At 68.5% G+C, this 47,452-nt stretch carries 42 protein-coding genes, 2 tRNA genes and 4 pseudogenes; 18 read left to right on the forward strand and 30 right to left on the reverse strand.

Translation table 11 applies throughout. From position 1 onward, the window contains the following. A pseudogene (locus ACYQ8K_RS22765) lies at nt 1-406 on the forward strand (ATP-dependent DNA helicase RecG); the annotation flags it as partial. Nucleotides 407-426: 20 nt separating this feature from the next. Here ACYQ8K_RS22765 and recG read toward each other — a convergent pair. The 3 genes and pseudogenes from recG to ACYQ8K_RS22780 form a co-directional block, all read right to left on the reverse strand. Beyond that, nucleotides 427-2,307: pseudogene (recG, locus tag ACYQ8K_RS22770) on the reverse strand (ATP-dependent DNA helicase RecG); the annotation flags it as partial. A 2-nt stretch (nt 2,308-2,309) separates the two neighbouring features. Next, on the reverse strand, nt 2,310-4,013 hold the full coding sequence (locus ACYQ8K_RS22775; protein ID WP_459972596.1) for a DAK2 domain-containing protein: 1,704 nt from the start codon (nt 4,011-4,013) through the stop codon (nt 2,310-2,312). Nucleotides 4,014-4,190: 177 nt separating this feature from the next. Then, nucleotides 4,191-4,667, reverse strand: a complete 477-nt coding sequence (locus tag ACYQ8K_RS22780) for a hypothetical protein (RefSeq protein WP_459972597.1) — start codon at nt 4,665-4,667, stop codon at nt 4,191-4,193. 655 nt (nt 4,668-5,322) lie between these two features. Between ACYQ8K_RS22780 and rpmB the strand changes: the two genes are divergently transcribed. Beyond that, nucleotides 5,323-5,517: a 50S ribosomal protein L28 gene (gene rpmB / locus ACYQ8K_RS22785; RefSeq protein WP_046185726.1), complete on the forward strand. Its 195-nt coding sequence runs from the start codon at nt 5,323-5,325 to the stop codon at nt 5,515-5,517. Between the two features lie 58 nt (nt 5,518-5,575). Here rpmB and ACYQ8K_RS22790 read toward each other — a convergent pair whose 3' ends face one another. Both ACYQ8K_RS22790 and ACYQ8K_RS22795 read right to left on the reverse strand, forming a co-directional pair. Beyond that, entirely contained in the window at nt 5,576-6,397 is an 822-nt protein-coding gene (locus ACYQ8K_RS22790) for a mycofactocin-coupled SDR family oxidoreductase (RefSeq protein ID WP_459972536.1), read from the reverse strand. A 2-nt stretch (nt 6,398-6,399) separates the two neighbouring features. Further along, nucleotides 6,400-7,299 carry an SDR family NAD(P)-dependent oxidoreductase gene (locus ACYQ8K_RS22795; RefSeq protein ID WP_459972538.1) on the reverse strand — a complete coding sequence of 300 codons (900 nt, stop codon included), beginning with the start codon at nt 7,297-7,299 and terminating at the stop codon, nt 6,400-6,402. Nucleotides 7,300-7,395: 96 nt separating this feature from the next. Between ACYQ8K_RS22795 and ACYQ8K_RS22800 the strand changes: the two genes are divergently transcribed. Genes ACYQ8K_RS22800 through ACYQ8K_RS22815 form a run of 4 tightly spaced genes read left to right on the forward strand, consistent with a single transcriptional unit; the run spans nt 7,396 to nt 11,115 of the window. Beyond that, nucleotides 7,396-7,839 (forward strand): nuclear transport factor 2 family protein, encoded by a 444-nt coding sequence (locus tag ACYQ8K_RS22800; RefSeq protein ID WP_459972540.1) that lies wholly within the window; start codon nt 7,396-7,398, stop codon nt 7,837-7,839. Between the two features lie 3 nt (nt 7,840-7,842). Continuing rightward, on the forward strand, nt 7,843-9,045 hold the full coding sequence (locus ACYQ8K_RS22805) for a sulfotransferase family protein (protein WP_459972542.1): 1,203 nt from the start codon (nt 7,843-7,845) through the stop codon (nt 9,043-9,045). Next, a complete protein-coding gene (locus tag ACYQ8K_RS22810; protein ID WP_459972544.1) occupies nt 9,038-10,282 on the forward strand; it encodes a hypothetical protein in 1,245 nt (414 codons plus the stop codon). The genes ACYQ8K_RS22805 and ACYQ8K_RS22810 overlap by 8 nt, the downstream gene beginning before the upstream one ends. 2 nt (nt 10,283-10,284) lie before the next feature. Next, nucleotides 10,285-11,115, forward strand: coding sequence for an oxidoreductase (locus ACYQ8K_RS22815; RefSeq protein WP_459972545.1), 831 nt, complete (start codon nt 10,285-10,287; stop codon nt 11,113-11,115). A 6-nt stretch (nt 11,116-11,121) separates the two neighbouring features. Here the strand turns inward: ACYQ8K_RS22815 and ACYQ8K_RS22820 are convergent, their stop codons facing one another. From ACYQ8K_RS22820 to ACYQ8K_RS22830, 3 genes are read right to left on the reverse strand one after another with little or no spacing between them, the layout of a single operon-like run. Next, nucleotides 11,122-12,051, reverse strand: a complete 930-nt coding sequence (locus tag ACYQ8K_RS22820; protein ID WP_459972599.1) for an NADP-dependent oxidoreductase — start codon at nt 12,049-12,051, stop codon at nt 11,122-11,124. Between the two features lie 5 nt (nt 12,052-12,056). Further along, nucleotides 12,057-12,740, reverse strand: coding sequence for a uracil-DNA glycosylase (locus ACYQ8K_RS22825; RefSeq protein WP_459972546.1), 684 nt, complete (start codon nt 12,738-12,740; stop codon nt 12,057-12,059). Between the two features lie 41 nt (nt 12,741-12,781). Further along, the gene (locus ACYQ8K_RS22830; RefSeq protein WP_459972548.1) at nt 12,782-13,735 is read right to left on the reverse strand and encodes a thiamine-phosphate kinase; all 954 of its coding nucleotides are present in this window, start codon (nt 13,733-13,735) and stop codon (nt 12,782-12,784) included. A gap of 117 nt (nt 13,736-13,852) precedes the next feature. Here ACYQ8K_RS22830 and ACYQ8K_RS22835 point away from each other — a divergent pair, with 117 nt between their 5' ends. Further along, nucleotides 13,853-14,413: a DUF3515 domain-containing protein gene (locus ACYQ8K_RS22835; protein ID WP_459972550.1), complete on the forward strand. Its 561-nt coding sequence runs from the start codon at nt 13,853-13,855 to the stop codon at nt 14,411-14,413. Nucleotides 14,414-14,419: 6 nt separating this feature from the next. On the opposite strand, the gene ACYQ8K_RS22840 is transcribed toward ACYQ8K_RS22835, so the two are convergent. Together ACYQ8K_RS22840 and ACYQ8K_RS22845 are read right to left on the reverse strand one after the other, a co-directional pair. Next, nucleotides 14,420-15,565: a D-alanine--D-alanine ligase family protein gene (locus ACYQ8K_RS22840; RefSeq protein ID WP_459972551.1), complete on the reverse strand. Its 1,146-nt coding sequence runs from the start codon at nt 15,563-15,565 to the stop codon at nt 14,420-14,422. A gap of 81 nt (nt 15,566-15,646) precedes the next feature. Next, a complete protein-coding gene (locus ACYQ8K_RS22845) occupies nt 15,647-16,681 on the reverse strand; it encodes an NAD(P)H-dependent glycerol-3-phosphate dehydrogenase (protein ID WP_459972553.1) in 1,035 nt (344 codons plus the stop codon). 157 nt (nt 16,682-16,838) lie between these two features. On the opposite strand from ACYQ8K_RS22845, the gene cofC reads away from it, so the two are divergent. The 3 genes from cofC (at nt 16,839) to mutT1 (ending at nt 20,802) form a co-directional block, all read left to right on the forward strand. Then, a complete protein-coding gene (cofC, locus tag ACYQ8K_RS22850) occupies nt 16,839-17,489 on the forward strand; it encodes a 2-phospho-L-lactate guanylyltransferase (RefSeq protein WP_459972555.1) in 651 nt (216 codons plus the stop codon). A gap of 88 nt (nt 17,490-17,577) precedes the next feature. After that, a complete protein-coding gene (locus ACYQ8K_RS22855; RefSeq protein ID WP_459972556.1) occupies nt 17,578-19,767 on the forward strand; it encodes an RNA degradosome polyphosphate kinase in 2,190 nt (729 codons plus the stop codon). A gap of 87 nt (nt 19,768-19,854) precedes the next feature. Next, nucleotides 19,855-20,802, forward strand: a complete 948-nt coding sequence (mutT1, locus tag ACYQ8K_RS22860) for an 8-oxo-(d)GTP phosphatase MutT1 (RefSeq protein WP_459972558.1) — start codon at nt 19,855-19,857, stop codon at nt 20,800-20,802. Nucleotides 20,803-20,901: 99 nt separating this feature from the next. Here mutT1 and ACYQ8K_RS22865 read toward each other — a convergent pair whose 3' ends face one another. From ACYQ8K_RS22865 to leuC, 3 genes are all read right to left on the reverse strand, one after another. Then, nucleotides 20,902-21,540, reverse strand: coding sequence for an HU family DNA-binding protein (locus ACYQ8K_RS22865; protein ID WP_459972560.1), 639 nt, complete (start codon nt 21,538-21,540; stop codon nt 20,902-20,904). A 211-nt stretch (nt 21,541-21,751) separates the two neighbouring features. Continuing rightward, nucleotides 21,752-22,348 (reverse strand): 3-isopropylmalate dehydratase small subunit, encoded by a 597-nt coding sequence (gene leuD / locus ACYQ8K_RS22870; protein ID WP_459972601.1) that lies wholly within the window; start codon nt 22,346-22,348, stop codon nt 21,752-21,754. A gap of 27 nt (nt 22,349-22,375) precedes the next feature. After that, nucleotides 22,376-23,815, reverse strand: coding sequence for a 3-isopropylmalate dehydratase large subunit (leuC, locus tag ACYQ8K_RS22875; RefSeq protein WP_459972562.1), 1,440 nt, complete (start codon nt 23,813-23,815; stop codon nt 22,376-22,378). Nucleotides 23,816-23,900: 85 nt separating this feature from the next. Between leuC and ACYQ8K_RS22880 the strand changes: the two genes are divergently transcribed. After that, nucleotides 23,901-24,602: an IclR family transcriptional regulator gene (locus ACYQ8K_RS22880; RefSeq protein ID WP_459972564.1), complete on the forward strand. Its 702-nt coding sequence runs from the start codon at nt 23,901-23,903 to the stop codon at nt 24,600-24,602. A 47-nt stretch (nt 24,603-24,649) separates the two neighbouring features. Continuing rightward, complete coding sequence (locus ACYQ8K_RS22885; protein ID WP_459972566.1) at nt 24,650-25,162, forward strand: pyridoxamine 5'-phosphate oxidase family protein; 513 nt, start codon at nt 24,650-24,652, stop codon at nt 25,160-25,162. Nucleotides 25,163-25,174: 12 nt separating this feature from the next. Here ACYQ8K_RS22885 and ACYQ8K_RS22890 read toward each other — a convergent pair. The 4 genes from ACYQ8K_RS22890 to ACYQ8K_RS22905 all read right to left on the reverse strand — a co-directional run bounded on the left by ACYQ8K_RS22890 (nt 25,175) and on the right by ACYQ8K_RS22905 (nt 27,844). After that, nucleotides 25,175-25,247 (reverse strand) — tRNA-Glu (locus ACYQ8K_RS22890). 83 nt (nt 25,248-25,330) lie between these two features. Then, nucleotides 25,331-25,402 (reverse strand) — tRNA-Gln (locus ACYQ8K_RS22895). A 151-nt stretch (nt 25,403-25,553) separates the two neighbouring features. Further along, nucleotides 25,554-27,041 (reverse strand): glutamate--tRNA ligase, encoded by a 1,488-nt coding sequence (gene gltX, locus ACYQ8K_RS22900; protein WP_459972568.1) that lies wholly within the window; start codon nt 27,039-27,041, stop codon nt 25,554-25,556. After that, on the reverse strand, nt 27,038-27,844 hold the full coding sequence (locus ACYQ8K_RS22905; RefSeq protein ID WP_459972570.1) for a fumarylacetoacetate hydrolase family protein: 807 nt from the start codon (nt 27,842-27,844) through the stop codon (nt 27,038-27,040). The genes gltX and ACYQ8K_RS22905 overlap by 4 nt, the downstream gene beginning before the upstream one ends. A gap of 199 nt (nt 27,845-28,043) precedes the next feature. Between ACYQ8K_RS22905 and ACYQ8K_RS22910 the strand changes: the two are divergent. Then, nucleotides 28,044-29,114: pseudogene (locus ACYQ8K_RS22910) on the forward strand (MFS transporter); the annotation flags it as partial. 133 nt (nt 29,115-29,247) lie between these two features. Here ACYQ8K_RS22910 and ACYQ8K_RS22915 read toward each other — a convergent pair. Together ACYQ8K_RS22915 and serA are read right to left on the reverse strand one after the other, a co-directional pair. Next, complete coding sequence (locus ACYQ8K_RS22915; protein WP_459972572.1) at nt 29,248-30,258, reverse strand: 3-isopropylmalate dehydrogenase; 1,011 nt, start codon at nt 30,256-30,258, stop codon at nt 29,248-29,250. After that, nucleotides 30,255-31,841, reverse strand: a complete 1,587-nt coding sequence (gene serA / locus ACYQ8K_RS22920; RefSeq protein WP_459972574.1) for a phosphoglycerate dehydrogenase — start codon at nt 31,839-31,841, stop codon at nt 30,255-30,257. The genes ACYQ8K_RS22915 and serA overlap by 4 nt, the downstream gene beginning before the upstream one ends. Before the next feature lie 29 nt (nt 31,842-31,870). On the opposite strand from serA, the gene ACYQ8K_RS22925 reads away from it, so the two are divergent. Next, nucleotides 31,871-33,313 (forward strand): phytoene desaturase family protein, encoded by a 1,443-nt coding sequence (locus ACYQ8K_RS22925; protein ID WP_459972576.1) that lies wholly within the window; start codon nt 31,871-31,873, stop codon nt 33,311-33,313. Further along, nucleotides 33,310-33,909 (forward strand): NAD(P)H:quinone oxidoreductase, encoded by a 600-nt coding sequence (wrbA, locus tag ACYQ8K_RS22930; protein WP_459972578.1) that lies wholly within the window; start codon nt 33,310-33,312, stop codon nt 33,907-33,909. The genes ACYQ8K_RS22925 and wrbA overlap by 4 nt, the downstream gene beginning before the upstream one ends. 83 nt (nt 33,910-33,992) lie before the next feature. Here the strand turns inward: wrbA and ilvC are convergent, their stop codons facing one another. The 3 genes from ilvC to ACYQ8K_RS22945 all read right to left on the reverse strand — a co-directional run bounded on the left by ilvC (nt 33,993) and on the right by ACYQ8K_RS22945 (nt 37,425). Further along, complete coding sequence (gene ilvC, locus ACYQ8K_RS22935) at nt 33,993-34,994, reverse strand: ketol-acid reductoisomerase (RefSeq protein ID WP_459972602.1); 1,002 nt, start codon at nt 34,992-34,994, stop codon at nt 33,993-33,995. Nucleotides 34,995-35,056: 62 nt separating this feature from the next. After that, entirely contained in the window at nt 35,057-35,557 is a 501-nt protein-coding gene (gene ilvN, locus ACYQ8K_RS22940) for an acetolactate synthase small subunit (protein WP_007775537.1), read from the reverse strand. Continuing rightward, nucleotides 35,557-37,425: an acetolactate synthase large subunit gene (locus ACYQ8K_RS22945; RefSeq protein ID WP_459972580.1), complete on the reverse strand. Its 1,869-nt coding sequence runs from the start codon at nt 37,423-37,425 to the stop codon at nt 35,557-35,559. Before ACYQ8K_RS22945 ends, ilvN begins: the two co-directional genes overlap by 1 nt. A gap of 380 nt (nt 37,426-37,805) precedes the next feature. Between ACYQ8K_RS22945 and ACYQ8K_RS22950 the strand changes: the two genes are divergently transcribed. Then, nucleotides 37,806-38,162: a PH domain-containing protein gene (locus tag ACYQ8K_RS22950; protein ID WP_459972604.1), complete on the forward strand. Its 357-nt coding sequence runs from the start codon at nt 37,806-37,808 to the stop codon at nt 38,160-38,162. A 9-nt stretch (nt 38,163-38,171) separates the two neighbouring features. On the opposite strand, the gene ACYQ8K_RS22955 is transcribed toward ACYQ8K_RS22950, so the two are convergent. Further along, the gene (locus ACYQ8K_RS22955; RefSeq protein WP_459972582.1) at nt 38,172-39,035 is read right to left on the reverse strand and encodes a DoxX family protein; all 864 of its coding nucleotides are present in this window, start codon (nt 39,033-39,035) and stop codon (nt 38,172-38,174) included. 231 nt (nt 39,036-39,266) lie between these two features. On the opposite strand from ACYQ8K_RS22955, the gene ACYQ8K_RS22960 reads away from it, so the two are divergent. After that, nucleotides 39,267-40,397: a PQQ-dependent sugar dehydrogenase gene (locus ACYQ8K_RS22960; RefSeq protein WP_459972583.1), complete on the forward strand. Its 1,131-nt coding sequence runs from the start codon at nt 39,267-39,269 to the stop codon at nt 40,395-40,397. Between the two features lie 35 nt (nt 40,398-40,432). Here ACYQ8K_RS22960 and ACYQ8K_RS22965 read toward each other — a convergent pair. From ACYQ8K_RS22965 to gatC, 6 genes and pseudogenes are all read right to left on the reverse strand, one after another. Further along, nucleotides 40,433-40,543: pseudogene (locus tag ACYQ8K_RS22965) on the reverse strand (aromatic-ring hydroxylase C-terminal domain-containing protein); the annotation flags it as partial. A 13-nt stretch (nt 40,544-40,556) separates the two neighbouring features. Then, nucleotides 40,557-42,071 carry an Asp-tRNA(Asn)/Glu-tRNA(Gln) amidotransferase subunit GatB gene (gatB, locus tag ACYQ8K_RS22970; protein ID WP_459972584.1) on the reverse strand — a complete coding sequence of 505 codons (1,515 nt, stop codon included), beginning with the start codon at nt 42,069-42,071 and terminating at the stop codon, nt 40,557-40,559. Between the two features lie 189 nt (nt 42,072-42,260). After that, a complete protein-coding gene (locus ACYQ8K_RS22975) occupies nt 42,261-43,205 on the reverse strand; it encodes a MinD/ParA family ATP-binding protein (RefSeq protein WP_459972586.1) in 945 nt (314 codons plus the stop codon). A 367-nt stretch (nt 43,206-43,572) separates the two neighbouring features. Then, entirely contained in the window at nt 43,573-44,604 is a 1,032-nt protein-coding gene (locus ACYQ8K_RS22980; RefSeq protein ID WP_459972588.1) for an ATP-dependent 6-phosphofructokinase, read from the reverse strand. Nucleotides 44,605-44,682: 78 nt separating this feature from the next. Continuing rightward, a complete protein-coding gene (gene gatA, locus ACYQ8K_RS22985) occupies nt 44,683-46,164 on the reverse strand; it encodes an Asp-tRNA(Asn)/Glu-tRNA(Gln) amidotransferase subunit GatA (RefSeq protein WP_459972590.1) in 1,482 nt (493 codons plus the stop codon). Beyond that, nucleotides 46,161-46,460: an Asp-tRNA(Asn)/Glu-tRNA(Gln) amidotransferase subunit GatC gene (gatC, locus tag ACYQ8K_RS22990; protein WP_459972592.1), complete on the reverse strand. Its 300-nt coding sequence runs from the start codon at nt 46,458-46,460 to the stop codon at nt 46,161-46,163. The genes gatA and gatC overlap by 4 nt, the downstream gene beginning before the upstream one ends. Before the next feature lie 108 nt (nt 46,461-46,568). On the opposite strand from gatC, the gene ACYQ8K_RS22995 reads away from it, so the two are divergent. Further along, entirely contained in the window at nt 46,569-47,225 is a 657-nt protein-coding gene (locus tag ACYQ8K_RS22995; RefSeq protein WP_459972594.1) for an ACT domain-containing protein, read from the forward strand. A 149-nt stretch (nt 47,226-47,374) separates the two neighbouring features. Here the strand turns inward: ACYQ8K_RS22995 and ACYQ8K_RS23000 are convergent. Beyond that, on the reverse strand, nt 47,375-47,452 hold a 78-nt coding region (locus ACYQ8K_RS23000; RefSeq protein ID WP_459972606.1), incomplete at its 5' end, for a hypothetical protein.

Consider the following 47,452-nt stretch of genomic DNA (forward strand, 5'->3'; position numbering starts at 1 on the left):
CATGCTGGTCATGGACGCCGACCGGTTCGGGATCAGTCAGTTGCACCAGCTGCGCGGGCGGATCGGCCGCGGCCAGCATCCGAGCCTGTGTCTGTTCGCCAGCTGGTCCGCCCCGGGCTCGTCGGCCGGCCGGCGGCTGAACGCGGTGGCCGGGACGCTGGACGGCTTCGCGCTCGCCGACCTCGACCTCAAGGAGCGCAGGGAGGGAGATGTGTTGGGCCGCAACCAGTCCGGCAAGGCGATCACACTGCGGCTGCTGTCCCTGGCCGACCATCAGGAATTCATCGAGGCGGCCCGGGACTTCTGCGTCCAGGCTTACGCCGACGACCGCTCCAACGCCGGCTTGGCCGTGCTGGCGGCGCGATTCACCGACACCGACCGCATCGAATACCTGGACAAATCGTGAATCGCAAAGTGCTGCTGTGGCTGGCCGCGGCCGATCCGCCCGCGCAGCTGGTGCAACTGACTGATCCCGAACCGGTCGGCGTCCATGACCAGCATGACGGTGGCGTTGGGCACATCGACGCCCACCTCGATGACGGTGGTGCACACCAGCACATCGGTCTCGCCGGACCGAAAGGCCGCCATCGCGGCGTCCTTCTCCTCCGCCGACAGCCGCCCGTGCATCAGGCCCAGCCGCAGGCTCGCCAGCTCCCCCGAACGCAGCCGGGCGTACAGACCCTCCGCGGTCTCCGGGGCCTTGGCGTTCTGCTCCTGGTCGCCCGGGTCGTCACTCTCGTCGATGCGCGGCGCCACCACGTAGGCCTGGCGGCCGGCCGCGACCTCCTCGGTGATGCGTTGCCAGGCCCGGTCCAGCCACGCGGGCTTGTCCTTGACGAAGATGACGTTGCTGGTGATGGGCTGGCGGCCGCGCGGAAGTTCGCGCAGCGTCGAGGTTTCCAGGTCGCCGTACACGGTGAGCGCGACGGTACGCGGGATCGGCGTCGCCGTCATCACCAACAGGTGCGGCGTCACGCCGGGACGGGCCTTGGCGCGCAACTGATCTCGCTGCTCGACGCCGAAGCGGTGCTGTTCGTCGACCACCACCATGCCCAGGTTGTCGAATTCCACCGCGTCCTGCAGCAGCGCGTGGGTGCCGACGACGATGCCGACCTCGCCGCCGGCGATCTCGGCGCGGATCTGCTTCTTCTGCGCGGCGGTCGTCGAGCCGGTCAGCAGCGCCAGCCGGGTCCCGTTGTCGGCGCCACCGAGCTGGCCGGCCATCGCCAACGGGCCGAGCACGTCGCGAATCGACCGGAGATGTTGCGCGGCAAGCACTTCCGTCGGGGCCAGCAGTGCGCACTGATAGCCGGCGTCGACCATCTGCAGCATCGCCAGCACCGAGACGATCGTCTTGCCCGAACCCACTTCGCCCTGCAGCAGGCGGTTCAACGGGCGGGTCGCGGCGAGCCCGTCGGACAGCACACTCAGCACTTCGCGCTGCCCCGCGGTCAGCTCGAAGGGCAAGCGCCCCAACAGTTCTGCGGCCAAACCGTCCGGGCGCGGCGGGGCGGGCGGCCCCGACTCCGACAGCTCGCCGTGGCGGCGGGCCACCAGCGCCCACTGCAGGCCGACGGCTTCGTCGAAGGTGAGCCGTTCCCGCGCGTGCTGCCGCCGCGGCTCGCTCTCGGCCAGGTGGATGTCGCGCAATGCCTCGTCCTCGGAGACCAGGCCGAGCTTCACGCGCAGTTCGTCGGGCAGGGGATCCGGCACCGGATCGAGCACGTCGAGCACCTGGCGCACGCACGAAAAGATGTCCCAGCTCTGCAGTTTCGTGCTGGCCGGATAGATCGGGAAGAAGTGGCGTTCGTAGGCGTCCAGCAATTCCTCGCCGCTGGTGGCGCCGGAGACGTCGGCGATGTTCTTCAGGGATCGGGTTCCGCGGTTGCGTCCGTCGAGGATGAGGAACGCCGGGTGCGTCAACTGCATCACGTTGTTGAAGAACCCGACCTCGCCGGACAGCATCACCTTGGCGCCCTTGACCAAATCCTTCTTCAGGTAATTCGCGTTGAAGAACGTCGCGGTCACCTTATTGCGCCCGGCGCCCAGCGTGATGCGGTGGCACATCTTCTTCGGGGTCTTCTTCATCGGGAACGTCTTGGTTTCGGCAATCGTGTCGATGATGGTGATGTGCTCGCCCGTTTCGGGTCGCTCGCCGTCGGCTTCCCAGCGACTGGCACCCTCGGTGTAGCTGCGCGGGTAGTGGCGCAGCAGGTCGTCGACGGTCCGGATGCCGAACACCTCGTCGAGCTGTTCGGCGGCCTTGGCACCCACGACGAAGTCCAGCCGGTCGCTCAGCGACACCATCGCTACTCGACCCCGATCAGCAGCGCGTCGCCGTGGTGGCCGGTGCGGTAGGTGACCAGTTCGGTTCCGGGGTGGTGGTCGTGCATGTGCTCTTCGAGGATGTCGGCGACGGCCCCCGCGTCGCCGTCGGTGTCGATGCCGGCGCCCAGCAGCACCGTCACCAGGTCGCCGCCGGAGGCCAGCAGGAGATCGAGCAGGCCGATCGCCGCCCCGACCGCGTCGGCGGCCACGATCAGCACCTCGTCGCCCGCGATGCCCAGGCCGTCGCCGGGGCGGCAGCGCCCCGCCCACGTCAACGCGCTCTCGGTGGCGATGCGCACCGAGCCGTGTCGCGCCGCACCGGCGGCGCGGGCCATGGTGTAGCCGTCGTCCACGGCCTGCCGGTCGGTTTCGTGCACGGCCAGCGCGGCCAGGCCCTGCACCATCGACCCGGTCGGGATCGGCACCACGTCGATCCCCCAGCCGATGGCCGCGGTGCAGCCGGCCACCAGCTCCTCGGCCGCCACATAGCCGTTGGGCAGCACCATCACCTGGCCGGCGCCGGTGTCGACGACGGCGCGCATCAGCTGGTGCGCGCTGATGTTGGTGGCGGGGTCGTGGCCGGCCGGGTCGCGCTGCAGCACGCAGGCGCCTTCGCCGGCGAACAGCTCGGCCGCGCCCTCGCCGTCGACCACGGCCAGCACCGCCCGCTCCCGCGTCCAGCCGCCGGTGGGCAGGCCGGGGGTGCCGTTGCTCAGCACCGAGATGACGATCCGGCTCAACCGTCCGGCCGCCAGCCCCGCCTCCACGGCGGCGCCGGCGTCGTCGGTGTGCACGTGGACCGAGTACGTCCGCTGCGCCGACGACGGCGCCGAGGCGATGCCCACCGAATCGCCCAGCTCGCCCAGCCGGTCGCGCAGCCTGTCCGCCGCCGTGGGCTCGCAGCCGTCCAGCCGGTACATCACCTCGAACTGGGGTGCCGGGCGCTGCGCGGCCACCTCCAGCTGGGGCGCTCGCGGCGACAGCTCGTACACTGTGCGGGCCGGCGCCTGCCCGGTGATGGTGCACCGCAACGCATCCAGCAGGACCAGCAGACCGCGCCCGCCGGCGTCCACGGCGCCGGCGTCGGCCAGCACGTCGAGCTGTTCAGGCGTCTTTTCCAGCGCCACCACCGCCGCGTCACCCGCGGCGATCACCGCCGGCACCAGCCCGTCGCCGGCCTTGGCGCACTGCGCAACCGCACCGGCGGCCGCCCGCAGCACCGACACGATGGTCCCGGGAACCTCCTCGCCGCCCATCGAGCTGATCACCAGCTCCACGCCGCGCTGCAGCGCCGCACCGAGGACGGCGACGTCGATGTGGGCCAGCTCGCCGCCCGCGTCGGCCGCCGCCGTCGCGGTGGCGTCGGCGATGCCGCGCAGGATCTGCGACAGGATCACCCCGGAATTGCCCCGCGCGCCGTTCAGCGCGCCGGTCGACAGCGCCGCCGCGGCCCGCGCCACGCAGGTCGAGCCGCCCTCGGCGCCGGCGCCCACCTTGGCCTCGGCCAGGGCCGAACGCATGGTGAACAGCATGTTGGCGCCGGTGTCGGAGTCGGCGACGGGGAAGACATTGAGCCGGTTGATCTCGTCGATGTGCGTGATCAGGTCGCTGACGGCGGTGTGCGCCCAGTCGCGCAGCGTGCTCGCGTCCAGGAGACGATCCTGCGACGTGTCAGCAGTACCCAGGGTGACCCACCTCCTCCGCACCAATTCCGGGGTGGGCGCCAGCGTAGCCGCGCGAAGGAACCGCCGCGTTCAGTTGCTCGGCGCCGTTGCGAAAGCCTGAGCAGCGAGCATCAGACCCATCTGATCGAGGTGGCCCTCGACGCCATTCACCTCCGCAAGGATAAACCGCGGCCGGGCTTAATAGCCCTGCCTGATACCGGGATTGGCCTGCCCCACGAGCATGCGCAGATTGCTGCCGTCGCGGTTCACCCCGTAGCGACTCATCTGATAGTTGATCGACGCGCACGCGGCGGCCACCGGATCCCATGCCGAGTTGGACGTCCCCGCCTGGTGAAAAGCCGCGAAGGTATCGGGCATCACCTGCCACGGTCCCCGGGTCGCGTGGAGCGGGCCCCCGTCGAGCTGGCGCGGCCCGTAGGCATTGCTGTCCGACAGGTTGATGGCACCCGAGTGGAACTGGGCCTCGTGATCGGCGATGGTCATCATTCCCTCGATCCAATGACCGCGGGCCGGCGGATCGGTAATCCCTATCCGCGTCAGCGCCTCTTCCAGGTAGCCGCGGACCGCCTCCGGTCCGTCCGGCCATGCTCCGCGGCCGTCGAAAGCCACCTGCCGCAGGTCTATCCCGCGCGGGGCGGCGGCAGCCTCGGACACCACGGCACGACGACCATCGGGCTGCCACCACGACGCGGCGGCGCCGGCCCGGCCGGTCCACGACGCTTTCGGGCCCGGGCCGAAGCCGCCGGCCGGGGTGTTACCCGAGGTACCGCCCATAGCGACGCTCCCCAGCGCCGTCACCACCAGATAAGCCGCCGCGACCCGTCGCAACCGCGATGTCAACCGTCGTACGCCCGCCGGACGCCCGCGCCGGTTTTCGACGCGGGCGCAACCAGCGGTGTTTTCGGCGCGCGCAACCACTCCGCGCACTCCCCTCAAACCTGCCGATATTTGCTTCCCAGCCTCATCCGCAGCTCCGCGCGGGCCGGCACCACCGGGAAGAAGACTTCAGTCACGGCCAGCGCGCCGTCCACGCCTTACACGGGACGCGCCGACCCTCGGCGGCGACGCCATCCTAACGGCGGTTTGCCCGAGCAACCCGTTGCCAGCGGCAACTGTGATCGACTCCATGTCGACGCCACGACGGGTTCCAGCACACAGCCGACCCGGCGTGACACCCCGTAACCGCAGGGTCAGGCGGTGGTGACCGTTTTGGTGGTTGCCACCACAGTCGGTATTCTGATTGGGCCCGGGCGAACCCGGGCTGTCCCGGCCAGATTGCCGGACCCCCGAGATTTGAGGAGCTTGAACAATGGCCGCTGTGTGCGACATCTGCGGGAAAGGCCCCGGCTTCGGTAAGTCGGTGTCGCACTCCCACCGCCGCACCAGCCGCCGGTGGGACCCCAACGTCCAGACCGTGCACGTCGTCACCCGTCCGGGCGGCAACAAGCAACGCCTGAACGTCTGCACGTCCTGCATCAAGGCCGGCAAGGTCGTCCGCGGGTAGGGGCGATCGCAAGCGCGGCCGCGGCGACCGCAAGCGCGGCGTAGCTAGGGCCTTGCAGCTACATGACGACGTGCCCGGCGTCGACGGGCACCGACACACCCGTCACATAACGTGATTTCGGGCCGGCCAGCCACAGCACCGCCTCGGTGACGTCCTGCGCCTCGACCAGCGGCACGTCCGGCAGCAGCATCTGAGAGACGGCCGGGTTCGGGTTCTCCAGCATCCGGTTGACGACGAAGTCGTTCAGGATCATCGGCGTCATGACACCGGCCGGGTGAATCGAGTTGACCCGGATCTTGTGCGGCGCATAGGCATTGGCGGCCGAACGCATCAATCCCACCACGCCGTGCTTGGAAGCGGCGTAGGCGAACATCGCCGAACTGCCGTCGCCGCCCCGCCCGGTCAGACCCTGCGACGAGCTGATCATCACGATCGAGCCGCCCCGTCCCTTGCGGATTATCGACGGCACGGTCGCGAGCAGTGTGTGCCAGACCCCCTTGAGATTCGTGTCCACGATCGAGTTGAACACCGGCTCGGAATGGGCGTCGGTATCGCCGATCGCGACCACTCCCGCGTTGGCGATGACGATGTCCACCTCTCCGATCGCGTCGATCGCGCCCTGCACCCCGGCCTCCAGCTGTGCCAGGACGCGGACGTCGGCGACGACGGGCACGGCCTTGCGCCCCGCGGCTTCGACCAGCCGTACGGTCTCCTCGAGGTCGGCCTTGGTTCCCAACGAGTAGGGAATCGCCTCGAGGTCGGCGCAGATGTCGACGGCGATGATGTCGGCGCCCTGCTCGGCCAGCGCCACGGCGTGGCTGCGGCCCTGGCCGCGCGCGGCGCCGGTGATCACGGCAACCGTGTCGTCGAAGTCACCCATGACTACACCTCCAGTGTCGTGCCGGTCTCGCGCTCGGCGAAGGCCACCAAGCGCCCGGCGGTGTCGTAGTCGCACGCCAGCGCCGTGCGGCCGATGAGCACCGGCCCACCGCGCAGCCCGAACCTGCCGCTGACCCCGACGTAGCTGCCCGGCGGAATAGGCTCGCTGATGCAGTAGAGCGTGGGCGCCGCACCCTCGTCGATGTCGTTGGCCAACCGGTCGGCCACCGCCTTGACCCCCTTGTGGGCCAGCGACTTCAGCGGCGAGTCGCCCAGGTTCGACAGGTTGGAGGCCACCCAGCCCGGGTGGGTGAGCTGCGTGACGATCGGCGACCCGGCCGCGCGCAGCCTGCGGTCCAGCTCCAGCCCCCACAGCATGACGGCGAGCTTCGACTGCGCGTAGGCGCCCAGCCGCGTCCACTTGTGCCGGCGCAGGTGCGGATCGTCGAGCCGCAGCGTCGCCGACCGGTGCGCGTCGGAGCCGACGTTGATGATCTGTGAGCGCACCTTTCCCAGCAGCAGATTGGTCAGGGCGAAGGGCCCGAGCAGGTTGGTGCCCAGCGTCATCTCGAAGCCGTCGACGGTGTCGGTGCGCCGGTCGGTCAGGGCCCCCGCGTTGTTGATCAGGATGTCCACCGGCTCGTGGATCTGGCCCGCGAACGCGCGCACCGACGACAGGTCGGCGAGGTCGAGCTTGACCACGGCGGTCGAGCCGCCCATCGCGGAGATTTCGGCGGCGCGCTGCTCGCCGAGTTGGGTGTTGCGCACGGCCAGGATCACGTGCGCACCGGCTTTGCCGAGCGCACGCGCGGTGCCGAGCCCGACGCCGTTGGTCGCTCCGGTCACGATCACGCGTTTGCCGGTGAGGTTGCCGAGTCGGCTCGGCGTCCACGGTAAGGTCACGGCGATCAAGAGTAATGGTCGGTTCTATGTAAGTTGGACCGGTTCTGCCAACATTGTTGCGGAACTACAGCGGAAGACTCCCGAGGCGGTTCGACAATGAGTGACAGCGCCACCGAGATCACCAACCTCATCTACACCTATGCGCAGCTTCTCGACGACGGCGACCTGGACGGGGTGGCCCGGCTGTTCGAGCACGGCCGCATCTGCGGGATGGAAGACGGGCCGCCCGAGACGGTGTTCGCCGGTTCGGCCCGGGTGCGGGAGATGTACGACATGGCCACGCGGATCTACGAAGACGGCACCCCGAAGACCAAACACAACACCACCAACGTGCAGCTCGACATCGACGAGGCGGCCGGGACCGCGCGGAGCACCTCGTATTACTGCGTCACGCAGGCCACCCCGGAGCTGCCGCTGCAGGTCATCGTGACGGGGCACTACAAGGACACGTTCCACCGCGTGGACGGGGCGTGGCGCTTCGACAGCCGCACCATGTTCGTCGACCAGGTCGGCGACGTCAGCCGGCATCTGAAGTTCTGACCCGTGGCATCCGCGAGCGCGTCCGACGGCCCGTTCCACCCGGCCGCCGTGCTGGCCGATGCGCAACGCAAGGAAGGCCTCACCGATTGGGGCCCCGGCGAATTCGAGGGCCCGCTGGCCGTGTTGCTGGCCGACTACGCCCGGGCCGACCTCAACGCCATCGGCGTGCACATCCTGCGGTCGGGCCTCGTGCACAGCCTGCGGATGCGGCTGCGCGCCCAGGAGTGGATCCGCCGGCACCCGGAGATCCTCGACGAGCGGGTGGCCGCGCCGATCGTCGTCGTCGGGATGATGCGCAGCGGCACCACGCTGTTGCAGCGGCTGCTGGCCGCCGACCCGCGCTTCGTCTGTGCCTACGGCTGGGAAGTGGTCGAGGCCGCACCCAAGCTCGACTATCGGTTCGGCGGCGTCGATCCTCGCATCGCCATCAGCGAAGCGCGCGAGGCGAAATCCCGTGAGCTGGCGCCCGAATTGTTCTCCATTCACCCGATGTACGCGCGGGAGGCCGAGGAGGAGATCGTCTTTCTGGCCGACGCCTTCCTGTCGCACGTCCCTGAGTCGGGCGCGCATTTGCCGCACTACCGGTCCTGGCTCGACGGGCAGGACTTCTCCCCCGCCTACGACCACCTGCACCGCATGCTGCAATTCCTGCAGTGGCAGAAGCGGCAGCGTGGCGAGCGGGTCCGGCGCTGGGTGCTCAAATCGCCTGCGCACCTTGGGTATCTGAATCTACTGCGGGCGAGGTTTCCCGACCTGCACATCGTGCACATGCATCGCGACCCGCGCACCACGATCGCGTCGGGGGCCAGCCTCAACGCGACCCTGCATGCGATGCACGCCGACACCGTCGACACGGATCGGGTCGGCAAGCAATGGCTGCAGCGGATGGGCTGGACCAATGACAGGGCGATGACCGCCCGCGACGGCTGGGCCGACGAGGGCGCCGTGGTCACCGACATCGGATTCGGCGAGGCGGTGGCCGACCCCATCGGCCAGGTGGCCCGTGTCTACGACGCCATCGGCCTGGCGCTGACGGCAGACGCCGAGGAGGCGATGCGGCGCTGGCTGGCGCAGCGCCCCCGGGAGCTGCCGCGCCCGCCCTACGGGCTGGAGAGCTTCGGACTGCGTCCCGAGCAGGTCGACGAGCGATTCACTTTGTACAACAGGCGTTTTGGACAGCACATCGGAGGAACAGCACATGCCTGAGCACCCGGTCGCGACGGCGTCCCAGCACGAACAGGAGCTGGCGGCCCTCGACCTGATCGAGCACCCCACCGTCAAGGCCGCTTACCGCACGGTCGCCGAGACGTGGCTGGGCCGGGCCAAGGCGTCGGACGCGATGCGCGAACGGTTCGACGACGCGTTCGCCGAGGTGATGTTCTCCGCGGCGGTGTGGTCGTCCAATCAGGACAAGCTGCGGCCCAAGGTCACCTGCATCACCCGGCTCGCACACCCGGTGGACGGCCGCCGCGTCCCCGGATCACGTTGGGGCATCGACAATCCCGACAGCGTGTATCGGGTGATCCCCATCTCCGGGGACGAGCGCTATGAGATCCGCGGCCGGGTGGGCGAGCACCGCATGACCGAGAACTACTTCACGCTGTGGGACGCGCACATGGGCACCGTCGCCGTGCTCAACGGCCGCACCATGCAGGTCGACTCCGACGGCGGCTACACCATCACCGTCGACGCCGACCCCGCCAACGGCCGGCCCAACCACGTGCAGACCACGGCGGAAGCCCACGAGTTCTACATCCGCGACGTGCTGCTGGACTGGGGCCGCGATGACCCCAATCACATTGACGTGCAACGGCTTGGTGGTCCGCCGGCCGCCCCGGCGCGCACCCTCGACGAGCAGGCCGAGGCCACCGCGGCGATGATGGACTACTTTGCGAACTTCACCGGCAAGCTCAGCCACGGCATCTACAAGATGCCGCCCAACCACTTCAACCTGGCCTGGTCGGCCGACAAGGTCGGCGCGATGCGCAACCAGGTCTACGTCATGGGCCGGTTCGACCTCGCCCCCGACGAGGCGTTCGTCGTCGACCTCAATGACGGTGGCGCCGAGTACTTCACGGTGCCGCTGAGCAACATCTGGGGCACCACGCTCGATCTCGTCGACCGCACCGGAAGCCTCAACAAGGCGCAGTCGGTGGCAGGCGAGGACGGCTCGTACACCTACGTGATCTCACCCGAAGATCCCGGCGTGGCGAACTGGATCGACTCCGACGGTCTGCGGGAGGCCATCTTGACTCTGCGCATGGCGGAGTTCGGCGAGGGCGGTCCCAGCGAAAACCTCGGCGCGCGTGGACGGGTGATCAAGCTGGACCGGCTCGACACCGAGGTGCCACACCTGCCTCGGGTCGACCGGCAACAGCGGGCAACGGAACTGGCCGAGCGGCGCAAGGCATACCTGCGCCGCCTGCCGGAAGGGACGATCTGACGATGGCGCGCTGGCTGATCACGGGATGCTCCACCGGCTTCGGTCGCGAGATCGCGCGCGCCGCGCTGCAAGCCGGCCACAGCGTGGTGGTGACCGCGCGGCGGCCCGAGGCGGTAGCTGACATCGCCGACGAGTTCGGGGATCGGGCCGTCGCGGTGGCCCTCGACGTGACCGACGCCGCCCAGATCGCGGCGGCGGTGGCGGCGGCCGACGAGGCGTTCGGCGGAATCGACGTCCTGGTCAACAACGCCGGCCACGGCTACCTGTCCTCGGTCGAAGAGGGCGAGGACGCCGAGGTTCGAAAGTTGTTCGACGTCAACTACTTCGGTGCCGTCGACATGATCAAGTCGGTGCTGCCCGCCATGCGCGCCCGCGGATCGGGCCACATCATCAACATCTCCTCGATGACCGGTCTGGTGGCCAACCCGCCCAACGCCTACTACTCGTCGACCAAATTCGCGCTGGAGGCGGTGACCGAGGCGCTGGCCGCCGAGGTGCGCCCACTGGGCATCAAGGTGACCGCGATCGAACCGGGCGCGTTCCGCACCGACTGGGCGACGCGATCGATGAAGGAATCCGGCAGCCCGATCTCCGACTACGCCGACGTCGCCGCGCGCAAGGACCTGATCAAGCAGTTCGCCGATCACCTGCCCGGCGACCCGAAAAAGGTGGCCGACGCGGTGCTGATGGTGACCACGCTCGACGAACCGCCCCTGCGGCTGCTGCTGGGCCGCGACGTGCTGAAGGCCATGCGCGACAAGATCACTGCGATGTCGGCGTCCATCGAGGAGTGGAAGGCCGTGACGAAGGACGTCAATTTCGCGGACTCGTGACGGTACTCAGTCCCGCACGATGAGGACCGTCTTGCCGGCGCGCCTGCCGCTGTCGCGGCTTTCGTACGCTTCCCGGCCGTCGTCGAGGCCGAACGTCTGGGCGATCGCGACGTGCAACCGGTCGCCGTCCACCAGCGCTGCGAGTTCGTCGAGCTGATCGCGATTCGGCGTGACGATGAAAGAGGTTGCGGTGACCCCGAACTCGTCGGCCCTGCCGGCCGGAGGCGGTGCCGACAAGGTGACCAGCCGGCCGCCGCGGCGCAGCACGCCGAACGACCGCTCCAACGTCTGGCCGCCCACCGTGTCGATGACGACGTCGTAACCGGCGCCGGTGTCGTCGAACGCCTCGGTGCGCACGTCGATCACGCGCTGCGCGCCGCACCCGCGCAAGAGATTGGCGGTGTCGCTGCGCACCGTCGCGGTGACCCGGGCGCCCAGCATCGCGGCCAGCTGGACCGTCAACAGGCCCACTCCCCCCGCGCCTCCGGTCACCAGGACGGCCTCTCCCGGTTGCACCGCGGCGTGGTCGACCAACGCCTGCACGGCGGTCAGGCCGGCCAGCGGCAGCGCGGCGGCGACGGCGTGCGACACCGTCGACGGCTTGGTGGCCAGGTCGGCCGCGGGCACCGCGACGAAATCGGCCGCGGCTCCGTCGCGGTCGAACCCGATCAACCCGTACACCTCGGCGCCGGGCGCAAAATCCGTGACGTCGGCGGCGACCGCCTTGACGACGCCCGACACCTCGTGGGACGGGATCACCGGGACGCGGCTGGCCCCGTCGCGGATCCAGGTCTCGTCCCACGTCAGCTCATCGAACGTGATCCCGGCCGCGTGCACGGCCACCAAGACCTCGCCCGCGGCGGGCACCGGGATCGGCGCCCGTTCCAGCACCAGCTGCTCCGGGCCGCCCCGCCGGTGCGCGCGCAGCGCGGTCATCTCGCTCACGGCAGGCGCCAATCGATCGCGTCGGCGCCCATCCCGGCCAGCAGGTCGTTGGCGCGGCTGAACGGGCGCGAACCGAAGAACCCGCGCGACGCCGACAGCGGCGACGGATGCGGCGACTCAATGGCGACGCAATTTCCTTGGGCGAGAATCGGTTTGAGTGTCGATGCGTCGCGACCCCACAGGATCGCCACCAGTGGGCGCGACCGCTCCGTCAGCGCCCGGATGGCGCATTCGGTCACCGCCTCCCAGCCCTTGCCGCGGTGCGAGGCGGGATTACTGGGGCGCACCGTGAGCACCCTGTTCAGCAGCAGCACGCCGCGCTGCGCCCACGGCGTCAGGTCACCGGACGAGGGCGGCGGATGGCCCAGATCGGCGGTGTACTCCTGAAAGATGTTGGCCAGACTGCGCGGCAGCGGCCGCACCTCGGGCGCCACCGAAAAGCTCAGCCCCACAGCGTGTCCGGGCGTCGGATACGGGTCCTGCCCGACGATCAGCACCCTGACGTCGTCGAAGGGATAGGTGAAGGCGCGCAACACATTTGGGCCCGCCGGCAGATACCTGCGCCCGGCCGCGATCTCGGCCCGCAGGAACTGCCCCATCTCCGCCACCTGGCCGGTCACCGGCTGCAGCGCACTCGCCCAGCCCGGCTCGACCAGTTCACCCAACGGACGCGCGGTCATCATCGGCTCTTCGCGATCGCGTAAACGGTCACCGCGTCACCCTAATACGACTGCCAGCCGGCGTAGCCGCTCCACTCCTGATCGTCGACCAGCACCCGCGCCGGCCCGTCGAGAACCCGCCCGATGATGCGCCATCCGGCCGGCGCCGGACCGGCGTAACACGCCACCAGCGCGTGGTCCTCCCCACCGCCCAGCACCCAATGCCAGGGGTCGGCGCCGACGGCGGCCGCGGCGGCGGCAAGCGCGTCGCGGTCCGCGCACAGCGCCGCCGTGGACAGATCCATGCCCACCCCCGACGCCTCGGCGACATGACGCAGGTCGGCGATCAGGCCGTCGGAGATGTCGATCATCGCCTGCGCACCCCCGGCCGCGGCGACCGCGCCCTGACCGTAGGGCGGCCGCGGCACCGCATGCCGGCGCCGCAGCTCATCGAAGCCGTCAATGCCGTTGCCCCACAGGTCGAATCCGGCGGCCGAGCGGCCCAGCTCCCCGGCGACGGCGATCAGCGCGCCCGGCTTCGCGCCCGAGCGCCGCACCGGTGCGCGTCCCTCCGAGTCGCCCAGCACCGTCACCGAGATGACCCACTGCGGGCAGTGGACCAGGTCACCGCCGGCGATGCCGGCACCGATCCGCCGCGCCTCGTCCCACATCCCGTCGACCAGGGCATCCACCATCGCCGCCGGCGTGTCCCCGGGCGCGCCGAAGGCGACCACGAACGCCGTCGGCCGACCGCCCATCGCCTCGATGTCCGCCGCGTTCTGGGCGATCGCCTTGCGGCCGATGTCGTGCGGCGTGGACCAGTCCAGCCGGAAGTGCCGATCCTGCACCAGCATGTCGGTCGACACCAGGACGCGGCCGTCACCCGACAACACCAGCGCCGCATCGTCGCCCGGCCCGAGCTCGACCGCGGCGGGCTGCTCGCGACCCCGCACCAGGCGATCGATCACGGCGAACTCACCGACTTGCCGCAGCGACTCGCCCGATTCGTCTCGCACGCCACCCACGATAGGGCTCGAGCCCTGGGGCTACGCGGGCCGGTTTCGGCCCGAGAATAAATTGGCACCCGGGTAAACGAAGGCGATAGTAATTAGCGGGACAAGGAGGTACGGGCGGTGGCAGCCGAATCGGACGCCGATGCCGGGCCGCCGCGCGCGCTGATCATCGCCGCCATCGCCCTGGCCGTCGTGACCATCGGCGTGATCCTGGCCATCGCGGCCACCCGCGAGGCTCCCCCGCGTTCGGTGGCCGTTCCCGCGGTCCCGGCGCCGCAGGCCGACGGCTCCGCGTGCCGGGCGCTGATGGGCGCGCTGCCGCAGCGGCTCGGCGACTACCAGCGTGCGCCCCTCGAGCAGCCGGCGCCGCACGGCGCCGCCGCCTGGCGCAGCGGACCGGACAGTGACCCGGTGGTGCTGCGCTGCGGGCTGGACCGCCCGGGCGAGTTCGTCCTCGGATCCCCGATTCAGGTTGTCGATCGGGTGCAGTGGTTCCAGGTGCGTGCCGAACAGCAATCCGCCGGTGACGCGGGCAGATCCACCTGGTACGCGGTAGACCGCGGAACCTATGTGGCGCTCACGCTGCCGACCGGGTCGGGCCCGACGCCGATCCAGCGGCTGTCCGAGGTGATCGACCACACCATCCCGGCGGCGCCCATCGACCCGGGCCAGCCCCGATAGCTCGGGTCAGCGCAGGCCGACGCCGCGGGCCAGCGCGGTCTCGACCATCGTCGCCAGCAGGGTCGCATAATCCACGCCGCTGGCCGCCCACATCCTCGGGTACATCGAGATCGTGGTGAACCCCGGCATGGTGTTGATCTCGTTGAGGACCGGCCCGTCCTCGGTGAGGAAGAAGTCCACCCGGGCCAGCCCCTGGCAGTCGATGGCCCGGAACGCCCGGACCGCGAATTGGCGTACCGTGTCGGCGATTTCGTCGTCCACTTTGGCGGGCACATCCAATTCGGCGGCGTCGTCCAGGTATTTGGTGGAGAAGTCGTAGAACGAATCCTCGCGACCGCGCACCCCGGCCACCCGGATCTCGCCCAGCGTGCTGGCTTCCACTGTGCCGTCCGGCATTTCGAGCACACCGCATTCCAGCTCGCGGCCGACGATCGCCGCCTCGACAATGACCTTGGGGTCGTGGCGGCGTGCGACGGCGATCGCGCCCTCCAGCTGATCCCAGCTCGATACCCGGCTCACGCCGATCGAGGAGCCGCCACGCGCGGGTTTGACGAACACCGGCAGGCCCAGCCGCTCGCGCTCCTCGGGGCGCAGCCTCGAACGCGACGGGCGCAGCACCGCGTAGTCGCCGACCGGCAACCCTTCGGCGGTGAACAGCTTCTTGGTGAACTCTTTGTCCATGCCGGCGGCGCTGGCCAGCACGCCGGCCCCGACGTAGGGCACACCGGCGAGTTCCAGCAGACCCTGCACGGTGCCGTCCTCGCCGTAGGGTCCGTGCAGCACCGGAAAGACGACATCGACCGACGCCAGCACCTCACTGGCGCCCGGCGCCAGCGACACCAGCTGGCCGCTGCGACCGGGGTCGGCCGGCAGCGCCAATTCGGTGCCGGATTCGGCGGTCACCTCGGGCAATCGACGGTTGGTGATCGCCAGCGCGGCGGGATCGCCGTCGGTGAGCACCCACGATCCTTGCGGGGTGATGCCGATTGCGACCACGTCGAACCGCTCCGGGTCCAGGTTGCGCAGAATGCTACCCGCGGAGACGCACGAGATGGCGTGTTCGTTGCTGCGCCCGCCGAAAACGACGGCGACGCGCACCCGATCGCCGCCCCGTGCGCTGGGGTGCGGCGTCGACCGCTCGCTGGCATTCACAATCTCAAGAGGCTACCGGGTGGCACCCGAACCGGTCGGGTAGCGGGCCTTTGCCTGGCCTTTTCATATGTTCGGCGTCGCTTATTCGGGCTTGGTGCTGCGGCCCAGGAGCAGGGCCATCGCCTCGTCGACCGACAGCCCCTTGTGGCACACGCGGTGCACGGCGTCGGTGAGGGGCATCTCGACGTCGTAACTGGCGGCCAGCGCCAGCACCGACTCGCAGGACGTCACACCCTCGACGACGTGCCCGTCACCGCCGTCGGGAGTGCCCGCCAGCAGCGTCTGGATGGTCGCTCCCCGGCCGAGCCGTTCGCCCAGGGAGCGGTTGCGCGAGCGCGGTGAGCTGCAGGTGGCCACCAGGTCGCCCACTCCGGCCAGCCCGGCCAGCGTCGCGCCCTTGGCGCCGAGCGCAATGCCCAGCCGCATGATCTCGGCCAGGCCGCGGGTGATGATCGCCGCCACGGTGTTCTCGCCGAGCCCAACCCCGACGGCCATCCCGCACGCGAGAGCGATGACGTTCTTGCAGGCCCCGCCGACCTCGGTGCCGACCACGTCGCTGTTGGTGTACGGGCGGAAGTATCCGCTGTTCAGCATGCGCTGCAGGGCGACGGCCCGGCCCGAGTCGCTACACGCGATGACGGTGGCCGCGGGCTGGGACGCGGCGATCTCGCTGGCCAGGTTCGGCCCGGAGATCACCGCCACCTGCGACTGGTCGACGCCGGTGACCGCCACGATGACCTGGCTCATCCGCATCAGCGTGCCCAGCTCGATGCCCTTGGCCAGGCTGACCAGGGTCGCGCCCTCGCGAATCAGCGGCGCCCAGCGCTCCAGGTTGCCGCGCATCGTCTGCGCCGGCACGCCCAGCAACACCGTCGAGGCGTCGCGCAGCGCCTCGGCCGCGTCGGCGGTGGCGCGGATGCCCGCGGGCAGTTCCGTGCCGGGTAGGTAGTCGGGGTTGTGCCGGGTGGAGTTGATCCGCTCGGCGAGCTCGGGCCTGCGGGTCCAGAGCGTGACCCCGGCGTCCGGCCCCCCGGCGTCGACCAGCACCTTGGCCAGCGCCGTTCCCCACGCCCCGGCACCCATGACCGCGACGGCACCTGATGATGCGCTGGTCATCTACCACCCCCTTGTCCGTGGTCGGTGTTGCTCACGCGGCACGCGCGGCCGCTACACCCTAGATCAGCGACGGAGAGGGCGTCACGCGAGCCAGCCGGTCCCACGATCGCCTGGCTCGCGAGCGATCCGCGGCGCGGCGCTGGCAGGATGACATCTCATGAGCGGCACACGAGCCGACGGCGCAGGCGACGTGGCGTTGATCATCGCCGTCAAGAGGTTGGCCGCGGCCAAGACCAGGCTGGCCCCGGTCTTCTCGGCGCGCACCCGGGAAAGCGTGGTGCTCGCCATGTTGATGGACACGCTGACCGCCGCCGGACGTGTCCGATCGCTGGGCTCGATCACCGTGATCACGCCCGACGACGCCGCGGCGGCCGCGGCCACCGACCTGGGCGCCGATGTGCTCGCCGATCCGACGCCCGAGGGCCACCCCGATCCGCTGAACAACGCGATCGCCACCGCGGAGCGCGCGGTGGGCAATTCCTTCGCCAATGTCGTTGCGCTGCAAGGAGATTTACCGGCGCTGCAGACTCAGGAGCTGAACGAGGCGATCGCCGCCGCACGCCAGCACCGGCGCAGCTTCGTTGCCGACCGGCTGGCGACGGGCACCGCGGCGCTGTTTGCGTTCGGTGGCCCGCTCGACCCCCGGTTCGGGTCCGATTCCTCGGCGCGGCACCGCAGTTCGGGCGCGATCGAGCTGACCGGCGCGTGGCCCGGCCTGCGGTGCGACGTCGACACTCCCAGCGACCTCGCCGCCGCCCGCCGCCTCGGGGTGGGGGCGGCGACCGCCCGGGCCATCGCGCCGCACTGATTTCGATCACCCTGGGCAAATCTGTCCGACGGGTGAACGTCGCCCCAACGGCGAATGGATGTCCCTCGAGCGCTAGCAGCACCCGCGCGTGATGCGCGATGATCGCAGGGTGACTGAAATCGAAGCTGAGGCGCGACCCGACGAGAATTTGTGGCATTCAGGCGACTCGGCCGTGGCGGCACCACCGGCTGCGACCCAGGCCGCGCTGACCGATCTGCCGGACGATCGTTACCTCAACCGCGAACTGAGCTGGCTGGACTTCAACGCCCGGGTGCTCGCTCTGGCCGACGACAACTCGTTGCCGCTGCTGGAACGCGCCAAGTTCCTGGCGATCTTCGCCTCCAACCTCGACGAGTTCTACATGGTGCGCGTCGCCGGCCTCAAACGCCGGGACGAGATGGGTCTGTCGGTTCGCTCCGCCGACGGGTTGACGCCGCGCAAGCAACTCGCCCTGATCGGGGAACAGACTCAGCGGATCGCGACCCGGCACGCGCGCGTGTTCCTCGATTCGGTGCGTCCGTCGCTCGCCGAGGAAGGCATCCACATCGTCACGTGGGCCGACCTCGATCAGGCCGAGCGCGACGAATTGTCGACCTATTTCACCGAACAGGTCTTCCCCGTCCTGACACCGCTGGCCGTCGATCCCGCGCACCCGTTCCCGTTCGTGAGCGGGCTGAGCCTGAACCTCGCGGTGATGGTGCGCCAACCCGAGGACGGCGGTCAGCACTTCGCGCGAGTCAAGGTGCCCAACAACGTCGATCGCTTCGTCGAACTCCCCGCCATCGACAGCGCCGACGGCTCGGGGCGGACCATCGTCCGCTACCTGCCGATGGAAGAGTTGATCGCGGCCTTCCTTCCTCTTCTGTTCCCGGGCATGGAAATCGTGGAGCACCACGCATTTCGCATCACCCGCAACGCCGACATGGAGGTCGAAGAAGACCGCGACGAGGATCTGTTGCAGGCGCTGGAACGGGAATTGGCGCGCCGGCGGTTCGGCCCGCCGGTGCGACTCGAGATCGCCGACGACATGACCGAGGGCATGCTCGAATTGCTACTGCGCGAACTCGACGTGCATCCCGGTGACGTCATCGAAGTGCCGGGCCTGCTCGACCTTTCGTCGCTGTGGCAGATCTACGGCCTGGACCGGCCGGCGCTCAAGGACCCGGCGTTCGTGCCGGACACCCACCCCGCCTTCGCCGACCGCGAATCTCCCAAGAGCATCTTCGCGACACTGCGCGAGGGCGACGTCCTGGTGCACCACCCGTATGACTCCTTCTCCACCAGCGTGCAGCGCTTCATCCAGCAGGCCGCCGCGGACCCCAACGTGCTGGCGATCAAACAGACGCTGTACCGCACCTCCGGCGATTCGCCGATCGTGCGGGCGCTGATCGAAGCGGCCGAGGCCGGAAAGCAGGCCGTGGCGCTCGTCGAGATCAAGGCGCGCTTCGATGAACAGGCCAACATCCGTTGGGCGCGTGCACTCGAGCAGGCGGGCGTGCACGTGGTGTACGGGCTCGTCGGCCTCAAGACGCACTGCAAGACGTGCCTGGTGGTGCGTCGCGAGGGTTCGGCGATCCGGCGGTACTGCCACATCGGGACCGGTAACTACAACAGCAAGACCGCCCGCCTGTATGAGGATGTCGGCCTGCTGACGGCGAACCCCGACATCGGCGCGGACCTCACCGATTTGTTCAATTCGCTTACTGGATATTCCCGTAAGGTCTCCTACCGCAATCTGCTGGTGGCACCGCACGGAATTCGCGCCGGCATCATCGAACGCGTCGAACGCGAGATCGAAGCGCACCGCGAACGCGGCAACGGGCGCATCCGCCTGAAGATGAATGCGCTCGTCGACGAGCAGGTGATCGACGCGCTGTATCGGGCGTCGCAGGCGGGAGTGCGGGTCGAGGTCGTGGTGCGCGGCATCTGCGCGCTGCGCCCGGGCGCCGAGGGTTTCTCCGAAAACATCTTCGTCCGCTCGATTCTCGGCCGCTTCCTGGAGCACTCGCGAATCATCCATTTCCGCAACATCAACGAGTTCTGGATCGGCAGCGCGGACATGATGCACCGCAATCTCGATCGGCGGGTGGAGGTGCTGGCTCAGGTCAAGGACCCCAAGCTCACCGCGCAGCTCGACGAATTGTTCGAATCCGCACTGGACCCGTCGACCCGGTGCTGGGAATTGGGGCCCGACGGGCAGTGGACCCCGTCGCCCCAGGAAGGCCATACCGTGCGCGACCACCAAGTATCCTTGATGGAGCGCCATCGCAGTCCTTAGCTCTGTGCGGTGACTTCGGAGTTGTTTCTCCGGCCCGCACCTTGATCAAGCGTGCGGCCTGAGGTGAATTGATCTGCAGGAGTTGAGGTGCCGACCCAGAATTCGTCCACCGCTCGGCGCTCCGGAAGCCGAGTCGTCTATGCCGCCGGCGCGGTGCTATGGCGACCCGGCAACGGTGACGCGGACGACCACGACGTGGAGATCGCCGTCATACACCGTCCCCGGTATGACGACTGGTCCCTGCCCAAAGGCAAGGTGGACCCGGGCGAGACGGCCCCGGTGGCCGCCGTGCGCGAGGTGCACGAGGAGACGGGCCAGCATGCCATCCTCGGCAGGCGGCTCGACTTGGTGAGCTATCCAATCGACCAGGGCGTCAAAAAGGTCTACTACTGGGCGGCGCGCGCCACCGGCGGCGAATTCGTGCCGGGCCACGAGGTGGACCGGTTGCTCTGGCTCCCGCTCGCCGAGGCGATGCAGAGGCTCGACTACGCGCAAGACCGAAAAGTGTTGCGCCACTTCAACAAAAAGCCAGCCGACACGCAAACCGTGTTGGTGGTCCGGCACGGCACGGCCGGCCGCAAATCGCGTTTCTCCGGCGATGACGCCAAGCGACCCCTGGACAAACGGGGCCGTGCGCAGGCTGAGGCGCTGGTCCCACAGCTGCTCGCCTTCGGTGCCTCGGAGGTGTATGCGGCCGACCGGGTCCGCTGCCACCAGACCGTGGAACCGCTCGCCGAGGACTTGGGCGTGCCCGTGCAGAACGAGCCCACCCTCACCGAAGAGGCCTATGCGAAGAACGCGAAACGCGCACGCCACCGAATGCTGGACATCGCCGACCAGAAGGGCACACCGGTTGTCTGCACGCAGGGCAAGGTGATTCCGGACTTGATCGCGTGGTGGTGTGAGCGCGATGGCGTGCGGCCCGACAAGTCGCGCAACCACAAGGGCAGCGCCTGGGTGCTGTCGCTGTTAGACGGGCGATTGGTGGCCGCCGACCACATCGGCGGCGCGCTGGCCGCCAACGTCCGCGCCTAGGCGGCCCGCCGCGCCCGGCGACCGCGGCTAAGCGCACGAATACCCTTCGGGGGCACCGCTGCCGCCCGAAGGGTATTCGTGTCTAGAACTTGACTCCGCTTACTTGCGACCGCGGCGCGCGGTCGTCTTCTTGGCGGCAGCCTTGCGGGCCGGAGCCTTGCTCGCGGCCTTCTTGGCCGGAGCCTTGGTCACGGCCTTCTTGGCCGGAGCCTTCTTGACCGCAGCCTTCTTGGCCGGAGCCTTGGTCGCGGCCTTGCGGACCGGAGCCTTGGTCGCGGTCTTCTTGGCCGGGGCCTTGGTCGCGGCCTTGCGAGCCGGAGCCTTCTTGGCCGCCGCCTTCTTGGCGGGAGCCTTCTTGGCCGCCGCCTTCTTGGCGGGAGCCTTCTTCGCGGCGGTCTTCTTGGCCGCACCACCCGCTACCACACCGCGCTTGACGGCCGGGCCGTCCGACGGGAGGCGCTGTGCGCCAGACACAACCGCTTTGAACTGAGCACCGGGGCGGAACGCCGGGACGGACGTCGGCTTCACCTTCACCGTCTCACCGGTCCGCGGGTTGCGGGCCACCCGCGCTGCGCGGCGGCGCTGTTCGAACACACCGAACCCGGTGATAGTGACGCTGTCGCCCTTGTGTACCGCACGCACAATGGTGTCGACAACGTTCTCGACCGCAGCGGTCGCCTGTCGACGGTCCGTGTTCAATTTAGTTGTGAGCACATCAATGAGCTCTGCCTTGTTCATCAATCCCTCCGACACTAGTGGTCCTCGATTTGAACCGACTAGTGGACACGGTAAACCCTCACCCAGCAAATTTCCAAGAGCCACGCGCAATTTCAGGGCAAGGCGCCCGCCGATTTCGCAATCCGGTTGCCGCCCTTGACCGGTGGGTGGTGTTAAAAATCGGCTCGGTTTAGTTAGCCGATCAAGCAGAAAATCGGCCTCGGCCGACTACTCAAGAGGTGGGCAGAGTACGCGGTTTCCACTCTGGATACCCCGCTTCGAATGACTCGATTTTATCGAGTTTCCGCAGCGTAAGGGCTATATCGTCAAGGCCTTCGAGTAGTCGCCATGCGGTGTGGTCGTCAATCTTGAACGGCAGCACCGTCGTTCCCGCGGTGATATTTCGATCTTGAAGATTGACAGTGATTTCCAAGCCCGGGCTCTGCTCGATCAGCTTCCAGAGCAGCTCCACACCGTCCTGAGAAACTTCGGCCGCCAGCAGTCCCGCCTTGCCGGCGTTGCCCCGGAAAATGTCACCGAATCGAGACGAGATGACCACCCGGAACCCGTAGTCCATCAGTGCCCACACCGCATGCTCACGCGAGGACCCCGTCCCGAAATCGGGCCCGGCGACTAGCACTGACCCCCGATCAAAGGGGCTGAGGTTGAGCACGAATGACGGATCCGACCGCCAGCTGGCGAACAAGCCGTCCTCGAAACCGGTTCGGGTGACACGCTTCAAATACACCGCCGGAATGATCTGATCGGTGTCGACATTGGAGCGCCGCAGCGGCACACCGATACCGGTGTGGGTGTGAAATGCTTCCATGCTCATCCCTTCAACAGTCGAATTTCGTCAGCTCAAATCGGCTGGAGCAGACAATGTGCCGCGCACGGCCGTCGCCGCGGCAACGGCCGGGGACACCAAATGCGTGCGGCCGCCTTTACCCTGGCGCCCTTCAAAGTTGCGGTTGGACGTCGCGGCGCAGCGCTCCCCCGGCGCAAGCTGGTCGGGATTCATCCCCAGGCACATTGAGCAGCCCGCTTGGCGCCATTCGGCGCCCGCGGACGTGAAAACCTCACCCAGCCCTTCGGCTTCGGCCTGCGCGCGCACCCGCATCGAGCCCGGCACCACGAGCATTCGCACCCCGGGGGCGACCTTGCGGCCGCGCAGCACGTCGGCGACCACGCGCAGATCTTCGATACGACCGTTGGTACAAGAGCCGACGAACACCGTGTCCACGGCGATGTCGCGCATCGGCGTGCCCGGCCGAAGGTCCATATACGCCAACGCTTTCTCCGCCGCCTGGCGCTGCGCGTCGTCGGTCATCAGCTCGGGATCCGGCACCGCATCGGCCAGCGGAACGCCCTGGCCCGGGTTGGTGCCCCACGTCACGAACGGGCTCAGCGACGCGGCGTCGAGGTAGACCTCGGTGTCGAATTCGGCTCCGGGGTCGGTGTGCAGCTGCTGCCAATAACTCATCGCCGCATCCCATTGCGCCCCCTGTGGGGCGTGCGGGCGGCCGCGCAGGAACTCGAACGTGGTTTCGTCCGGAGCCACCATTCCCGCCCGGGCGCCGGCTTCGATGCTCATATTGCAGACCGTCATCCGGCCTTCCATCGACAGCGATTCGATGGTGCTGCCGCGGTATTCGATGACGTGGCCCTGCCCGCCGCCGGTGCCGATCTTGGCGATCAGCGCGAGAATGATGTCCTTGGCCGTCACGCCGGCGGGCAACCGCCCGTCGACATTGACCGCCATCGTCTTGAACGGCCGCAGCGGCAACGTCTGGGTGGCCAGTACGTGCTCGACCTCCGATGTGCCAATTCCCATGGCCAGAGCGCCGAATGCGCCGTGCGTCGAGGTGTGACTATCCCCACAGACGACCGTCATTCCGGGCTGGGTGAGGCCCAGCTGCGGCCCGACCACGTGCACGATGCCCTGCTCGACGTCGCCCATCGGGTATAGCCGCACACCGAATTCGGCACAATTTCGCCGCAGTGTCTCGACCTGGGTTCGCGACACCGGGTCGGCAATCGGCTTGTCGATATCGGTGGTCGGCACGTTGTGATCCTCAGTGGCCAGCGTCAGATCGGGGCGGCGGACCGGCCGGCCGGCCAGGCGCAGGCCGTCGAAAGCCTGTGGGCTGGTGACCTCGTGCACCAGATGCAAATCGATGTAGATCAGGTCCGGCTCGCTGGCCCCACCGGATACCACAACGTGGTCATCCCAAACTTTTTCGGCCAGAGTGCGCGGTTTGGGGGCAGCCCCCGCCGCCCCTTGGTCGATTCCCATATCGAACTCGCCTCAATTCGCCTCGTTGGCGGCTCGCCGATCATCCGGGCTGTGATCTCAGAATGCGAGACGCTAGTATCTTCTTGTGAGACAGCATAGCGGCATCGGCGTCCTGGACAAAGCCGTGGTTATCCTCCACACCATCTCCCAATCACCCTGTGGGTTAGCCGAACTGTGTGAGCGGACCTCCCTGCCCCGCGCCACGGCCTACCGGCTGGCCGCCGCCCTCGAGGTACATCGCCTGCTGGCGCGCGACGACGAAGGACGCTGGCTGCTCGGCCCGGCCGTCACCGAGCTCGCGGCCCACGTCAACGATCCGCTGCTGGCCGCCAGCAGCGCGGTGCTGCCGCTGTTGCGCGAAACCACCGGTGAGAGCGTGCAGCTGTACCGCCGCGAGGGCACCGACCGCGTCTGCGTGGCCGCGCTGGAACCCGCTGCGGGCCTTCGCGATACGGTTCCGATCGGGGCGCGATTGCCGATGACGGCCGGGTCCGGCGCCAAAGTGCTACTGGCTCATAGCGACGCGGCCACCCAGAAAAAGGTGCTCGCGACGGCGAAATTCACCGAACGGGCCCTGGCCGAAGTCCGGCGGCGGGGTTGGGCCCAGAGCGTGGCCGAGCGCGAGCCGGGCGTGGCGAGTGTGTCGGCGCCGGTGCGCGACGGCCGCGGTGCCGTCGTCGCGGCGATCTCGGTGTCGGGTCCTATCGACCGGATCGGTCGGCGCCCCGGGGCGCGCTGGGCCGCCGACCTGCTGTCCGCCGCCGAGGCGCTCACCCGCCGCCTCTGAGCCACCAGCCCACACCGGATGGCAACCCGCCTGACAGACTGACCGGCATGGGAACCAATCAGCGCGCGAGCATCGTCATGTCCGAAGACGAGATCGCCGATTTCGTCGTGAAGAGCCGCACCGGCACGCTGGCCACCATCGGCGCCGACGGCCAGCCTCACCTGACCGCCATGTGGTACGCCGTCGTCGACGGCGAGATCTGGCTGGAGACCAAGGCCAAGTCGCAGAAGGCCATCAACCTCAAGCGCGACCCGCGGGTGAGCTTCCTGATCGAGGACGGCCACACGTACGACACACTGCGCGGGGTGTCCTTCGAGGGCGTGGCCGAGATCGTCGACGATCCCGATGTCGCACACCGCGTGGGCGTCAGCGTCTGGGAGCGCTACACCGGTCCCTACAGCGACGACATGAAACCGTTCGTCGAGCAGATGATGAACAAGCGGGTCTGCGTCCGCATCGTGGCCCGTCGGGCTCGCTCGTGGGATCACCGCAAACTCGGTTTGCCGGCCATGCCGGTGGGTGGATCGACAGCACCGGCGGTCCTGGGGACCGGCCAGTAGCTGCGATATTTGTAGCCCCGATGGGATTCGAACCCACGCTACCGCCGTGAGAGGGCGGCGTCCTAGGCCGCTAGACGACGGGGCCAGAAACGATCCGAGCAGTCAGCATAGCTCACCCCGCTAAGCCCACCTAATCGTTTGAGACTGAGAGCTTTAGCGAGAGTTTTGCTGGGGTACCAGGACTCGAACCTAGAATGGCTGAACCAGAATCAGCTGTGTTGCCAATTACACCATACCCCATTGGCTGCCTAAAACCGCTGGTCAGCGTCGATTGCGGGCTTTCATAAGCTCTTTGGAGTCCGCCGCCGCCAGCCGTTGTCGGCCTTTCGTAAACCGCAGTGCAGACTACCAAAGTCTCGGCGGGCACTCCGCACGCCTGGTGCCTCCCCGCTCAGGCGGGGTCCCTTCCGGCCCTCTCGCGCGCGGCGCGCAGTCGCCCCATGCTGCGGTCGCGGCCCAGCAGCTCCAGCGACTCGAACAACGGAGGGCTGATCGTCGTCCCGGTCGCCCCCACCCGGATCGGGCCGAACGCCTTGCGCGGTTTGAGGCCCAGGTTGTCGATGAGCGCGGCCTTGAGCGCCGCTTCGATCTGCGGCGCCGTCCAATCCGTGACGGCGTCCAGCGCGGGCAGCGCCGCGTCCAGCACCGCGGCGCCGTCGGCTCCCAACTCCTTGGCGGCGGCCTTGGGGTCGAGCGCGTATTCGGCGTCGTTGAGGAACTTCAGCAGGTCCCACGCGTCACCGAGCACCACGATCCGGGTCTGCACCAGGTCGGCGGCGGTGGCGAAGGCGGCGTCGTCCAGTTCGAGGCGATGGCCGTGGACGTTGAGATAGTCGCGCAGCCTGGCGGTGAAGTCGTCGGGCGCCAGCAGCCGAATGTGTTCGGCGTTGAGCGCGTCCGCCTTCTTCTGGTCGAAGCGGGCCGGATTGGAGTTGACGTTGACCACGTCGAACGCGGCCACCATCTCGTCGAGGCTGAACACGTCGTGGTCGTCGGCGATGGCCCAGCCGAGCAACGCGAGATAGTTGAGCAGACCTTCAGGGATGAAGCCGCGGTCGCGGTGGACGAACAGGTTGGACTGCGGGTCGCGCTTGGAGAGTTTTTTGGTTCCCTCCCCCAATACCGTTGGCAGGTGCGCGAACTGCGGGGTCTGCTCGGCCACGCCGATGCGGATCAGCGCCTGATACAGCGCCAGCTGGCGCGGGGTCGACGGCAGCAGGTCCTCGCCGCGCAGCACGTGGGTGATCTTCATCAGCGCGTCGTCACACGGGTTCACCAAGGTGTACAACGGATCTCCGTTGGCGCGGGTCAAGGCGAAATCCGGCACCGACCCGGCCGTGAAGCTGGTGGTGCCGCGAACCAGGTCGTCCCACGCGAGGTCTTCGTCGGGCATGCGCAGCCGCACCACGGGTTTGCGGCCCTCGGCCAGGAATGCGGCGCGCTGGGAATCGGTCAGCTGCCGGTCGAAATTGTCGTAGCCCAGCTTGGGATTACGGCCCGCGGCGACATGGCGCGCCTCGACCTCCTCCGGCGTCGAGAAGGCGTAGTACGCCTCGCCCGCTTCAAGCAGCCGGGCCACCACGTCGTGATAGATCTCACTGCGCTGCGACTGGCGGTACGGGCCGTAGGGTCCGCCCACCTCGGGCCCCTCGTCCCAATCCAGGCCGAGCCAGCGCAGCGCGTCCAGCAGCGCCAGATAGCTTTCCTCGCTGTCGCGCTGCGCATCGGTGTCCTCGATGCGAAACACGAACGTGCCTCCGGTGTGTCGGGCGTACGCCCAATTGAACAGCGCCGTGCGGACCATTCCGACGTGCGGGGTTCCGGTCGGCGAGGGACAGAATCGGACCCGGACCAGGGGCGCTTGTGCTGGTGCAGTCACGATTTTCCTTTACGGACCACGGGATTGGTGAGGGTGCCGATGCCCTCGATGGTGATGGAGACGGTGTCGCCGTCCTCGATGGGGCCGACGCCCGCCGGCGTGCCGGTGAGGATGATGTCGCCGGGTAGCAGGGTCATCACGGCCGAAATCCACTCGACGATCGATCCGATGTCGTGGATCAGCAGCGAGGTGCGGCTGTGCTGCTTGACGTCGCCGTTGACCTCGGTGCGCAAGTCCAGATCGCCGGGGTCCAGCGGCTTGAGATCGGTGACGATCCACGGGCCCACCGGACAGAAGGTGTCATGCCCCTTGGCCCTGGTCCACTGCCCGTCGGATTTTTGTTGATCGCGCGCCGAGACGTCGTTGCCGATGGTGTAGCCGAGGATGTTCTCCGCCGCCTGGGCCGCCGAGACTTCCTTGCAGGGCCGGCCGATGACCACCCCCAGCTCGCCCTCGAAGTGCACCGGTGATGCGTTGGCGGGCAACCGAATCGGCACGTTCGGCCCGATGATCGCAGTGTTGGGCTTGAGGAAGATGACCGGATCCACCGGGGCGGGACCGGTCGTGTCCTTCATCTCGGCGATGTGATCGGCGTAGTTCTTCCCGACACATACCACCTTGCTGGCAAGTATCGGGGCGAGCAGCCGGACGTCGGCCAGCGGCCATGAACGGCCGGTGAAGTTCGGCGTGCCGAATGGATGCTCGGCGATCTCGCGCGCGATCATCTCGGCTGGGTCGTTGAGGTCACCTTCGATACTGACGAAGGCGACACCGTCCGGGCTGGCGATTCGACCAAGGCGCATTTGGTTGAGCCTAGTGACGGTCGCGAGCGCGGCGTAGCCGGGCGTGGCGGGCCGGCACCCAACGGGCGAGTGACGGTCGCGAGCGCGGCGTAGCCGGGCGTGGCGGCCCGGCACCCAACGGGCGAAATTGGAGGCGGCAATGACGGGCGACGGCACAAGTCCTGCCCCTAAATTTCCCACCGGTATGCAAGCATGGGGAATGCAGATCGACCCTGCCGCTACGCCCGAAGTCGGCGCGGGCGCGCGCTGGTCGATCATGATCGTTTCGCTGCTGGCAACGGCAAGTTCGTTCCTTTTCATCAACGGTGTCGCGTTCCTCATCCCGTCGCTGCAAGGCGCCCGGGGAATCCGTTTGGACGAAGCCGGTCTGCTCGCCTCGATGCCCAGCTGGGGCATGGTGGTCACGCTGGTGCTCTGGGGTTATGTGCTGGACCGGGTGGGCGAACGAGTGGTGATGACCACCGGCTCGGCGCTTACTGCGGCGGCGGCCTATGCTGCGGCGTCGGCGCATTCGATGGTGCTGATCGCCGTGTATCTGTTTCTCGGCGGGATGGCCGCCGCCAGTTGCAACACCGCAGGCGGGCGGTTGGTGTCCGCCTGGTTCCCGCCGCACCAGCGCGGACTGGCCATGGGTATCCGTCAGACCGCTCAACCCTTGGGAATCGCCTTGGGCGCGATGATAATTCCGGAACTCGCCGAACACGGGCCGCAGGCGGGCCTCAGGTTCACCGCGCTGGCGTGCGTGCTCGGCGCGGTACTGAGCGTGGTCGGAATCGTCGACCCACCTCGGAAACCTCGCGCGAGCGCAAGTGAGCAGGAACTCGCCAGCCCGTATCGAGGGTCGTTGACGCTATGGCGAATTCACGCCGTGGCGGGTCTGATGATGATGCCGCAGACCGTGACCGTGACGTTCATGCTGGTGTGGCTGATCAAGAACCTGCACTGGTCGGTTGCGGCCGCCGGTGGATTGGTCACCCTCTCACAGCTACTCGGGGCGATCGGCCGCGTCGCCGTGGGCCGCTGGTCCGACCGACTGGGCTCACGCATGCGACCCGTGCGCTACATCGCCGCCGCGGCCGTGGTGGTCCTGCTGATGCTGGCCTGGGCCGATTACATGAATACGTGGCTGCAGGCCCCGCTCATGGTCACCATCGCCGTGATCGCGGTACTCGACAACGGGCTCGAGGCCACCGCCATCACCGAATTCGCCGGGCCGTACTGGAGCGGACGCTCGCTGGGCATTCAGAACACCACCCAGCGGATGATGGCGGCCGCCGGCCCACCGCTATTCGGTGCGCTGATTTCGGCCGCGAAGTATCCGCCGGCATGGATGTTGTGTGCGTTGTTCCCGCTGGCGGCGGTGCCGCTGGTGCCGACGCGGTTACTTCCACCCGGCCTGGAGACTAGAGCCCGGACGCAATCCTTTCGCCGACTTCGGCGGTGGATATCTTTCCGCTCGGGCGACTGGCCAGATGGGACGCCACGGCCCGGTCCACTCGCGCGGCGGCAGCGTCTTCGCCGAGATGGGCGAGCAGGAGCGCCACCGACATGATGGCTGCGGTCGGGTCGGCGATGCCTTGACCGGCGATGTCCGGTGCGCTGCCGTGGACGGGCTCGAACATCGAGGGATTGGTCCCGCTGCCGTCGATATTTCCACTGGCCGCCAAGCCAATTCCGCCACACACCGCCGCTGACAGGTCGGTGATGATGTCGCCGAACAGGTTGTCGGTGACGATCACGTCGAAGCGGCCGGGGTCGGTGACCATGAAGATCGTCGCGGCGTCGATGTGTTGATACGCCACCTCGACGTCGGGATAGTCACGTCCGACCTCGGCCACGATGCGCGACCACAGCCTGCCGGCGAAGGTCAGCACGTTGGTTTTGTGCACCAGTGTCAAGTGCTTTCTGCGTCGCTGGGCACGCTCGAACGCGTCGGCCACCACCCGGCGCACACCGAAAGCCGTGTTCTGGCTTACCTCGGTGGCGACTTCGTTGGGCGTTCCGACGCGGATGGCGCCGCCGGTGCCGGTGTAGGGGCCTTCGGTTCCCTCGCGCACCACCACGAAGTCGATCTCTGGGTTGCCGGCCAGCGGGCTGTTCACTCCCGGATACAGCCGGCCCGGCCGCAGGTTGATGTGGTGGTCCAGCTCAAAACGCAGGCGCAGCAACAACCCTCGCTCCAGCACGCCGCTGGGCACCGACGGGTCACCGATGGCCCCGAGCAGGATGGCGTCATGCGCGCGCAGCTCGTCGACGACCGAGTCCGGCAGCAGCTCGCCGGTGGCGTGGTAGCGCCGCGCACCCAGGTCGTAGCTGGTCTTGTCCACCCCGGGCAGCACCGCGTCCAGAACTTTGATGGCCTCGGAAACGACTTCGGGCCCGATACCATCGCCCTCGATCACCGCCAACTTCACGACAGATCAACCACCTCAAGCTTGTTGGCGCCGACGGCCGCGCCGATTTCGGCGCGCACGTCACCCGGCACGTCGCGGTCCAGGCGCAGCAGGATCGTCGCACCCGGGCCCTCGGCGTCCTCGGACAGTTGCGCGGCTTCGATGTTCACCCCGGCCGAACCCAGCAGCGTGCCGATCTTGCCCAGCGCGCCGGGCTGATCGACGTAGTTGATCACCAGGTTGGTTCCCCGGGCGCGCAGATCGAAGTTGCGCCCGTTGATCTGAACGATCTTCTCCACCAGCTGCGGCCCGGACAGGGTGCCGGCGACGTTGACGGCGGTGCCGTCGTGCGCAACCGCGCGTACGTCGACCACACTGCGGTGGTTCGGGCTTTCCGAGGCGGTGCCGATTTCGGCGGTGATGCCGCGTTCTTCGGCCAGCGCCGGGGCGTTGACGAACGTCACCGGTCCCTCGACGACGGCCGAGAACAACCCGCGCAGCGCCGAAAGCTTAAGCACCTCAACGTCTTCGGAGGCAAGTTCGCCGCGCACCTGCACCGACAGCGACACCGGCGGGCCGTCGGACAGCGTGGCGGCCAGCACCCCGAGCTTGCGCACCAGGTCCAGCCAGGGCGCCACCTCCTCGTTGACCACCCCGCCGCCGACGTTGACCGCGTCGGGGACGAATTCCCCGGCCAGAGCGAGCTTCACGCTTGCCGCGACGTCGGTGCCGGCCCGATCCTGCGCCTCCTCGGTCGACGCGCCCAGATGCGGTGTGACCACCACCTGTGGCAGCTCGAACAGCGGGCTGTCCGTGCACGGCTCCTTGGAGAAGACGTCCAGGCCGGCCGCGCGCACGTGGCCGCTGCGCACCGCGTCGGCCAGCGCGGCCTCGTCGACCAGGCCGCCCCGGGCGGCGTTGACGATGATGACGCCCGGCTTCGTCTTCGCCAGCGCGTCCTTGTCGATCAGGCCGGCGGTCTCGGGCGTCTTCGGCAGGTGCACCGAGATGAAGTCGGCGCGGCCCAACAGTTCGTCCAAGGTCAGCAGTTCGATGCCCAGCTGCGCGGCGCGAGCCGGCGACACGTAGGGGTCGTAGGCGATCAGGTGGGTGCCGAAGGCGCTGAGCCGCTGGGCAACCAGCTGCCCGATCCGGCCCAGGCCCACCACGCCCACCGTCTTGCCGAAGATCTCGGTGCCCGAAAAGGACGACCGCTTCCAGGCATGCTCGCGCAGCGAGGCGTCGGCGGCCGGAACCTGGCGGGCCGCGGACAGTAGCAGCGCCAGCGCGTGCTCGGCGGCGCTGTGGATGTTCGATGTCGGCGCGTTGACCACCAGCACACCGCGCTCTGTGGCGGCGTTGACGTCGACGTTGTCCAGGCCTACCCCGGCGCGGGCAACGATCTTCAGCTTGGGCGCGGCCGCCAGCACCTCGGCGTCGACCGTGGTGGCCGAGCGCACCAGCAGCGCATCGGCCTCCGGCACGGCGGCCAGCAGCTTCTCCCGATCCGGGCCGTCTACCCAGCGCACCTCGACCTGGTCGCCCAGGGCGGCGACGGTGGATTCGGCGAGCTTGTCGGCAATGAGTACAACAGGCAGATTCACCCGGCCAGCCTATCGGCTGTAATTGACGCGTGGACGTCACCATCGTCGGCAGCGGACCCAACGGGTTGACCGCCGCCGTAATCTGCGCCCGGGCCGGCCTGAAGGTGCAGGTCGTCGAAGCTCAGCCGACCTTTGGCGGGGGTGCGCGCACCGCACCCGACCCAGATTCTGCGGGAGTCTTGCACGACATCTGCTCCGCCGTGCACCCGTTGGCGCTGGCGTCGCCGTTCTTCAAGGAATTCGACCTGCCGGCCCGCGGCGTCCAGCTGGCGGTGCCCGAGATTTCGTACGCCAACCCGCTGCCCGGGCGCCCCGCGGCCATCGCCTACCGCGACCTGGACCGCACCTGCGCCGAACTCGAGCACGGCGCGTCCTTCCGATGCCTGCTCGGGCCGCTGGTCGAGCGTTCCGACGACGTGGTGGCCCTGCTGCTGGGCGACAAAAGGTCGGTGCCGAACTCGCTGCCGTCGGCGGTGCGGCTGGGGCTGCGGATGCTGACCCAAGGCACCCCGGCCTGGGCGACGCTGGCCGGCGAGGACGCCCGCGCGCTGTTCACCGGCGTTGCCGCACATATCATTTCGCGAATGCCGTCGCTGACCGCGGCCGGCGCCGGGTTGATGCTGGCCACCCTCGCGCATTCGGTTGGCTGGCCGATTCCGGTGGGCGGCAGCCAGGCGATCACCGACGCCCTGATCGCCGACCTGCGCGCGCACGGTGGCGAGCTCACCGCGGGCACCGAGGTGACAGAGCCGCCCGGTGGGGTCGTCGCCTTCGACACCGCGCCCACCGCGCTGCTGCGCATCTACGGCGACGCCCTGCCCGCTCGCTACGCTAAAGCGTTGCGGCGCTATACCTTTGGCCCCGGGGTCGCCAAGGTCGACTTCGTGCTCAGCGACGAGATCCCGTGGTCGGACCCCCGGCTGCGGCAGGCCCCCACCCTGCATCTCGGCGGCACCCGGGCGCAGATGGCGCGCGCCGAGGCCGACATCGCCGCGGGACGGCACGCGCAGTGGCCCATGGTGCTGGCCGCGTCGCCGCACGTCGCCGACGCCGGCCGCATCGGCGCCGCCGGGCGGCGGCCCTTCTGGACCTATGCCCACGTGCCGTCGGGGTCCACCGTGGACGCGACCGAAGCGGTGACAACGGTGGTCGAGCGGTTCGCCCCCGGTTTCCGGGACGTCGTGGTGGCGGCGCGCGCGGTGCCCGCCGCGCGGTTGTGCGACCACAACGCCAACTACGTGGGCGGCGACATCGGGATGGGCGGCAATTCGGCCTGGCGGGCGATCGCCGGCCCGACACCGCGGCTAAACCCTTGGCGCACAGCGATTCCCAAGGTGTACCTGTGCTCCGCGGCCACCCCACCGGGCGGCGGGGTGCACGGCATGGCCGGCTACTACGCGGCCCGCACGTTGTTGCGCCGGGAATTCGGGATCGACACGATCCCGAATCTGCGGCCTACGATAACGCCGTGACGAAACTCGCGATCATCTACTACTCGGCCACCGGCCATGGCACCACGATGGCGCAGCGCGTCGCCGCCGCGGCAGAGTCGGCGGGCGCCGAAGTCCGCCTGAGGCATGTCGCCGAAACGCAGGATCCCGAATCGTTCGCCCACAACCCGGCTTGGACGGCGAACTACGAGGCCACCAAGGACCTTCCGGCGGCCACCGGCGACGACATCGTCTGGGCGGATGCGGTGATCTTCGGTTCACCTACCCGATTCGGTTCTCCGGCAGCACAATTGCGCGCGTTCCTCGACTCGCTGGGCGGGCTGTGGGCGCAGGGCAAGCTCGCGGACAAGGTGTACGCGGGCTTCACGTCGTCCAATACCGTGCACGGCGGCCAGGAGACGACCCTGCTCTCGCTCTACATCACGCTGATGCATTTCGGCGGCATCATCGTGCCGCCGGGATACACCGACCCGTGCAAGTTCGTCGACGGCAATCCCTATGGGGCGAGCCTGGTCACCACCCACGACAACATCAAGGAATTCGACGAGCCGACCGGCACCGCCCTCGAGCATCTGGCCCGCCGGGTGGTCCAGACGGCGGGCCGCCTGGGCGCCTAGCCTCGACCGCCGAGCGTCACGCCAGCGTGACACCGGTGACCCAGTGTCACGCCAGCGTGGCGGGTCGTCAGGTCGTTAAGCCGTCAGGCCGTTTCGGTGATCGGCCGGTCGACCCAGCTCATCAGGTCACGCAGCTTCTTGCCGGTGACCTCGATGGGGTGCTCGGCGTTCTCCTTGCGCAGCTGCTCGAGTTGCTTGTTGCCACCCTCGACGTTGGCGACCAGCTTCTTGGTGAAGTCGCCGCTCTGGATGTCGCGCAGGATCTCTCGCATCCGCTCCTTGGTGCCGGCGTCGATGACGCGCGGACCCGAGAGGTAGCCGCCGAATTCCGCGGTGTCGGACACCGAGTAGTTCATCCGCGCGATGCCACCCTCGTACATCAGGTCGACGATCAGCTTGAGCTCGTGCAGCACCTCGAAGTAGGCCATCTCCGGCGGGTAGCCCGCCTCGACCATCACATCGAAACCGGTCTTCACCAATTCCTCTGTGCCACCGCACAACACGGCCTGCTCACCGAACAGGTCGGTCTCGGTCTCGTCCTTGAAGGTTGTCTTGATGACACCGGCGCGGGTGCCGCCGATCGCCTTGGCGTAGGACAGGGCCAGCGCCTCGCCCTCGCCGTTCGGGTCCTGGTCGACGGCGATCAGGCAGGGCACGCCCTTGCCGTCGACGAACTGCCGGCGCACCAGGTGCCCCGGGCCCTTCGGTGCCACCATGGCGATGGTGACGTTGGCCGGCGGCTTGATCAGGTCGAAGTGGATGTTGAGGCCGTGGCCGAAGAACAACGCGTCCCCATCCTCGAGGTTGGGTTCGATGTCGTTCTTGAAGATGTCGGCCTGCGCGGTGTCGGGCGCCAGCAGCATGATCACGTCGGCCCACTTGGCGACCTCGGCCGGGGTGTCGACGTCCAGGCCCTGCTCTTCGACCTTGGCCCGCGACTTCGAACCCTCCTTGAGGCCCACCTTCACCTGCACGCCGGAGTCGCGCAGGCTCAACGAGTGCGCGTGTCCCTGGCTGCCGTATCCGATGACGCCGACCTTGCGACCCTGGATGATCGTCAGGTCCGCATCGTCGTCGTAGAACATCGGCAATGTCTCCCCAGACGGGTTAGCCACTTCTCTATCTCCTTCTTGTTTCAGCTGAAAACTTACTTGGCCGTGCCGATTCCGCGCGGACCGCGAGCCAGCGACACCACTCCGGATTGGACGATTTCGCGGATTCCGAAGGGTTCCAGGACCCGCAGCAGCGCCTCGATCTTGCCGCGGTCACCCGTCGCCTCGATCGTCAACGCCTCCGGCGACACGTCAATCACCTTGGCGCGGAACAGGTTCACCGCTTCGATCACCTGACTGCGGATGCCGGCGTCGGCGCGCACCTTGATCAACGCCAATTCCCGGGACACCGAGTTGTCGTCGTCGAGCTCGACGATCTTGATGACGTTGATCAACTTGTTGAGCTGCTTGGTGATCTGCTCGAGCGGGGTCTCCTCGGCGGACACCACGATGGTCATCCGCGACATGTCCTTCTGCTCGGTGGCACCGACGGCCAGCGATTCGATGTTGAACCCGCGCCGCGAGAACAGCGCCGCCACCCGGGCGAGCACGCCGGGTTTGTCCTCGACCAACACCGACAGAGTGTGCGTGTGCATCAGGCGTGCCCTTCGCTCTCGTCGTCGAACAGCGGACGGATTCCGCGGGCCGCCTGAATCTCGTCGTTGCTGGTGCCGGCCGCCACCATCGGCCACACCTGCGCGTCGGCGCCGACGATGAAGTCGATCACCACCGGGCGGTCGTTGATAGCCCGCGCCTGGTTGATCACGTCTTCGACGTCTTCCTCACGCTCGCAACGCAATCCGACGCAACCCAACGCCTCGGCCAGCTTCACGAAGTCCGGGATGCGGTGCGAGTGGGTGGCCAGATCGGTCTGCGAGTACCGCTCTTGGTAGAACAGCGTCTGCCATTGGCGCACCATGCCCAGGTTGCCGTTGTTGATCAGCGCCACCTTGATCGGCACGCCCTCGATCGCGCAGGTGGCCAGCTCCTGGTTGGTCATCTGGAAGCAGCCGTCGCCGTCGATCGCCCACACCTCGGCGTCCGGGCGGGCCATCTTGGCGCCCATGGCCGCCGGGATGGCGTACCCCATGGTGCCCAGCCCGCCGGAGTTGAGCCAGGTGCGCGGCTTCTCGTACGAGATGAATTGGGCCGCCCACATCTGGTGCTGGCCGACGCCGGCGACGTACAGGGCGTCCGGGCCGGCGATCTGGCCCAGCTTCTCGATGACGTATTCCGGGCCGAGGCTGCCGTCGCTCTGCGGGCCATAGCTCAGCGGGTAGGTGGACTGAACCTCGTTCAGGTAGGCCCACCATTCGGTCATTTTGAGCTTGCCGGGAATCCCGTCCTGGCGCAGCAGCTCGAGCAGCTCGATGATGACGGCTTTGACGTCCCCGACGATCGGCACGTCCGCGTGGCGGTTCTTGCCGATCTCGGCCGGGTCGATGTCGGCGTGGATGACCTTGGCCTCGGGGGCGAAGGTGTCCAGCTTCCCGGTCACCCGGTCGTCGAAGCGGGTCCCCAGCGCGATCAGCAGGTCGCTGCGCTGCAGCGCCGCCACCGCGGCGACGGTGCCGTGCATGCCGGGCATGCCCATGTGCTGCGGATGGCTGTCCGGGAACGCGCCGCGCGCCATCAGTGTGGTCACCACGGGGATGCCGGTCAGCTCGGCCAGCTCGTACAGCTGCTCGGTCGCGTCACCGCGGATGACCCCGCCACCCACGTAGAGCACCGGCTTGCGGGCGGCCGCGATCAGCTTGGCGGCCTCGCGGATCTGCCGGCTGTGCGGCTTGGTGTTCGGCTTGTACCCGGGCAGATCCATCCGCGGCGGCCAGCTGAACGTGCACTGGCCCTGCAGCACGTCCTTGGGGATGTCGACGAGCACCGCCCCGGGGCGGCCCGACGAGGCGATGTGGAACGCCTCGGCGAGCACCTGCGGGATCTCGTTGCCCGAGCGGACCAGGAAGTTGTGCTTGGTGATCGGCATCGTGATGCCCGAGATGTCGGCTTCCTGGAACGCGTCGGTCCCGATCAGCGATCGTCCGACCTGGCCGGTGACGGCGACGACGGGTATCGAGTCCATCTGGGCGTCGGCCAGCGGCGTCACCAGGTTGGTAGCGCCGGGCCCCGAGGTCGCCATGCAGACGCCGACCTTGCCGGTGGCGTGCGCGTAGCCGCTGGCGGCGTGGCCGGCGCCCTGCTCGTGGCGGACCAGCACGTGGCGCAGCTTCTTGGAATCGAACAGCGGGTCATACACCGGCAGCACCGCACCGCCGGGGATGCCGAAGATGACCTCTACGCCGAGTTCCTCCAGCGAGCGGATCACCGACTGTGCACCGGTAAGTTGCTCGGGCCCAATACGTTTCGGCTTGCCGGCGGCCGACTTGGCGGCGGGCCTGGCCGCGTCCGTGGCGATGTCGGCAGCGTCCGGTGCCGCGGAGGCGTGCTGCCTGATGGGAGCGCTCACTGTCGTTCAGTCCTTATTCATTCCGGGAGTCTCGCTGGGGGCAACAAAAAACCCCCGACAGCTCATCTGCTGCACGAGGGTTGCGCGCTGGTGCTGGATTGCTTCACATGCTCAAGAGCAAGTCAGCCACCAACGCGCTGACTAATTACTACGAGCATCCCGGGCTTTCCGGCGGTATCCATAGCGTCCGACGGTAGCCTTCGCACAGCTCAGCAGTCAAATCCGTGGCCTTCGGCGCCGCGGTCACCAGCACGGTCGCGACGGCGCCGCCGGGCGAGCGCTCGGCTGCGCCGACCCCGTGTGCCGGGTGAAATGATGGTGGGGTGGCTACCGGTTCGTCCCCCCAAACACCCGACCAAGCGCCCTCCCAAGAGCCCGTCGTGATCAAGGTGTCGCCGATAGCGCATCTGGCCGTCGGGTTTTTGACTCTGGGGTTGCTGATTCCGGTGATGCTGTGGCCGCCGTCGCTTCCGCTGCTGATCCTTCCCGTGCTGCTGTCGGCCATGATCGTCCGGCTACGCACGGTCGCCGACGACCAGGGCGTGACGGTTCGGACGCTGTTCGGCAGCCGGCGGGTGAGCTGGGACGACATCGACGGACTGCGTTTCCACCGCGGTTCATGGGGACGCGCACACCTCAAAAGCGGCGCCGACCTGCGGTTACCCGCGGTCACGTTCTCCACGCTGCCCGAGCTGACCGAGGCCAGCGCGGGACGGGTTCCCAATCCCTACCAGTGAGGCGGCCGGTCAGCCGATCGGATTCACGCCGTTGAGGGCCACCCACACCCCGACACCGGCCGCGATGCCGGCCAGCAGGGCGACGAAGGACCCGATGAAGGGGCGATGCGCCCAACCGCGGCGCGCGTCCAGACCGTAGCGGCCGGGTCCACACAGGACGACCGCGGCGGCCATCACGATCAGGCTGATCTGGTATTCGTGACCCTCGGGCAGGAAGAACGAAAAGGTGCGCGTGTGCGGCCGCGCCGAAACGCTGGCCAGCAGGCCGTTGATCAGAAACGCCAGCGCACCCGCCGCGGCTACCGGAGTGAAAAGGCCCAGGATCAGCAGCACGCCCGCGACGGCCTCGCCGCCGGCGCTCACGTAGGCGAGGATGTCGGCGTGCTGGTAGCCGACGTCGGACAGTGAGTTCTTGAACCCCGTCACGCCGGAGCCGCCCCACCAGCCGAACAGCTTCTGCAGCCCGTGGGCGCCGAGCACCACGCCCAGCCCGACGCGCAGCAACAGCAAACCGAGATGCTGCGTTCCGCGCCGGCCGACGTCGTGCAACCGGTCGTGGTGTTCATCGTCGTCGTCGATGTCGGTGGACTCGGGGGCGGCGTGCCGGGCCGCCGAATGAGGCTGGACGTAAGGCAAGGGCTCCTGCTGTTCCAGCAGGTTGTAGCCACCGGCCCCGGACCCGGCGATCGCGGGGGCGCCGCCGTAGGGGATGACGGTGGTGGTTCCGGTCGACGGGTTGAAGTCGCCGGGGAAGCCGACTGGCGTCAGGTCATCTTCGGGATCGACCAGCCGCGCCGAGGCGGGGCGTCCCGGGGTCGGCTCCGGCGATTCGCCGGGCCGTTGCCAATGTGCGTCATTCGGTTGACTGGTCACGGGTGTCAGGGTAAGGGCATTCGGCCGTGAATTGGGGATTTGAGCGGCGCTTTCGCCTGGCAATCGGTGGTTTGCCCGTCAAACCGGCCCGGATTGGCCCCAAATCACCTTCCGAGCCCGTTTCGGGGGGCTCGCCGGGCCTTGTGCGAAAGCGGTCACGGTCGGGCACCGGCGGCGGCCAACGGGGACGTGTGTGGCGGCGGCGCTGGCAGTGTCCGTAGCCTGACGTTCATGCGACTAGGGCGATCGGGGCGGTCGGTTCGGCGCGGCTTGGCCGCGCTGTGCGCCCTCGTGCTGGTGACGAACGGGTGCGCACGCTTCAACGACGCCCAATCGCAACCGTTCACCACCGCCCCCGAGCTGAAGCCGCAGCCGAGCTCGACGCCTCCTCCCCCGCCGCCGCTGCCGCCCACGCCGTTTCCCAAGGCCTGCCCCGCTCCCGGGGTGATGCAGGGCTGCCTGGAGAGCACCAGCGGCCTGATCATGGGCCCCGACAGCAAAACCGCGCTCGTCGCGGAGCGCACCACCGGTGCGGTCAAGGAGATCTCCGTCAACGCCGAGCCGAAGGTGAAGACGGTGATCCCGGTCGACGGCTCGGGCGATGGCGGCCTGATGGACATCGTCATGTCGCCCACCTACACGCAGGACCGGCTGATGTACGCCTACATCAGCACGCCGACCGACAACCGGGTCATCCGTGTGGCCGACGGCGACATCCCCAAGGACATCCTGACCGGAATCCCCAAGGGCGCCACCGGGAACACCGGAGCCCTGTTGTTCACCAGCCCCACCACGCTGGTCGTGATGACCGGCGACGCGGGCAATCCGGCGCTGGCCGCCGACCCCAAATCGCTGGCCGGCAAGGTGCTTCGGATCGAGCAGCCGACCACCGTGGGACAGGCGCCGCCGACGACCGCGCTGTCCGGGGTGGGATCCGGCGGTGGGCTGTGCACCGACCCGGTGGACGGCTCGCTGTATGTCGCCGACCGCACCCCGACGGCAGATCGGTTGCAGCGCATCACCAAAACGTCGGACGTGTCCACGGTGTGGACCTGGCCGGACAAGCCGGGCGTGGCCGGCTGCGCGGCGATGGACGGGACGGTGCTAGTCAACCTGATCAACACCAAACTGACCGTCGCGGTCCGGCTGGCGCCGGCCACCGGCGCGGTCACCGGTGAGCCCGACGTCGTCCGCAAGGACACCCACGCGCACGCCTGGGCGCTGCGCATGTCGCCGGATGGAAACGTCTGGGGCGCAACGGTCAACAAGACCGCCGGGGACGCCGAGAAGCTGGATGACGTGGTGTTTCCGCTCTTCCCGCAGGGCGGCGGCTTCCCGCGCAACAGCGACGACAAGAGCTAGGCGCTCGACCGCGCTGACCGGCTAAGCAGCTGGCGCTATGCGAACCACTCGTTGAGCGCATCCTCCAGGCCGCCGGCGTGGCTCTCGCCCACCCAGGCGGCGTAGCCGTCGGGGCGAACCAGCACCGCCCCGGGAGCGGATACCTCGCGCGTTAGGCTGCTAGCCCTGGCCGCAGGCGGCCAACACCAATTCGCGCACCCGGGCGGCGTCGGCCTGGCCGCGGGTGGCCTTCATCACCGCGCCGACGATCGCACCGGCGGCGGCCACCTTGCCGCCGCGAATCTTTTCTGCCACATCGGGATTGGCGGCCAGCGCCTCGTCGACGGCGGCCTGCGTCACCGAGTCGTCGCGCACCAACGCCAGACCGCGGGCGGTCATCACCTCTTCGGGCTCGCCCTCACCGGCCAGCACACCCTCGACGACCTGGCGGGCCAGCTTGGTCGACAGCTTGCCCTCGTCGACCAGCGCCACCACCGCGGCGACCTGGGCGGGCGTGATGGCCAGCTCGTCGAGCGCCACATTGGCCTCGTTGGCCTTCTGCATCAGGAAGTTTCCCCACCAGGCTCGGGCCTGCTCGCTGGACGCGCCGTGCTCGATGGTCGCGGTGACCAGTTCGATCGCTCCGGCATTGACCAGGTCACGCATCACCTCGTCGGAGATGCCCCACTCGTCCTGGATGCGCTTGCGGCTCAACCACGGCAGCTCGGGGATGGTCTGACGCAGTTGCTCGACAAGCTCGCGACTGGGCGCGACGGGCTCCAGGTCGGGCTCCGGGAAATACCGATAGTCCTCGGCCGTCTCCTTGGTGCGGCCCGGACTCGTGTAGCCGCCCGCCTCGTGAAAGTGCCTGGTTTCCTGGATGATTCGACCACCCGACGCCAAGACGGCGGCTTGGCGTTGCATTTCGTAACGCACCGCGACCTCAACGCTTTTCAGCGAGTTGACGTTCTTGGTTTCGGTCCGGGTGCCGAACTCGCTCGCACCGGTCGGCTTGAGCGACACGTTGGAATCACACCGCATCGAGCCCTGGTCCATCCGGACGTCGGATACGTCCAGGGCGCGCAACAGGTCTCGTAGCGCGGTCACGTAGGCGCGGGCGATCTGCGGCGCCCGGGCCCCGGCGCCCTCGATGGGCTTGGTGACGATCTCGATCAACGGCACGCCGGCGCGGTTGTAGTCGATCAACGACGTGGTCGCGCCGTGGATGCGGCCCGTCTCGCTGCCGATGTGGGTCAGCTTGCCGGTGTCTTCCTCCATGTGCGCGCGCTCGATCTCGACGCGCCAGGTGGTGCCGTCGTCCAGCGGTGCCTCGAGGTAGCCGTTGATAGCGATCGGCTCGTCGTACTGCGAAATCTGGTAGTTCTTCGGCTGGTCCGGGTAGAAGTAGTTCTTCCGGGCGAAGCGGCACCAGGGCACGATTTCGCAGTTCAGTGCCAGCCCGATGCGAATGGCCGACTCGACCGCGTTCTGGTTGAGCACGGGCAGCGAGCCGGGCAGGCCGAGGCACACCGGGCACACCTGAGTGTTGGGTTCGGCGCCGAATGCGGTGGTGCAGCCGCAGAACATCTTGGTGACGGTGGACAGTTCGACGTGCACCTCGAGGCCGAGTACCGGATCGAAACGCGCGATGACGTCGTCGTAGTCCATCAGATCGGCGCTGGCGGCAACACTCATGCGCTCGATCCTAGTGGTGATCGCGAGCGCGGCGGAGCCGGGCGAAGCGGGTCACCACCGCCCCACACCGTGGTGATCGCGAGCGCGGCGGAGCCGGGCGAAGCGGGCGACCACCGCCCCACACCGTGGTGATCGCGAGCGCGGCGGAGCCGGGCGAAGCGGCTCACCACCGCCGACACCGTGGTGAACTCAGGTCAGCCCGTGCGGTGATCGCGGCAGCGGGAACTGGTCGCGCTGCGGTCCGCGGCCCGGGAACATGTCGGCCAGCACGGCCGCCATCTCCAGATAACTGCGCCGGCTCTCCTTGCTCAACCGGTCCAGCGCGATCCGCCGACCGTCGTGCACATGCCGGTCGAACGGCAGCACCACCGTGGCGCCGACCCGTGCGGACAGGCGGTCGAGTTCGGTGACGGCCAAGCCGTCGACCTTGGCCGGTTCGACGTGGTTGACTACCAGCACGGTCCACTGCATCAATGATTGATACCCGTTGTGGCACAACCACTCCAGCGTTGCCCGTGTTTTGCGCACCGCATCGATGGCGGGGCTGGTGACCACCACCAGCGCGCGCGATTCCGGTAGAACGGCGTCCATCACACCGGAATTGAGCGTTTTGACGCAGTCAACCAACATCAGCGAGTACTGGTTTCGCAGCATCGAGAAGGCCCGCAGCATGTCGTGGCGGTCCAGACGCCAGTCGGAGTCCGGCAACCCGAGCACTTCCAGCCCGAATCCGTTCATATACGTCAGCGCGCGGATGTCCTCGTATTGGGCCGCCGGTTTGCCGTGCAGCAGGTCGGCGATGCTGTGCGGATTGCGCCGACCGTGCCGCTCTGCCAGGTCTCCGGCGTCGATATCGAGGGCGAGCACCCGGTCGTCGCGCACGGCGGCGAACGTCGACCCCAGCGCCTCCACCACCGTCGTCTTGCCGACCCCACCCTTGAGGTTGAGCACGGCGATCGGAAATGCGCCGCCCACGGTCGCGCGGATGCGCTGCCGCAGCTCGTTCTCGTAGGCCGTGTTTTTGCCCGGGCCGATCTCGATCCCGGTGATGCGATGAAGCAGCCGCCGCCAGTTGAACCCCTCGGCGTCCGTGTCGTGCGTGTCGAAGCGGTCCAGCGCCGTCGCGCCCAGCATCGGCTCGGGACGTGGCGGTGATGGCGCCCGCCGTGGCGGCGGAGCGGCGGGCGGAGGTTGCGGCGGTCCGGCGATGGGCTGATTCGGACCGTGGGACTGCGGCACGGTGGACGCTGCGGGATCGCCCTCGATACTCCACTTGTGCCGACCCGGCTGGTGGTTCGGCGAGCCCGGTGGCCCCGCCGCTACCGCGGATTGCCGAACGAATCCGCGAATCGAACCGCGGCTATTCATACTCCCGGTATAACCCCGAAAGACCGGTCCGGAAACCACCAAACTGCGACAATCGCGACCCAGCTGCTTCATTAGCGGACAAATTCAAGCCGCGGTTCACTCAGATCCACCGGTTGTTTGCCCGGCGCCGCGGCTAACCGAAAAATGCGGCGGCGTCGTCGTAGCGGCTCTCCGGCACCAGCTTGAGCTGACGCACCGCGTCCGCCAGCGGCACCCGGCCGATATCCTGCCCGCGCAACGAGACCATCTGGCCGTATTCGCCGGCGTGCGCGGCGTCGGCCGCGTTCACCCCGAACCGGGTGGCCAGCACCCGGTCGTAGGCCGTCGGGGTGCCGCCTCGCTGGACGTGGCCCAGCACGGTCACCCGGACGTCCTTGTTGATCCGCTTCTCCACTTCGGCGCCGAGCTGCGCTGCCACCCCGGTGAACTTCTCGTGGCCGAATTCGTCAATCCCGCCTTCCCGCAACGCAATCGATCCGGGAATGGGCTTGGCGCCCTCGGCTACCACGCAGATGAAGTGCGAATCTCCGCGCTGGAAGCGCCTTTTGACCAGCCGGCACACCTCCTCGACATCGAAGGGCTGCTCGGGGATCAGGGTCATGTGCGCGCCCGAAGCCAGGCCCGCGTTCAACGCGATCCAGCCGGCGTGGCGACCCATCACCTCGACCAGCATCACCCGCTGGTGCGATTCGGCGGTGCTGTGCAGCCGGTCGATCGCCTCGGTCGCGACGGTCAACGCGGTGTCGTGCCCGAAAGTCACGTCGGTGCAATCGATGTCGTTGTCGATGGTCTTCGGCACACCGACCACGGGCACGTTCTCCTCGGAGAGCCAGTGCGCGGCCGTCAGCGTGCCTTCCCCTCCGATCGGGATCAGCACGTCGATCCCGTTGTCGTCCAGGGTCTGCTTGATCTGGTTCAGGCCGGCCCGCAATTTGTCGGGGTGAACCCGGGCGGTGCCCAGCATGGTTCCGCCCTTGGCCAGCAGGCGATCGTTGCGGTCGTCGTTCTGCAGCTGGACACGCCGGTTCTCCAGTAGTCCGCGCCACCCGTCCTGGAATCCGACCACCGACGAGCCGTACCGGGAGTCGCAGGTCCGCACCACTGCCCGGATGACCGCGTTGAGCCCGGGGCAGTCGCCGCCTCCGGTGAGCACTCCGATCCGCATGGTTTCATCTTGCCTGGGGCGGCGGCTCCATGGCGCGAGCAGGCGCAAAATCGCTCGGGAACCCGGGCGCGGGCCGTCCTATATCGCCGACGGCAGCGGTCCGCGGGCCGCCTCGTAGGCGGCGCCGACCCGGTAGAGCCGGTCGTCGGCCAGCGCGGGCGCCATGATCTGCAGGCCGACCGGCATGTCGTCGTCCGGCGACAGACCGGCCGGCACCGACATGCCGCAGTGGCCGGCCAGATTCAGCGGCAGCGTGCACAGGTCGAACAGATACATCGCCAGCGGATCGTCGACCTTCTCGCCCAGCCGGAACGCTGTGGTCGGGGTCGCGGGCGACACCACCACGTCCACCGAGCGATACGCCTCGTCCAGGTCGCGGGCGATCAGGGTGCGCACCTTCTGGGCCTGGTTGTAATACGCGTCGTAATAACCGGCCGACAGCGCGTAGGTGCCGATCATGATGCGCCGCTTGACCTCCGGCCCGAAGCCGGCGGCGCGCGTCATCGCCATGACCTCCTCGGCGCTGTGGCCGCCGTCGTCGCCGACCCGCAGCCCGTAGCGCATCGCGTCGAAGCGGGCCAGGTTGCTCGACACCTCCGACGGCAGGATCAGGTAGTAGGCGGCCAGCGCGTACTCGAAGTGCGGGCAGTCGACCTCGCTCACCTCGGCGCCCAGGGCGGTCAGTTGCTTGACGGCGGCCTCGAACGCGTTCAGCACCCCGGGCTGGTAGCCCTCGCCGCGCAGCTGCTTGACCACTCCGACGCGCACGCCCTTGAGGTCACCGGCCGCGCCGGCCTTGGCGGCGGCGAGGACGTCGGGCACCGCCGCCTTCACCGACGTGGAGTCCAGGGTGTCGTGCCCGGCGATCACATGATGCAACAACGCGGTGTCCAGCACCGTGCGCGCGCACGGGCCGCCCTGATCCAGCGATGACGCGCACGCCACCAGGCCGTAGCGCGACACTGTGCCGTAGGTGGGCTTGACGCCAACGGTCGAGGTGAGTGCGGCGGGCTGGCGGATGGAGCCGCCGGTGTCGGACCCGATCGCCAGCGGAGCCTGGAACGCGGCCAGCGCCGCCGCGCTCCCGCCCCCGGAGCCGCCGGGCACCCGGTCGACGTCCCAGGGGTTACGGGTGGGGCCGTAGGCGGAGTTCTCGGTCGAGCTGCCCATCGCGAATTCGTCCATGTTGGTCTTGCCCAGGATCGGAATCCCGGCGGCGCGCAGCCGCGAGGTGACGGTGGCGTCGTACGGGGAGCGCCAGCCCTCCAGGATCTTGGACCCGCAGGTAGTGGGCATGTCGACCGTGGTGAAGACGTCCTTGAGCGCCAGCGGGACCCCGGCCAGCGGAGACGGCAGCCGCTCCCCCGCGGCCACCGCTTCGTCGACGACGGCGGCCGCGCCCAGCGCCTCGTCGGCCGCCACGTGCAGGAAGGCGTGGTAGCGGTCGTCGGTCGCCTGGATCTGGTCCAGGCAGGCCTGGGTGACCTCAACCGACGACAGCTCTTTGGCCGCGATCCGGGCGGCCAGCGTGGCGGCGTCGGACCGGATGATCTCGTTCACTCGCTGTCCCCCAGGATCTGCGGCACCGCGAAGCGGCCATCGACGGCGGCGGGCGCCTCGGCCAGCGCTTCGGCCTGGGTCAGGCACGGTGTCGACTCGTCCGGCCGGGTGACGTTGACGTCCTTGAGCGGGTTGTCGGTCGCTTCGACGCCGGTGACATCGACCGCCTGCACCTGGCTGACGTGAGTCAGGATGGCGCCGAGCTGGCTGGCGAAGCTGTCGAGTTCGCTGTCGGTGAGCGCCAGCCGGGACAGCCGGGCCAGGTGCGCTACCTCGTCGCGGGAGATCTGGGACACGACTGGAAAGCCTAGTCGCGAAGGTGCGGGCCGTTGCACGCCGTTGGGCCTCGCGCGGCCGGCCGATCCGAAATGCCATCGACACGTCCCTGTGCAACAGTGTTGGCCGTGCCCTCCTATCTGTTGCGCATCGAGCTAATCGACCGGCCAGGCAGCCTGGGGTCGCTCGCAGTGGCGCTCGGTTCGGTGGGAGCCGACATTCTGTCGCTCGATGTGGTGGACCGCAGCGCGGGTTACGCGACCGACGACCTGGTGATCGAACTGCCGCCCGGGGCCATGCCGGACACGCTGATCACCGCGGCCGAGTCCCTGTCCGGTGTCCGCGTGGACAGCGTGCGCCCGCACACCGGTCTGCTGGAGGCCCACCGTGAGCTCGAGCTTCTCGACCATGTGGCCGCGGCCGAGGGCAAGGCGGCGCGACTGCAGGTTCTCGCCAACGAGGCGCCGAAGGTGCTGCGCGTCAGTTGGTGCACGGTGCTGCGCAGCTCGGACGGTGAGCTACAGCGCCTGGCCGGCAGTCCAGGTGCCCCGGAGACAAAGGCGGACTCGGCCCCGTGGCTGCCGCTGGAGCGGGCCGCGACGCTGGACAGCGGCGCCGACTGGGTGCCAAAGGCCTGGCGCGACATGGACGTGACCATGGTCGCGGCCCCGTTGGGCGACCCGCACACCGCGGTGGTGCTCGGCCGTCCCGGCCCCGAATTCCGGCCCTCGGAGGTCGCGAGGCTGGGCTACCTCGCCGGGATCGTCGCCACCATGCTGCGCTGATCGACAGCGCAAAGCGAACAAAAGTGAGGCGCCCCGCAACCCATCTGGAGTCGACCCTGATGCCCACGACGAGGTCGACGGCGGATAGCGTGAACGAATTCCTTGATCGCCCAACGTGTTTGAGATGCGACGCGTTGCGGGTAACGCCGCTAGTTGGTTGTCGGTGGTGGTTGGGGTTGGAAGGGGGTGTACCACCACCAGTCGGCGCGTTCGCCGAGGGGCCCGGG

Source organism: Mycobacterium sp. MUNTM1, assembly GCF_054660795.1.

Coding starts and splice junctions, on each gene's coding strand:
- ACYQ8K_RS22905 (WP_459972570.1), bottom strand. CDS start 27,844: ATGCGCCTTGGTCGAATCGCCAGCCCGGACGGTGTCGCCTTCGTCAGT.
- ACYQ8K_RS22825 (WP_459972546.1), bottom strand. CDS start 12,740: ATGACCGCGCGTCCGTTGGGTGAACTGGTCGAGCCGGGCTGGGCGAGT.
- ACYQ8K_RS22865 (WP_459972560.1), bottom strand. CDS start 21,540: ATGAACAAGGCAGAGCTCATTGATGTGCTCACAACTAAATTGAACACG.
- ACYQ8K_RS22980 (WP_459972588.1), bottom strand. CDS start 44,604: ATGCGGATCGGAGTGCTCACCGGAGGCGGCGACTGCCCCGGGCTCAAC.
- ACYQ8K_RS22960 (WP_459972583.1), top strand. CDS start 39,267: ATGCGACTAGGGCGATCGGGGCGGTCGGTTCGGCGCGGCTTGGCCGCG.
- ACYQ8K_RS22975 (WP_459972586.1), bottom strand. CDS start 43,205: ATGCTGGGCGCGACGGCGCTGGACCGCTTCGACACGCACGACACGGAC.
- ACYQ8K_RS22800 (WP_459972540.1), top strand. CDS start 7,396: ATGAGTGACAGCGCCACCGAGATCACCAACCTCATCTACACCTATGCG.
- ACYQ8K_RS22790 (WP_459972536.1), bottom strand. CDS start 6,397: ATGGGTGACTTCGACGACACGGTTGCCGTGATCACCGGCGCCGCGCGC.
- rpmB (WP_046185726.1), top strand. CDS start 5,323: ATGGCCGCTGTGTGCGACATCTGCGGGAAAGGCCCCGGCTTCGGTAAG.
- ilvN (WP_007775537.1), bottom strand. CDS start 35,557: ATGCACACGCACACTCTGTCGGTGTTGGTCGAGGACAAACCCGGCGTG.
- leuC (WP_459972562.1), bottom strand. CDS start 23,815: ATGGGAATCGACCAAGGGGCGGCGGGGGCTGCCCCCAAACCGCGCACT.
- ACYQ8K_RS22820 (WP_459972599.1), bottom strand. CDS start 12,051: ATGACCGCGCTGCGCGCGCACCGGCGGGGCGGCCCGGAGCAGCTGGTG.
- ACYQ8K_RS22885 (WP_459972566.1), top strand. CDS start 24,650: ATGGGAACCAATCAGCGCGCGAGCATCGTCATGTCCGAAGACGAGATC.
- ACYQ8K_RS22815 (WP_459972545.1), top strand. CDS start 10,285: ATGGCGCGCTGGCTGATCACGGGATGCTCCACCGGCTTCGGTCGCGAG.
- gatB (WP_459972584.1), bottom strand. CDS start 42,071: ATGAGTGTTGCCGCCAGCGCCGATCTGATGGACTACGACGACGTCATC.
- cofC (WP_459972555.1), top strand. CDS start 16,839: ATGAGCGGCACACGAGCCGACGGCGCAGGCGACGTGGCGTTGATCATC.
- leuD (WP_459972601.1), bottom strand. CDS start 22,348: ATGGAAGCATTTCACACCCACACCGGTATCGGTGTGCCGCTGCGGCGC.
- ACYQ8K_RS22810 (WP_459972544.1), top strand. CDS start 9,038: ATGCCTGAGCACCCGGTCGCGACGGCGTCCCAGCACGAACAGGAGCTG.
- ACYQ8K_RS22845 (WP_459972553.1), bottom strand. CDS start 16,681: ATGACCAGCGCATCATCAGGTGCCGTCGCGGTCATGGGTGCCGGGGCG.
- ilvC (WP_459972602.1), bottom strand. CDS start 34,994: ATGTTCTACGACGACGATGCGGACCTGACGATCATCCAGGGTCGCAAG.